Below are 55,446 nucleotides of genomic sequence, written 5' to 3'. Positions count from 1 at the left end.
TTCTCCGGGTCGTTGGCCAGGCAGACCGGGTCGGTGACCGTGGCGGCGGAACCTTCGGTCACCGGGCGGTACAGGTCCGAAAGGCTGGGCGCACGGAAGCCCGAACCAGCGGAGGCACGGAACATCAGTTCCGGCGTAACGGTGTACTTCAGGCCGATCTTCGGGCTGGTCGCGCTGCCGGTGACTTCGTAGTGCTCGTAGCGCACGGCGGCCTGCAGCTCCAGCTGCTTGGTGACGGGAGCGCTGATTTCGCCGAACACCGCGCCCACGTGGCGCGAGCGGCCAAAGTCGGCGTCCTGGCCTTGCGAGGTCTCGCCGAGGATCAGATCGTCCGCCAGTGCCTGCGACTGGTGGTAGTTCTGGCGCTCGCGGCGGAACTCGCCACCCAACGCCAATGCCATGTCGCCGCCGGAGAGCTTCATCACCGGGCGCGAGGCCTTGAAGTCCACGCCGTCCATCTGGCCTGACGCGTGGCGCACTTCGCCCCGGATTTGCGCCGCGTTGTAGAGCGCCTGCCCGGCCGAGCCGGAGGCACCAAACGGGTTCAGCGTGCCGTCGGCAAAACCGTCGCGGATCATGTCCTCGTTCAGGTAACCGTTGTGGTCGCGGTCGGACACGAGGCTGGTGCTGTGGTTCAGCGCGACCTCATAGTCCCACGTTGACACATTGCCATTCATGCCCAGCACGTAGCGCTGACCGGTGGACACCAGTTCGCTGGTGCGAAGGCCGGCCTCGACCAGCCGGGTGCGGGCGGTGATGCTGCGGTCTTCGTCGCCCGGGTTCAGCCCAGCCAGGCTGGTGCCGGCCAGCGCTGGGATCAGCGAGACGTCGACTTCGGCGTCAATGCGGTTGGGCGTGCCCGAATACAAGGTGCTCGAACGGGCCCAGGAGGCTTCGCCGAACAGCTGGTGGCCGCCGCCCAGGTCCCATACGCCTCGACCAAACAGGCTGGTCTTGGTCGACTTCGGGTACAGCTCGATGTCGCGCATGTAGTCATAGGTGCAACCGTCGGCGCCGCCAATGCCTTCCGGGAGGTAAAGCGTGGCGGGTGGGTTGCAGCCGGTGGCGGCCGCCGGGTTGATGGTCCTGGAGTCGATGACCGTCTTGCCGTTGCTGGAGTAGCCGTCGGCGATCAGGCTGTCGCGTTGGGAGCCACTGAGGATCAGGTTGGCCGGATAGGTCGCGCTGGAAAGCAAATCCGGCAAGCGCTCGGGAATCTTCAGGTCCTTGATGAAGTGGCGCTGGCGGGCGTTGAGGCTGTCGGTTTTCTGGACGTCGAACACGCCGAACAGGTTGAAGCCGTCGCGGCCATAGTCGCCCACGCCGCCCGACAGCGTGGCCGAGCGTTTGCCACCGCCGCCTTCGCCGGTCTTGCCGGCGTAGGCGCTGATCTCCCCGCCCTGGTAGTCGCGCTTGGTGATGAAGTTGATCACGCCACCAATCGCGTCGCTGCCGTACAGGGACGATGCCCCGTCCAGCAGCACTTCCACGCGGTCGATGGCCGCAGCCGGAATGGTGTTCAGGTCGACGCCGGCGCCGTCACCCGGCGAAGCGAAGTTGGCCATGCGGCGGCCGTTCAGCAGCACCAGCGTGGACGAGACGCCCAGGCCGCGCAGGTTGGCAGCGTTCAGGCCGGATTGGTCGCGGAAGCCGCCGTAGGCCATGCTGCCGCCGTCGGTCAGGTTGTTCGCGCTGGCGCTGATGTGCGCGACGATCTCCGCGGCCGTTGTCAGCCCCGCCTTGTCGATGTCCTTGCGCGTGATGACCTGCACTGGCAGCGCCGTTTCACCGTCAATGCGCTTGATTGCCGAGCCGGTGATCTCGACCCGTTGGGGTGTGTCGGCGGGAGCCGTCTGGGCATGCAGCAAGGCCGGGGCCGCGCCGGAAAGCAGCAGGGCCACCGCCTGGGCGCAGGCCCGAAGGCGCGTGGACCGGTGGGCAGCCGCGTGCGGCGTGACGGGTCGATGCATGAAGAGGATCCTCCGAAGCGATGCTTTGTGGTGTGTGGGTCGGTCTGCGAGTCTAGGAAGCGTTCGCGCCGCGTGTCACGGCGCTTTCACCGAGCGTCGCAATTCAGCAACTTGGCTTCACAAGGGATTGCACGGCGGTGCAAGCGACGGTGCTGTATCGGCCCTCGCAATCTCGACGCAATCCCACGGGCGACGTTTGTTCTCACGAAATGCGGTGCCAAGATGCGCCATGGCAAAGCGCCGCCTTCGGACGGGCGCGGCAGCCGCTTTCGTGGTTCAGATGGATTTGGGATGGGTTTGGCATGAGCGAGCGCCGCAAGACGGACAGGATGAAGCAGGGCGACAGCGGCAAGCGGGTGGGCCGCAGGCTGCTGCTGGGCGGACTGGCGCTGGGCCTGGGTTTTGGCCTGGTGCCGACGCTGCAGGCCCAGGTGCAGGCACCGAGCCGCGAGTCGGTCGGCACGGTGACCCGGGCCGGCGGCATCACCGCCGGGGCGATCCCGTTCCAGCAGGTCAAGGGCTACGCGGTGGTCATTGGCGGTGCGCTGAAGGACGACAACGACGAGGTCTGGGGCCGGCTGGTGGAACTGGCCGGTGGGCGCGGCTCGCGCTGGGTGGTGTTCGGCACCGCTTCGGAAAATCCGGACAAGACGGCGCGCCGCATCGGCGACCTGCTGGAGCGCCGCGGCGCCGTGGCCGAGCAACTGCCGGTGGCGCCTGCGCTGAAATGGGTGGACCTGGACAAGGCGGTGCGTGACCCATCGCTGTTGGAGCTGGTCAAGAACGCCAAGGGCATCTTCTTCTCCGGCGGCGCGCAGGAGCGCATCGTCGACACCTTCAACCCCGGCGGCAAGCCCACGCCGATGCTGCAGGCGATCTGGGACGTGTACCGCCGCGGCGGCGTGGTGGCCGGCACCTCGGCCGGTGCTGCGGTGATGAGCACGGTGATGTTCCGCGATGCCTTGAGCGTGCTCAGCGTGATGAAGGGCCAGCTGCGCGACGGCAAGGAGGTCGACCATGGCCTGGGCTTTGTCGGCCCGAACCTGTTCGTGGACCAGCATTTCCTCAAGCGTGGCCGCTTCGGCCGCATGATCCCGCTGATGCTGGCCAAGGGCTACAAGCTGGGCCTGGGCGTGGACGAGAACAGCGCGGCCATCGTGCAGGGCGACCAGATCGAGGTGATTGGCGGCAAGGGTGCCTTGCTGGTGGACCTGGCCGATGCGCAGACCAACCCGCAGCTGGGTGCACTGAACCTCACCGGCGCCAAGCTCAGCTACCTGGACCGTGGCGACCACTACGACCTGGGCACGCGGCAGATCGCGCCGTCCGAGCGCAAGCAGCGCGGCCAGAAGCTGGACCCGAACGCACCCGGCTACAAGCCCGACTTCACCAACGAGCCCTTCTACATCGACATGCTGGGCGACACCACGGTGGCCAATGCGATGGGCTTCCTGATCGACAGCAGCCAGAAGGAAGTGCGCGGCCTGGCCTTCGATCCCAAGGCCCAGCCCGGCGACCCATTGCCCGACCTCGGCTTCTCGTTCCGCCTCTACAAGGGCAAGGACACGCTGGGCTGGTACTCCGACGAGCAGGGCGGCGACGACTACAGCGTGGTCAACGTCTACCTGGACCTGCAACCGGTGCGCATGGCACGGCCCTTGTTTGCACCCTGGACGGGCCGCTGATCCGCGCACCCTGCGCCGCGCGATACTGCGGCCTTCATTTCGGTCCACGTGCGCTTTTTCTCCCCAGGAGCTTTCTGCACCATGATGCAACGCCGCCCTCTCTTGATCGCCTGCCTGCTGGCTTCCATCGGTCTGTTCGCCAGCACGGCCGCGCTGGCCCAGGCGCCCGACTGGAAGAAGGTCCGCATCGGCGTTGAAGGCGCCTACCCGCCGTTCTCCGAAGTGGGCACCGACGGCAAGCTGAAAGGCTTCGACATCGACATGGCGCTGGCGCTGTGCGCCGAGATGAAGGCCGAGTGCACGCTGGTGCAGCAGGAATGGGACGGCATGATCCCGGCGCTGCAGGCGAAGAAGTTCGACGCGATCATCGCCTCGATGGCCATCACCGAAGAGCGCAAGAAGGCCGTGGCCTTCACCAACAAGTACTACAACACGCCGGCCCGCTTCGTCGGCAAGGGCAGCGCCAGCACGGATGTGTCGCCCGCCGGCCTGAAGGGCAAGAAGATCGGCGTGCAGCGCACGACCATCCACGACCGCTACGTCACCGCCTTCTACAAGGACAGCGAGATCGTGCGTTATGCCAAGCAGGACGAGGTCTACCTGGACATGGCGGCCGGCCGCATCGACGCGACGCTGGGCGACTCGGTCGCCGAGGACGGTGGCTTCCTGAAGCGGCCGATCGGCAAGGGCTTTGCCTTCATCGGCCCGGCCATCGAGGACACCAAGTTCTTCGGCGACGGCTCCGGCATCGCGATCCGCAAGGCTGACACCGCGCTGGTCGACAAGTTCAACGCCGCCATCGTCTCGCTGCGCGCCAGCGGCGGCTACAAGAAGATCCAGGACAAGTACTTCGACTTCGACGTCTTCGGCAAGTAAGGCAGAAGAAGAGACGAGAGGGGCGCGCGCGTGGACTTCCTGCATGGCTACGGCCACAGCCTGCTCGAGGGCTCGCTGCTGACACTCGCGGTGGCGCTGGGCTCGCTGGCCATTGCGCTGGTGCTGGGCCTGGCCGGCGCGCTGGCCAAGCTCTCGAAAGTGCGCGCGCTGCAGTGGCTGGCCACGGCCTACACCACGCTGGTGCGGGCCGTGCCCGACCTGGTCGTGATGCTGCTGGTCTTCTACGGCGGGCAGGTCGCTGCCAACAGCTTTGCCGAGCGCATGGGCTGGGACAGCCTGGACATCAACCCGTATGTGGCCGGCGTGCTGACCATCGGCTTCATCTTCGGTGCCTACCTGACCGAAGTGCTGCGCGGCGCCTTCCTGGCCGTGCCGCCGGGCCAGCGCGAGGCGGCCGTCGCCTACGGCATGACGCCCTGGCAGGTGCTGCGCCGCATCGTCGGCCCGCAGATGCTGCGGCATGCGCTGCCGGGCCTGTCGAACAACTGGCTGGTGATGATCAAGAGCACGGCCATCGTCTCGCTGATCGGCCTGTCGGACCTGATGGCGCGGGCCAAGGGCGCGGCGGGCAGCACGCGCGAGCCCTTCCTGTTCTACATGGCGGCCGGCGGCATCTACCTGCTGTTCACCAGCGTGTCCGAGCTGGGCTTTGCGTGGCTGCAGAAGCGGCTGTCCATCGGCACGCGGCGCGTGTCGCTGTGAGCCCTGTTGTTGGGCTAGAGAAGTTGAACTGACGATGGACTTCGACGCGATCCGCGAAAGCCTGCCGCTGTATTTCCACGGCGTGGTCGTCACGCTTGAACTGCTGGCCGCCGCGCTGGCGCTGGGCATGCTGGGCGCGCTGCCGCTGGCCATGCTGCGCAGCCTGCCGTCACCGTGGGCCAACAAGCCGGTGTGGCTGTTCACCTACGTGATGCGCGGCACGCCGATGCTGTTGCAGCTGTTCATCCTCTATTACGGGCTGGCGCAGTTCGAGTGGGTGCGTGCCAGCATCCTGTGGCCCTGGCTCAGCTCGGCCTGGTTCTGTGCCATTGCCGCGTTTGCGCTGAACACCTGCGCCTACACGACCGAGATCCTCTACGGCGCGATCAAGGCGCTGCCGCACGGCGAGATCGAGGCGGCCAAGGCGCTGGGCATGTCGCGCTGGGTCACGCTCAGGCGCATCGTGCTGCCCTCGGCCTTCCGCCGCTCGCTGCCGGCCTATGGCAACGAGGTGGTGCTGATGATGCACGGCACCTCGCTGGCCAGCGTGGTCACGCTGGCCGACCTGACGAATGCCGCCAACGAGGTGCATTCGATCTACTACCTGCCGTTCGAGGCCTTCATCACCGCAGCCGTGTTCTACGTGCTGATCACCATGGTGCTGGTGGCCCTGTTCCGGCAGGCCGAAAAGCGCTGGCTGCAGCCGCTCTTGCCGCGCTGAATCTGGCACGCTGAAACTTCAGTTGTCGTATCCATGAAAACCGTCACCCATTCCCTGCTCAGCCCCGTGCCCGGCACCCGCCGCGAACTGGTCAGCCTGCACCACGGCGAGCCCGGCCGCGGTCCCAAGGTCTACATCCAGGCCTCGCTGCATGCCGATGAAGTGCCCGGCATGCTGGTCGCCCATCACCTGCGCGGCGCGCTGGCCGCGCTGGAAGCGGCCGGCCGGCTGCTGGGCGAAGTGGTGCTGGTGCCGGCGGCCAACCCGATCGGCATTGGCCAGTGGGTGCTGCGCAACTACCAGGGCCGCTTCGAGCTGGGCAGCGGCGAAAACTTCAACCGCAACTATGCAGACCTGACCGAGGCCGTGCTGGCCGCGGTGGGCGAGCAACTCGGGGCGGACGCGCAGCAGAACGTGGCGCTGGTGCGCGGCGCGCTGCGCGACGCCGCGGCGGCATTGCCGGCGGCCACCGAGCTGGAAAGCCTGCGCAAGACACTGCTGGCGCTGGCGATCGACGCCGATGTGGTGCTGGACCTGCACTGCGACGGCGAGGCCGTGCTGCACCTCTACACCACGCCGGCCACCTGGCCCACCGCCGAGCTGCTGGCGCGCTGCATCCGCGCCGAGGTGTCGCTGCTGGCCGAGCGCTCGGGTGGCGAGCCGTTCGACGAAGCCTGTTCCATGGTCTGGCCAGCGCTGGCCGCGAAGCTCGGCGCGGACAAGCCGCTGCCACCTTCGTGCATGGCAGCCACCATCGAGCTGCGCGGCGAGGCGGACGTCTCGCACGCCCGCGCCGAGGCAGACGCAGAAGGCATCGTGCAATTCCTGATCGCCTGCGGCGCGGTGGCGCCTGAAGACCGGGTGCTGCCGATGCCTGCGCTGCGCCGCGCGCCCACGCCGCTGTCGGGCTCCATCCCGCTGGTGGCGCCGCACGGCGGCATGATCGTCTTCCTGCAGCCGCCGGGCACCGAGGTGCAGGCGGGCGAGCCGCTGGTGGATTTGATCGACCCGATCAGCGGCGCCGTCACCACGCTGAACAGCCCCGTCACCGGCCTGTTCTTCGCGCGCGACCTTCGCCGCTTTGCCGTTGCCGGCATGACGCTGGGCAAGGTGGCCGGCGAGCAGGCGCTGCGCCACGGCAAGCTGCTGTCCGCCTGAAGGTCATCCATCCCATGCAAGTTTCCGGCGGTCTGCAGGTCCAGAACCTGCACAAGAAGTTTGGCGACCGCGAGGTGCTGCGCGGCGTGTCGCTGCAGGCGCAGCGCGGCGACGTGGTCGCCATCATCGGCTCCAGCGGCTCGGGCAAGAGCACGCTGCTGCGCTGCCTGAACCTGCTGGAGCAGCCGCACGAAGGCACGCTCAGCCTGAACGGCGAAGTGCTGCAGCTGAAGCGCCAGCACGACGGCAGCCTGGGCGCGGTGGATGCGAAGCAGCTGCAGCACTGGCGCACCCGGCTGGCCTTTGTGTTCCAGAGCTTCAACCTCTGGCAGCACCGCACCGCGCTGGAAAACGTCATCGAGGCGCCCATCCACGTGCTGGGCAAGAGCAAGGCCGAAGCCACCGAACGCGGCGAGGCGCTGCTGGCCCGCGTGGGGCTCACGCACCGCCAGCACGTCTACCCGGCGCAGCTCTCCGGCGGCGAACAGCAGCGCGTGGCGATTGCCCGCGCGTTGGCGATGGACCCGGAGGTCATGCTGTTCGACGAGCCCACTTCCGCACTGGACCCGGAGCTGGTCGGCGAGGTGCTGCGCGTGATGCGCGGCCTGGCCGAAGAGGGCCGCACCATGCTCGTGGTCACGCACGAGATGGAGTTCGCCCGCGAGGTGGCGAACCATGCGATCTTCGTGCACCAGGGCCTGATCGAGGAAGAAGGCAAGCCAAGAGAAGTGCTGGTGCGCCCGCAGAGCGAGCGGCTGAAGCAGTTCCTCTCGGGGGGCTTGAAGTAAGTCCTGGGCCTATTCGAGAATTCGCTTCAGCGCTTGCATCGCCGCTAGGCAATGTCGCTGGCAGTTGATGCTGCCTGTCCATCTTCTCTCGATTGACTTCACCGCGGCTACGGCACGCCCAGCTGGCGTTCCAAGGTATTCATGACCTCCGTGGTGAATTTCTTGTACGCCGTGACATTGCCACTTGTTTTAGCGACTCGCTCTTCCTGCCAAGCCAGGAATGAAGGGAGATACCAAAGAAGTGAAACCAGTCTTCTGGGAATCATTTCGGCATGCGCAAAGTCCAAGGATTGAATGGTTTTGTAGAAGCCATTTCCTTGGTCCTCAGAGAAGTTCCCGTGCCGTATCAAGTCCAGAAAGCCGCCGGCGTTCCATGCCATCTCGAGGGTGGAGATTTCGGCTTCAAATCTGCTCAATTAAGATTCTCCATCGCTGGTGCGTTCATGGGTTGGGTATCTGAAGTTTCTCTACCTGCTACCTCGCATTTCCAAACGAACCAAAGCCGTCATAGTTAGCGTTGAATCGTCCAGCCAATGCTTCTAAAGCATGTTCAATCGCGGTAATTTCGTCGTAGGCCGGAATCATCTCTTTGGCGCAGTAACAAGTCCATTGCAGACTTTGAGCGTCCCTCTCGATCGATTTCGAGAAGCCTGCAAGCTCGGGTGCTTGTGAAATTGCCTTCCCGACCTCTTCCGAGGGAAGGGCAATGAAGAAGTCAATCTTCATTGGCCGGCTAAGGTCTGAGCCTTCATCCTTCCAGCGTCTTATTGCGTCGCCAGTGCTGTCGTTTGGCATGTTTTCGATTGACATGGTTTTCTCCTGCGTGATGTTATTTCTTTTCGTCTTGCTGGCGATACTTTTTTCCAGGTGACTCGTTCTTGTTGTAATTCTTCTCGCTTTTTACGCCTCCATTGGCATCAATTCTTTTTGACTCATCTTTAAAGGACTCTCGTTGACTCTCGGACGGCTTCCAATCAGTTGCTATGTGTGGATCCCCGGTTTCCGCTTCTACGCGAGCACCCGAAACTTGGGACCTTTGTTGTCCGCCTTTCCCGCTATATGTGCGACCACTGAGGTGCAGGTTCGTATAGGAGCCCACTTCCTTATTTACGGGCGCCGTCGCGGGTGATAGGCCAGCTTCTGCACGTATGGCGGACAAAGCTGCACGGGCCTCGGCGTTCGTCATCATGGGAGGCGGCGAGAAGGTTGCCCCGCCGCCCATGGTGGCCTCGGTCATGACGGGGACGCCATACCGTCCCCCCCCTCCGGCCGCGGGATCATCAGAAGGAGCCCGCCCATCAGGGTCCGTATACCGATACGGATTATTCTTCGCGTAGTTGTATCGGTTGAAGTTTGAACCGTCCTGAGTGCTTGTCAGTTCCGGATCGGGCGTGACGAACCGTGCCAGCAGGAGTTCATGATGGCGAGGTTGCCGAATTTCTGTGTCGACTGGGGTGTTGAATCCATCGAAGGTCTCGGATTCGTGAGATTCGTTGCGCTCAAGTTGTTGCGCGGCGATGGTGATGTCGCCATGGGTGTCTCTTGACGAGCAATTGATCGGCAGTAGCCGAGCTTGTACGGTGCTCGATATGAAAAGTGCAGAAAGTATTGCGACGTGGGCAAGTATCTCGCGCATTGTTTTCATTTCCCTTGTCCTCCTTGTGGCAGTTGATGTTGAATGGACTTGAGATAGTCCCCGGTGTTTTGATCGGTTGGCGGCGCCCAGCCTAACGCTTCAGCCTTGGCGAACCACTCAAGGTTGGCATGGCTGCGAATACGATAGTCTTCTTGTAAGCTTGGCGGAATGTCGCCGATGGTTTTGTAGCGGCCGATGTAGCGGTCTTGAAGCTGGAGGTAGTAGGCGTTGGCTTTCTGAACCATGGCGGTGGTGTCTCGCGGATTCACCGCCAGAAGCATGTCCGCGGTTTCCAGGAGGTCGTCGCCGCGCCGGTCGTGGTTCAGTTGTTCCATCAATATGGCCGCCATGGCACCAACGGCCTCTCGTGGGTTGAGGGGGCGCAGATAGATCTGATTCGCGATGGCGCTGGCACTGATGTCCAGGTCTCGCTCGTAGCTACTGTCCCACTTGTAGCCACCGGCTGTGGCTTCTACATTGAGCCATGTTTGGCCGTCGGCGAATTTCACCAGCATGTGCTGTGGCGCGGTGGCCAGTGTGACGGTCAAGCCAACACGCTGTCCGATGATGGCAACAAGAACAGGCATCGAAGCGCAGTTGCCCTTTCGGGTGCGCAGGTAGGTAGAAAGGAGCTTGGCACGCCAATCCTTTCCGAGCGGGTCCTTCAAGTCGTAAGTGAAGGGTCGATGGTCGTTCCATGGGCCAGGCACATAGAGGGTGGACAGCAGGACATCCATTCGAGCGCGAGAGGAGAGTCCGGGCGAGGTGCGTGCACGAACCGCCTGGGTGAGCGAGTCGAGCTCGCGCAGGACTGCGGGGCCATCGATTGACGGATCCATCAAGTGATCCACAAGGAGCTTTGCCTCAGCGAAGTCAATCTGCTCATCCGGCTGCGAAAGCTGCTGCTGCAACCTCGCGTACCTGAAGCTTGGGGCGGCGTGTGCCGTGCCAAGCTGCAAGAACACCATGCCGACCACGAGCCAACACCAGCGGCGAACCGCACTGCTCCTCATACAGCGCCTCCTATTCATTTTTCCTGACGATACATTCGTTCGAACCGCGGACTCGTCGGCGTGGCGCGAAAGCGCGGCCGGCTACCATCCAGAAAGGTGGCATGTACCTTACGTTGCGCGGGCAAGTTGCGCATCCCTCAGGTGGGGGGATGAGAGGGAGAGCCCGGTGCTTGAGTGGATTGTCAAGACTGCAGGCCTGACACGCCCGCGTCATCGGTGATTCATAAGCTGGCCGGCCTTTCCGGCTGGACCTGCTTGTCACCATGACCCCTCCAAACTTCCTCCCCCGCACGCTGTGCCTGGCGCTAGGCTGCACGCTGGCCTTCAGCGCCACGGCAGCCACCACGACGGCCTACTGGTACCAGACCAAGACGCCGTACCAGCCGCAGCAGCAGGCCTCGACCTACGAGGCCGCGCCGGCGGGCTTCAAGCCGGTGTTCACCGAGATGCTGGCCCGCCACGGCTCGCGCGGCCTGTCCAGCCTGAAGTACGACCTGGCCGTCTACAACATGTGGCTGCAGGCCCAGGCCGATGGCGCGTTGACGCCGCTGGGCGCATCGCTCGGCCCGGACGTGTACACGATCATGAAGGCCAACTTCCTGCTGGGCTACGGCGTCGAAGGCATCTCCAAGCCGGGCTACGGCAACGAGACGCAGCTGGGCATCAGCGAGCACAAGGCGCTGGCGCAGCGCCTGGTCTCGCGCCTGCAGCCGTACTGGAAGCAGGTCGCGAACAACTCGGTGGCGGCGCCGCGCCAGGTCGTCGTCGTCACCTCCGGCGTGGACCGCGCGGTGGACAGCGGCCACTACTTCACCGAAGGCCTGCTGGCGGCCAAGCCCGGTCTGGCCAAGCTGGTCACCACGCCGGCCGCGCCCGGCCCCTACCCGGACGTGGGCACGCCGGTGGCCGAGCCGGCCGGCACCGACCGCTTTGCGCTGTACTTCCACAAGCTGGTCGCCGCGACCGATCTGGTGACCAACACCGCTGACCCGCACTTCGTCACCTATGCGGACAGCCAGGCCTACCAGGCCTACAAGGCTTCGGACGCCGATCTGCTCTCCCGTCAGGCCGCGCTGCAGGCCAACCCGGCAGTGGGCGCGGCCGGCCGCGTCATCCTGGAGCGGCTGTTCGCCAAGGCCTTCGTGGACAAGATCGAGAACGGCAGCTACAGCTTTGCCAACATCGGCACCTACAGCTTCACCAGCGACGACGGCAAGTTCACGTCCACGCTCACCGGCGACGGCAAGACCAAGATCAACAGCCTGGCTTCGGCGGCCGCGCTGCTCTACGAGCTGTATTCGATTGCCCCGGCGATGAAGGCCGAAGCCGGCGTGAACTTCAAGCCCTACATGCCGCAAGCGCAGGCCGAAGTGGTGGCCGAGCTGAACGACGCTTCGGACTTCTACGACAAGGGCCCCGGCTTCAGCGAGAAAGGCAGTGCCACCTGGAAGATGGCACAAGGCCTGGTGGACGACTTCTTCAAGGAGGCGGATGCCATCGCCGCCGGCGACCTGTCGCACGCCGCCAAGCTGCGCTTTGCGCACGCCGAAACGGTGATCCCGTTTGCCTCGGCGATGGGCCTGAAGAACGTGCTGCAGCAGGTGCCGCTGGCGCAGACCTACAGCTATGCCAGCAACCCGTGGCGCGGCGTGGACGTCTCGCCGATGGCCGCCAACATGCAGTGGGACCTCTACCGCAACAAGGCCGGCCAGGTCATCGTGAAGATGCTCTACAACGAAGCCGAGACCGACTTCAAGGCCGCCTGCGACGGCGCCAAGCTGGCCGGCACGCAGCACTTCTACGACTACGCCCAGCTGCGCAGCTGCTACGGGTATTGAGTGTGCCCCCAGGGCTGGGCTGCGCCCAGCCCGCCCCCCGAGGGGGTCAAGGAAACTTGGGGCGGCCCTGCGTTTCCTTGTTCTGCGTCTGCATCAGGCTCAGAACGGCACCCAGTCCGTCGGGTACTTCCAGAAGTCCTTCAGCAGGTAGTTCATCGGCAGGTTCAGCGCGACCTGCTTGGGCGGGATGGGCTGCAGGAACCACTTGGCGTAGATCGCGTCGGCCTCGTGCGAGGTGATCAGGCGCTTCATCTCCTCGTCGACGAGGGTCTTCAGCTCCGGGTCGTTCTTGGGCAGCATGATGGCCAGCGGCTCGATGGTCAGGAACTTGCCCACCACCTTGAGCTTGTCCGGTTCCGGCCGGCTGGCCTTCAGGCCGAACAGCAGCACGTCGTCCATCGCGAAGCCGTCGGCTTCGCCGCTTTCCACCATCTGCACCGCCTTGGCATGGTCCGGCGCCTCCAGGATCTGGATGCCCAGCAGCCGCTCGTTGTTGTTCTGCGTGATGGACTTCAGCGCGGTGGTGCCAGCGGTCGAAACCAGCTTGCGGCTGCCGAAGTTGTTCAGGTCGTCGATCTTGCTGTTGGCCAGCACCATGTAGCGGGTGCCGGTGATGTAGTGCGGCACGGTGAAGGCCACCTTCTGCCGGCGCTCGGCATTGTTGGTGGTGCCGCCGCATTCCATGTCGGCCTTGCCATCGGTGATGGCCGCCACGCGGGTGGCAGGGGTGACCAGCAGGTACTCGGTCTGCAGCTTGGCCAGGCCCAGCCGTTTGCGGATGACTTCGGACAGGCGGCTGCACAGGTCCAGCGCATAGCCGACCGGCTGCTTGTCGGGCAGTACGTACGAAAACGGCACCGAAGACTCGCGGTGGGCGATGACGATCTTGCCCGTCAGCTTGATGCGGTCCAGCGAGGGGCCGGCCCAGGTGGCGGTGCTGCCGCACAGCAGGGCGGCGGCAAAGAGGCAGGCGCTGCACGAAGGCAGGCGGCGGGACGCAAACATGGCGGACCTTTCGTACAACGAGGCAAAAAGCAGGATCACGGCGGTTCGCCAGGGAAAAGCGCTGATCGGCGGCGGTTGGCCGGTCGGCGCGGTGCGCCATGGTACAGAACCGGGCAATGGCGACCAGCAAATGTTGGGCCAGGCAATCCGGCTTAACCCGGGGCGGCATGGGCATTGCTTCACGCTTGGCGACCGGCGGCCCCACGGCCGAACATGCTGGGAGGGCTTGGCTACACTGCGCCGAACCCAGCCCCGCGGAGCTGGGTGCCGGCAGCGGCTGACCCCTTCGCAACAGAGGCGACGATGCAAGAAGAAAACGAACTGCGTGAATGGCTTGAGCAGGTGCGCAGCGGTGCGTTGCCGCGGCGCCTCTTCCTGGCCCAGGCCGCTGGGCTCGGCCTGTCGCTGCCGATGGCCGCTGTGCTGCTTGGCAGCGCCGGTCTGGCTGGCGCTGCCGAGCCGGCCTACAAGCCCTCCAAACGCGGTGGCGGCGGCCCGCTGAAACTGCTGCTGTGGCAGGGCCCCACGCTGCTGAACCCGCATTTCGCCACCGGCACCAAGGACGAAGAAGGCTCGCACATCTTCTACGAGGCGCTGGCCCGCTACGACGTGGACGGCAACCTGGTGCCGGTGCTGGCGGCAGAGGTGCCCAGCAAGGAAAACGGCGGCATCTCGGCCGATGGCCGGAGCGTCACCTGGAAGCTGAAGAAGGGCGTGACCTGGCACGACGGCCAGCCCTTCACCGCTGACGATGTGGTCTTCAACTGGCAGTACGCCACCGACCCGGCCGCCGCCACCAACACCGTCGGCTACTACCTGGGCCTGAAGCTGGAGAAGGTCGACGCACTGACGGTGCGGGTGGTGTTCGACAAACCCTCGCCGTTCTGGCCCGAAACCGCCACCGTGCAGCTGGTGCCCAAGCACCTGTTTGCACCCTACATGGGCGCCAAGTCGCGCGAGGCGCCGGCCAACCTGAAGCCGGTCGGCACCGGGCCGTACAAGTTCGTCGAATTCCGGCCGGGCGACATGGTGCGCGGCGAGCTGAACCCGAACTACCACCAGCCCAACAAGCCGTTCTTCGACACGGTGGAGCTCAAGGGCGGCGGCGACGCCGTCTCCGCGGCGCGCGCGGTGCTGCAGACCGGCGAATACGACTTCGCCTGGAACCTGCTGGTCGAAGACGAGATCCTCAAACGGCTGGAAGCGGGCGGCAAGGGCCGGGTGGTGTTTGCTGCCGGTGGCTCGACCGAGTCGCTCTATCTGAACTACGCCGACCCGGTGGCCGAGATCGACGGCGAGCGGTCCAGCGCCAAGTCGCGCCACCCGCTGTTCAGTGACCCGGCGGTGCGCCAGGCCATGGGCCTGCTGATCGACCGGCAAGGCATCCAGAACTTCATCTTCGGCCGGGCCGGCATTGCCACGCCGAACTTCGTCAACAACCCGCCGCGTTTCCGCAGCGCCAACCTGAAGCCCGAGTTCAACATCGACAAGGCCAACGCCGTGCTCGACGCCGCCGGCTACAAGCGGGGTGCGGACGGCATTCGCGAGAAGGGTGGCAAGAAGCTGAAGTTCGTGTTCCAGACTTCCATCAACGCGCCGCGGCAGAAGGTGCAGGCCATCATCAAGCAGGCCTGCCAGAAGGCCGGCATCGAGCTGGAGCTGAAGTCGGTCGTGGCCAGCGTGTTCTTCTCGTCGGACGTGGCCAACCCGGACACCTACGGCAAGTTCTACGCCGACATGCAGATGTACCTGGTCAGCCAGGGCCGGCCCTACCCGGACCGGCACATGCAGCGCTTCGTGTCCTGGGAGATCGCCAGCAAGGCCAACAAGTGGCTGGGCCAGAACCTGAGCCGCTGGCGCAGCGACGAATTCGACAAGGCCTACCGGGCCTCGGAAACCGAGCTAGACCCGGTCAAGTGTGCCGCCTTGTTCATCCGCATGAACGACCTGGCCTGTGGCGACGGCTATGTCGTGCCGCTGCTGTTCCGCCAGGCCGTCAGCGGGCTGGGCAACAAGATGGTGGCGCCGCTGAACGGCTGGGACGTGGACATGGCCAGCCTGGCCGATTGGTACCGCGAAACGTGATTCCCTGAAGTTCGTGGGGCCGTACCTTCTCCGTCGTTTGCTGCTCGCGGTGCCCAGCCTGCTGGGCATCAGCGTGGTGCTGTTCGCCGTGCTGGCGCTGGCGCCGGGCGATCCGTTTTCGGAGATGGCCACCAATCCCAACGTGCCGCCCGAGGTGCGCGAGGCCTTGCGCCAAAGCCTCGGGCTGAACGATCCGGTGTGGCAGCGCTACGGCCATTGGCTGTGGGCCATGCTGCACGGCGACTGGGGCTTCTCGTTCATCAGCCGCGTGGACGTGGACACGCTGATCTGGCAGCGCGTGCCGGTGACGCTGGCGGTGATCGGCGCCTCGCAGCTGCTGGCGCTGGCGGTGGCGCTGCCGGTTGGCATCATGGCCGCCACGCGGCCTTATTCCTGGTTCGACAAGCTGGCCAACACGCTGGCTTTCATGGGCTTCTCGCTGCCGACCTTCTTCACCGGCCTGCTGCTGATCCTGCTGTTCTCGATCAAGCTGGACTGGCTGCCGTTTGTCTACCGCGCCGACATCCCCGCCACCGGCTGGGCCTGGTGGTGGGAGCAACTGCGCCAGACGCTGATGCCGGTGCTGGTGCTGGGCCTGTTCCAGGCGGCGGGCTGGACGCGCTATGTGCGCTCGGCGGCGCTGGACGTGATCCGGCTGGACTACGTGACCACCGCGCGCAGCAAGGGCCTGTCCGAGCGCATGGTGGTGCTGCGCCATGTGGCGCGCAATGCGCTGATCCCGGTGGTCACGCTGGTCGCGCTGTCGATGCCGCAGGTGTTCGGCGGGGCCATCGTCACCGAGCAGATTTTTCGCATTCCCGGCATCGGCTCGCTGCTGATCGACGCCATCCTGCGCAACGACACGCCGGTCATCATGGCAGTCACCTTCGTGCTGGCCTGCCTGGTGATCTTGTTCAACCTTGTCGCGGATCTGCTCTATGGCTGGCTCGACCCTCGCATCAGCTACCGCTGAGCCGGCCGTCATCCTGGCGCCGCGCCCGGTGGTCTCGCCCGCCCGCGAGGCCTGGCGGCGCTTTCGCCGGCACGGCCTGGCGGTCTTCAGCCTGGTGCTGCTGGCGCTGATGGTGCTGGCAGTGGGCCTGGGGCCGCTGCTGTGGCCGCTGGCCATCAACGAGATCGACTTCGCCGCCCGCCTGGCCACGCCGTCTGCCGCGCACCCGCTGGGCACCGACGACCTGGGCCAGGACCTGCTGGCGCGGCTGCTGTACGGCGGGCGCATCAGCCTGGCGGTGGGCCTGGCGGCCATGGGCATGGCGATCGGCGTGGGCACGCTCGTCGGCGCTGCCGCCGGCATGTCCCGCGGCTGGGTGGACACCGCGCTGATGTGGCTGACCGATCTGTTCCTGTCGCTGCCGCAGCTGCCGCTGCTGCTGCTGGTCATCTACCTGTTCCGCGAGACGCTGAAAAACGCCTTCGGGCCCGAGCTCGGCGTTTTCGTCCTGATCGTGGGCGTGATCGGCGCGTTTGGCTGGATGCCGGTGGCGCGGCTGGTGCGGGCCCAGTTCTTCAGCCTGCGCGAGAAGGAGTTCGTCGAGGCCGCGCGGGCGCTGGGCGCGGGCCGCATGCGGCTGGTCTGGCGCCACATCCTGCCCAACGCGCTGGGCCCGGTGATCGTGGCCGGCACGGTGGACGTGGCCGGCGCCATCATTGCCGAGAGCACGCTGTCCTTCCTCGGCCTGGGCTTCCCGCCCGACATCCCGACCTGGGGCCGCATCCTGTTCGACGCCAAGGACTACCTGGACATCGCACCGCACTGGGCGCTGTTCCCCGGCCTGGCCATCTTCCTCACGGTGCTGGCCATCAACTTCATTGGCGACGGCCTGCGCGACGCGCTGGACCCACGCAGGGTGTTCTGATGCGAGCGCCGGGCCGCCCCAAGCTCGCATCGCTCCCCCTCGGGGGGGCGACGCCGCAGGCGTCTTGGGGGTCGACATGACTGCACTGCTCGACATCCGCGGGCTCAAGACCCATTTCCTCACCGACGATGGCTGGTTGCACGCGGTCGATGGCGTGGACATCGCGGTCGAGGCCGGGCAGACGGTTTGCGTGGTCGGCGAGTCCGGCTGCGGCAAGAGCGTCACCGCCAAGACGGTGATGAAGCTGATCGACATGCCGCCGGGCCGCATCGTCGCCGGGCAGGTGCTGTGGCAGGGGCGTGACCTGGTGCCGCTGGACGCTGCGGCCATGCAGCGCGTGCGGGCCAAGGAAATCGCCATGGTCTTCCAGGAGCCCATGACCTCGCTGAACCCGGTCTACACCGTGGGCCGGCAGATCGCCGAGAGCGTGCGCCTGCACGAAGGGCTGAACCATGCCGACGCGATGGCGCGTGCCGTCGAGATGCTGCGCCTGGTGCGCATCCCCACGCCCGAGCGGCGCGTGAACGATTTCCCGCACCAGTTCAGCGGCGGCATGCGCCAGCGCGTGATGATTGCGATGGCGCTGGCCTGCAGCCCGAAGCTGCTGATTGCCGACGAGCCCACCACTGCGCTGGACGTGACCATCCAGGCGCAGATCCTGGACCTGCTGCAGGAGCTCAAGGAACGCCTGGGCATGGCGGTGCTGCTGATCACGCACGCGATGGGCGTGGTCGCCGAAGTCGGCCAGCGCGTGGTCGTGATGTACGCCGGCCAAGTGGTCGAGGAAGCCGGCGTGGAAGACCTGTTCGCCCGCCCGCGCCACCCCTACACCCAGGGCCTGATCCGCTCGATCCCGCGCATTGACCGCGACGCCGTGCACAAGACCCGGCTCGAAGCGATTGCCGGCAGCGTGCCGCGCCTGATCAACCCGCCGGCCGGCTGCCGCTTCGCGCCGCGCTGCCGCCATGTCACGCCGGACTGCACCACCGCCACGCCGCCGCTGCGTGAGGCAGCGCCGGGCCACAAGGTGGCGTGCATCCTGGAGCTGGTGCCATGAGCCATCCTGCTCCCACCTCTACCCGGGCCGAGCGCCGGGCCGCTCCCAAGCCGGCCCGTATCCCCTCGGGGGATCGGCCGACGTATTCGTCGGACGAGGGGCGGTCATGAGCATGCCATTGTTGAAGGTCGAAGGCCTGGTCAAGCAGTTCCCCATCCATGGCGGGCTGCTGGGCCGCGAGGTCGCGCGGGTGCATGCGGTGGACGGCGTCAGCTTCGAACTGGCACCGGGCGAGACGCTGGGCATCGTCGGCGAGTCCGGCTGCGGCAAGAGCACGCTGGGCCGCAGCATCCTGCGCCTGCTGGAGCCGACTGCCGGCGAGGTCAGCTTCGAAGGCCGCAGCGTGACCCGCGCCAGCCAGGCCGAACTGCGCGCGCTTACGCGCGACATGCAGATCATCTTCCAGGACCCGTTCGCCAGCCTGAACCCACGCATGTCGGTGCGCGACATCGTCGGCGAGGCGCTGGTCATCCACAAGCTGGCCGGCAATGCGCAGCAGCGCGAGGCGCGGGTGGTGGAACTGCTGGAAACCGTGGGCCTGTCGGCCGACCAGATGCGCCGCTTCCCGCACGAGTTCTCGGGCGGCCAGCGGCAGCGCATCGGCATTGCGCGGGCGCTGGCCGTCAGCCCCAAGCTGGTGGTCTGCGACGAGGCGGTTTCGGCGCTGGACGTGTCCATCCAGGCCCAGGTCATCAACCTGCTCGAAGACCTGCGCGAGCAGTTCGGCCTGGCCTACCTGTTCATCGCGCACGACCTCAGCGTGGTCGAGCACATCAGCCACCGCGTGGCCGTGATGTACCTGGGCCGCATCGTCGAGATCGCGCCCGCCAAGGCCCTCTATACCGAGCCCCGCCACCCCTACACCGAAGCCCTGCTGTCGGCCGTTCCCATCCCTGATCCCACCGTCAAACGCCGCCGCATCCCGCTGCAAGGCGACGTGCCCAGCCCCATCCACCCACCCACCGGCTGCCACTTCCACACCCGCTGCCCGCTGGCGCAGACCGCGCAATGCCGCGAGCAGCGGCCCGAGCCGAAGCAGGTGGCCGACGGGCACTGGGTGGCGTGCCATTTGCGCAGCTGAAGCCGGCGGCACAATGGCCTTTCCAACCTGGATGGCAGAGGCCTTCTCGATGACGCAAGCACCACCGCCCGACGACCTGGCCGAGGCTTTCCTGCTCTCGCTGCGCAGGCGTCGTCTGGTCCTGGCGATGGCTGCCGCCGGGATGAGCCTGGCAGCCTGTGGCGGTGGTGGCGGCGACGCTGGCAGCTCGGCACCCCCGCCCCCGCCGCCTTCTCCAACCCCGCCCCCTGTCTCCGGTCCTGCCTGGTGGAACTTCGGGCGCGACAGCCAGCACTCGGGCGAGGGCGCCATTGCGACGCAGGACCTGAACCGCATTGCCTGGTCCACGCCGGTGGACCTGATGCCGCAGTACCAGGGCGAGACCTTGCTGGTGCACTACGGCTCGCCCGTCATCACGTCCAACAACACGGTGCTGGTGCCGGTGAAGACCCAGGCCACCAGCGGCTTCCGGGTCGAGGCCCGGTCTGGCGCCACCGGCACGCTGCTCTGGTCGGCCGACACCGACTACGCCGTGCCCGCGCATCACTGGATGCCGGGCTTCCACCTGGCGCTGTCGCGCAGCAACCGCCTGTTCGTGCCTGGCGCGGGTGGCAAGGTCCATGTGCGCGATGCGGCGGACTCGGCGCAGGGCGCCCTGCAGCCGCTGGTGTTCTACGGCAGCGCTGCCTACGCCGCGGCTTCGGCCCAGCTCGATGCTGCCGTCTTCATCAACACGCCGATCACCGTCGATGCGGCAGGCAACGCCTTCTTCGGATTCGTGGCGAATGCCGGCAACCCGGCAGGCCTGGTCAGCGGCTTTGCGCGCATTGGCGCCGATGGCCAGGGGCGGTGGATCGCCGCGGCCGATGTCTCGGGCGACGCCAGCGTCGTCAAGCCCGCCATGAATTGCGCGCCCGCGCTGTCACCCGACCTGGCGACCGTGTATGTGCTGGCCAACGCGGTCTCTGCCGGATGGTCCCAGCATGGCGTGCTGGTGGCGCTGGACAGCACCACCCTGGCGCCGCGTGCCCGCGTGGCATTGCTGGACCCGCAAACCGGCGACAAGGCCCAGGTGAGCGACGACTCAACGGCCTCACCGACCATCGGCACGGACGGCGATGTCTACATCGGCGTGCTGGAGTCCAGCCAGGGCCAGCACAACTACCGCGGCTGGCTGCTGCATTTCGACAGCACGCTGGCCACCACCAAGGTTCCGGGCAGCTTCGGCTGGGACGACACGGCCTCCCTCGTGCCGGCGAGCATCGTCGGCGGCTACACCGGCAGCTCCAGCTACCTGCTGGCCGTCAAGTACAACAACTACCTCAATGCCGGCACGGGCGACGGCCTGAACCGCATGGCCGTGCTGGACCCGAACGCCACGCAGACCGACCCGATCTCCGGCGTGCCGGTGATGCGCGAGGTCATCACCGTGCTGGGCGTGACGCCCGAGAACCCGGGCTCTGCAGCGGTCAAGGAATGGTGCGTCAACACCGTGGCCGTGGACCCGCTGACGCGCTCGCTGCTGGTCAACAGCGAAGACGGCGTGCTCTACCGCTGGGACCTGGCCACCAACACCCTGAGCCAGCGCATCAGGCTCACCGGCGGCCTCGGCGAGGCCTACACGCCCACGGCCATCGGCGCCGACGGCGCGGTCTACGCGATCAACCGCTCTACGCTGTTTTCGATTGCGGGCTGAGGGGCGACATCGCGCCAACAGTTTGGGCTGAGCCTGTCGAAGCCTTTCGCCGAGTCGGACGCTGTGCCTGCGTCAGCCCGGAATCTCCGGTTCCACCAGCCGCGCCAGTTGTTCCAGCGACTCCTGCCAGCCCAGGTAGCACATCTCCAGTGGAATGACGTCTGGGATGCCGTCCTGCACGATGTCGAGCTCGGTGCCGCAGATCACCGGCTTCAGCACCACGGTGACTTCCATCGTGCCCGGCAGGTTCGGGTCGTCGAAACGGTCGGTGTAGCGCAGGCGTTCGTTTGGCACCAGTTCCAGGTACTCACCACCGAAGCTGTGCCCGTTGCCGGACCCGAAGTTGTGGAACGACATCTTGAAGCCACCACCCACGCGCGCGTCCATGTGGTGGACCTCGCAGGTGAAGCCGTAAGGCGGCAGCCACTTGGCCATGGCGGCAGGTTCCAGGAAGGCGCGGTAGAGCTTCTCTGGCTTGCAGCGAAGGACACGGTGAAGCTTGACGGCACGAGAGGACATGGCGAAGGTTCCTTTGCGGTGAAAAGGGGATCGGAGAAGGCAGGGGCCCCCCACGACGGCGGCCTGCTTGTTCACGACGATCATGCCTCGACCGATTCGACATCGGCGGCTCGGGATCAACCCTGAAGCCACCGCCGCCGGTCCCTTGCTCAGGCCGCCTTCGCCAACCCGCCCTGGCGCCAGCGCGCCATCAGCTCATCCCACTTCTTGCGCGCCGCCGCCAGGTGCTTCGCCTTGACATGCCCGTAGCCGCGGATGTCCTCCGGGATGCGGGCGATCTCGATGGCGCTGGGCAGCGTCTGCGCATTCAGGCTGCGCAGCAGTTCTTCGATGCACTCACGGTATTCGCCGATCAGCGCGCGTTCGGTGCGGCGCTCTTCGGTGTGGCCGAAGGGGTCGAAGGCGGTGCCGCGCAGGGACTTCAGGTGGCGCAGGGCGCCGAAGGCCTTGCGGACCCATGGCCCGAAGCGTTGCTTGATGAGTTCGCCGTGGTCGTTCTTCTTGGAGAACAGCGGCGGTGCGAGGTGGTGCACCAGCTTCACGTCGCCTTCGAACATCGTGGCGATCTTGTTGGTGAAGGCTGCGTCGGTGTGCAGGCGGGCGACTTCGTATTCGTCCTTGTAGGCCATCAGCTTGAACAGGTAGCGGGCCACGGCTTCGGTCAGGCGCGTGCTGTTCAACGGCGCTTCGGCCTGGCGCACGTGGTCCACGAACGCGCTGTACTGCGCGGCGTAGGCCTCGTTCTGGTAGGCGCTGAGGAACTCCACGCGGCGCTTGACCAGCTCTTCCACTGAAGGCTTCTTGACGAACTGGATGACCTGCGCGGCGGTGTACAGCGACTGCACTTCGGCCAGGTCGTGCGCGCAGCGGCGGCCCCATTCGAAGGCGGCCTTGTTGTTGGGGATCTGCACGCCGTTGAGTTCCATCGCGCGCATCAGCGAAGCGTGCGTGAGCGGAATTCGGCCCTTTTGCCAGGCGTAGCCCAGCATCAGCGGGTTGGTGTAGATCGAGTCGCCCAGCAGCTTGACCGAGACTTCCTCGGCGTCGAACGAGGCGAAGTTCGCCGGGTCCACCGCGCCGGCCACGGCCGCTTCGCACTCGCCGGCCGGGAAGGTCCATTCGGTGTCGGTGACGAAGCTGGCGGTCGGCGTGCGGTGGTTGTTCATTGCCACGAAGCTGCGCTGCGGGTGCAGCACGCTCAGCGTCGTCTTGCTGGCGGTGACGATGGCGTCGCAGCCGATCACCAGGTCCGCCTTGGCCGTGTCGACCTTGGTGGTGTGGATGGCTTCGGCCGTCTGCGCGATCTGCACATGGCTCCAGGTCGCGCCACCCTTTTGCGCCAGGCCGGCCGCGTCCTGCGTGATCACGCCCTTGCCTTCGATGTGGGCCGCCATGCCCAGCAACTGGCCGATGGTGATCACGCCCGTGCCGCCCACGCCGGCGACGACGATGCCCCAGGCGGTTTCAGCCAGCGGCAGCGTCGGCTCGGGCAGCGGCGGCAGGCTGGTGAGGCTGGCGCGCTTGTCGGCCTTGGGCTTCTTCAGCTTGCCGCCTTCCACGGTGACGAAGCTCGGGCAGAAGCCCTTCACGCAGGAGAAGTCCTTGTTGCAGCTGTTCTGGTTGATCTGGCGCTTGCGGCCGAACTCGGTTTCCAGCGGCTCGACCGAGACGCAGTTGCTCTGCACCGAGCAGTCCCCGCAGCCTTCGCAGACCAGCTCGTTGATGACCACGCGCTGCTCCACGTCGGCCATGGTGCCGCGCTTGCGGCGGCGGCGCTTCTCGGTGGCGCAGGTCTGGTCGTAGATGATGGCCGTTGTGCCCTTGATCTCGCGGAACTCGCGCTGGATGCGGTCCAGCTCATCGCGGTGGTGCACCGTCACGCCTTCGGCCAGCGCCACGCCGTCGTACTTCTCCGGCTCGTCCGTCACGATCACCAGCCTGGCCACGCCTTCGGACTTCAGGCTGTTCATGATCTGGATGACGGTGTGGCCCTCGGCGCGCTCGCCCACGCGCTGGCCGCCGGTCATCGCCACCGCATCGTTGTAAAGCACCTTGTAGGTGATGTTCACGCCCGCGGCAATGCTCTGGCGGATCGCCAGCAGGCCTGAGTGGAAGTAGGTGCCGTCGCCCAGGTTGGCGAAGATGTGCTGCTCATTGGTGAACGGCGCCTGGCCGACCCAGGGCACGCCCTCGCCGCCCATCTGGGTAAAGGTCTCTGTATTGCGGCCCGGCATCCAGCTGACCATGTAGTGGCAGCCAATGCCGGCCACCGCGCGCGAGCCTTCGGGCACGCGGGTGCTGGTGTTGTGCGGGCAGCCGGAGCAGAACCAGGGCGTGCGGTCGCCGGTCTTGATCTCCAGCGCGGCCAGCTCGCGCTCCTTGGCGGCAATCGTCTCGATGCGGCGGTCCATGCGCGCTGCGATGTCGTCCGGCACGCCCAATTTTTTAAGGCGCTTGGCAATCGCCTTGGCGATGATGGCCGGCGTCAGGTCCGCCTTGGCGCGCAGCAGCCAATGCTCGCTGGGGTTCGGCCGGCTCCACTCGCCGCCAGAGAGGTCGCCCTCGGCTTCCTCGAACTTGCCGATCACGTTCGGCCGCACGTCGCCGCGCCAGTTGTAGAGCTCTTCCTTCAGCTGGTATTCGATGACCTGGCGCTTTTCCTCGACGACCAGGATCTCCTGCAGCCCCTGCGCGAAGTCTCGCGTGATGGTGGCCTCCAGCGGCCACACCACGTTGACCTTGTGCACGCGAATGCCCAGCGCGCGGCAGGTGTCGTCGTCCAGCCCCAGGTCGGACAGCGCCTGGCGCATGTCGTTGTAGGCCTTGCCGGAGGCGACGATGCCGAAGCGGTCGTGCGGCGTGGCCACTACGTTGTAGTTCAGCTTGTTGGCCCGCACGTAGGCCAGCGCCGCGTACCACTTGTAATCCATCAGCCGCGCTTCCTGCTCCAGCGGGGCGTCCGGCCAGCGGATGTGCAGGCCACCGGGCGGCATCTGGAAGTCTTCGGGCAGGAGGATCTTCACGCGGTCCGGCGACACGTCCACCGTGCCGGCGGACTCGACCACTTCCTGGATGGTCTTCATGCCGGTCCACACACCGGAGAAGCGGCTCATCGCAAACGCATGCAGCCCCATGTCCAGGATCTCCTGCACGCTGCTGGGGAAGAAGGTCGGGAAGCCGCAGGCCTTGAAGACGTGATCGCTCTGGTGCGGCGCGGTCGAGCTCTTGCTGACGTGGTCGTCCGCTGCGATGGCGATCACGCCGCCGTGCTTGGAGGTGCCGGCCATGTTGGCGTGCTTGAACACGTCCAGGCTGCGGTCCACGCCCGGGCCCTTGCCGTACCAGAGGCCGAACACGCCGTCGTACTTGGCCTTCTCGGGGAACAGGTCCAGCTGCTGCGTGCCCCACACCGCGGTGGCGCCCAGTTCCTCGTTCACGCCCGGCTGGAAGACGATGTGCTGCTTCTCCAGGTGCTTCTTGGCGGCCCACAGTGCCTGGTCATAGCCACCCAGCGGCGAGCCGCGGTAGCCGCTGATGAAGCCGGCGGTGTTCAGGCCGGCCAGCGCGTCGCGGGTGCGCTGCAGCATCGGCAGCCGCACGAGGGCCTGCACGCCGCTCATGAAGGCGCGGCCGGTGGGCAGCGCGTACTTGTCCTCCAGCGAGACCGATTCCAGGGCCTTGCGAATCGAGTCGGGTAGCGGGGCGTTCATGCTGCGTGTCTCCTGGGCCGGCGGGTCCGGTGGCTTGAGCGGTGGCTGGGCGCGCGGGTGGCTTGTGGCCAGGCGCGCCGCAGCCTCGGGCGGTGCCGTCAGTGTAGGAAGAAGCGTGCGAGAAGTGCTTTCTTTCGATTGCCATGTCGTGCGCCATCACGCAACAATCTTTCGCCATGAGTGTCAAAGAAGAATCCAGATTTCCCAAAACCCGGATTCAAGGGAAAACCCTTGAGAAGGCCGCCGTGCCGGACGAGGCCGCGGCAGACGAGCGCGCCGCGCCCGTCACGCTGCCGCAAGGCCTGGCCGCGCTGGACCGCTACGACGTGCTGCTGCTGGGCGAACTGCAGCGCGACGCGCGCCAGTCCAACGCCGAACTGGCCGCCGCCATCGGCCTGTCCGCCGCGCCCACCTGGCGCCGCGTGAGACGGCTGGAGCAGATCGGCGTGATCACCGGTTACCGCGCCGAGATCGACCGCCGCCGCATCGGCCTGGGCGTGCTGGCCTTTGTGCGGGTGGACACCGAGCGCGACAACGCCGAGTCCATGCGCTCGCTCGAAGCCGCCATCCGCGAGTTGCCCGAAGTCATCGCCTGCCACTACATCAGCGGCGCCGGCACCTTCGAGCTGCAGGTGCTGGTGACCGACCTGGACGCCTACTCCCGCTGGACCATGGAGACGCTGTTCAAGCTGCCCAACGTGAAGGACCTGCACACCAGCTTCTCGCTGGGCGAAATCAAGTCCAGCGCCGCGCTGCCACTGGGCCACCTGATGCCCGGCGACGGTCGGCGCGGGAGCAACTGATGCATCGCACCTTCGTTGCGGCCGGGCTGCTCCTGCTGGTGGCCGGCGCCCAGGCTGCCGACACGCTGCCCGCCGTCAACCTGGTGCTGCAGTTCCGCCTGCAAGCCATCGCCACGTCACCGCAAGGCGGCAGCCGCGATGTGGTCGTCTCCACCAGCCGCCCTGCTGCCACCGGCAACGGCGGCTGGGTCGTCAGCAGCAACCCCGCCGCACAGCAGCCCGCCGGCCCGGCGCTGCCGCTCATGCAGGTCCGCAACGGCGGCCAGTCCGAAGTCGCGCTGACCCAATGGCGGCTGGCCCCGCAGACCCGCTGGTACGTCACCGCCGGCGCGCCGGGCAGTGCTGCCAGCGGTGAGGGTCAGGCCAACGCCAATCCATCCATGGGCCTTTCTGGCGGCGAAGAACCCCTCGCCGAAGCCACCCGCCTCTGGGTTGCCCCCACCTGGCCCGGCGGCAGCGCCCCCGTCCGCGTGCAATACCGCGTCGAATGGCCGTCCGCCGCGGGCCAGGGCGCCCGCCCAGCGGATGCGGCCTGGATGTCCGGCGAAGTGCTGGCGGCGATGGGGCAGTGGGTGATGTTGGGGCGGCTGGCAGGGCCGGGGGGCACGGCACCGAATGGGCCGGACAATCCGGGCACAAGGACTTGGCGCAGCGGGGACGCGGCGGCGTTCACGGCGCAGCAGTTGGAAGTCCGGGTGTTGACGCGGTGATCCGATGCCGCACCCATTTCTCATGAGGAACGAGGTGCTGAGACGCGTTCTGAAAGCCCTGGCATGGCTGCTGGCTGTCCTGCTGTTGGCGCCTGTCATTGCGTTTGCGGCCTACGACCTCATCGAGTTCCAGCCGCATCGGGCCGAGATCCAGCGCTTGATCGATGAGGCCGCACCGGCAGAGAAGTCTCCACCTGCCGTGCTGAGGCAGGTGGTGCACGCGGCGCACCCGGACGCGACAAGCAGCTTGAGTTGGTCGGCTGTGCGGCTGTTGAGGGTCAGGCTTGATTTCGCATCGGACACACGGACGCTGCATCGCCAGATGAAGGAGACGCTGTGGTGGGCACTGGTCACGCTGCACTGCTCCGAGCAAGAGCAGTCCACGCTGTACTTGTCACTTTCCTACATGGGCAACGACACCTACGGCTTCAGCAAGGCCGCGCCTGCGTTGGTTGGCGTGCCGCTGGCCGATGTGTCGCTGGAGCAGGCGGCCCGCTTGGTTGCCGTCACGCGCGCGCCGAGTTCCTATCTCCGCAACCCGGAACGCTGGGCGCGAGCCAGCGAGGTGCTGCTGGCTCGTGCCAAGGCGCTGCCGCCTCAGTAACGCAGTAGGCGAGTGCCTCGGTGCTTCACCGCACCAACTTCCCATCCGTCCCCAACATCGCAAAGTCCACATAGGCCGAGCCGGTGCGGCCCTTCTGGCTGAAGTTCAGCGTGAAGTTGCCCACGTCCATGCCTTCGGGGACGCTGAGGGCTTCGCTGACAGCGTCTGGCGCGAGGCGGGCTGCGCGCTTCAGGGCGGCGACCACGGCCTTGGCGGCGATGAAACCTTCGAGTGAGCGGGTCGAGAGGTTCGGGTCCTTGGACTCGGCGCTGAGCGCCAGGTATTCGCGCACCACGGCGCGCTTGTTGTCGGCCGGCAGCGGCAGCACGGTGGTGAAGGCGTAGCCGCGTGCAGCGATGGCGCCGATCTTCTTCAGCATCAGGTCGGGGTCGATGATGGACATGCCGTACAACTGCGCCGTGCCGCCGGCCGCGCGGTAGCGGGTGACGAAGTCGATCGCCGCGGCGGTGGTCGCGCCGAGGAAAATCGCCTGCGGCTTGGCGGCCAGCATGCGGGTGACGGCGGCCGAGGTGTCCGTCGTGTTGCGGGCGTAGGAGGCTGTGTCCACCAGCGTCACGGTGCGGCGCTGGGCGGCTGCGTTGGCGCCGGCGAGCACGTCCTGGCCCAGGCCGTCGTCCTGGTAGACCAGGCCGACGCGGTTCAGGCCGAGGTTCGTCAGGTTCTCGAACAGGCGGTCCACTTCATCGTGATAGCGCGCCTTGACCACGAACATGCCCTCCGCCCTGGCCACACTGGCCGCCCCGGACACGGCACCCACCATCGGCATGCGGGCCTTGGCCAGCACGCCGTCCTTGGCCAGCGCCTCCAGGTTGGCCGTGCCCACGGTGCCGATCATCGCGACCGGCGATTCGGCGACCATCAACTCCTTGACCAGCCGCACCGTGTCTTCTGGCTTCTGCGCATCGTCGCGGGTCACCAGCTTGACCTTCTGCCCCCGAACGCCACCAGCGGCATTGACCGAGTCGAGGTACAGCTTCGCGCCGGCATGGATCGCCTGCCCTGTCACCGCCTGCGGCCCGCTGAACGGCGCCACTTGGCCGATCACGATGTCGGCCCGCGCCGCAAAACCCAGCATGGCCAGCAGGGCCACCGCCGCCAGGCGAAACCCGCGGAGCAGGACGGGGAAAGAAGGAACGGCAGGCATGCGGCGCTTTCGTGAGGCGGATGATCGAAACGAGCCCCGCCGTTTTGCGGCAGTGCCCGGTCAGGACATGCCGGCTCTCAGCCGGCACGCACGAACAAGCCGGCCTGCTGTCGAAAGAAAGCAGCCAGCCGGGTCCAACCGGCAATCATCGGTAAAAACCCGGGGTGTGCGATGTGGGAAACCGCAACACGACAACCGGGGCCGTCGGTTGACAGCTATCATTTTCGGTAGCTACATTAATTCATGGAAATCGAATTCGATCCAGCCAAGGACGCTGCCAACGTGGCGAAGCATGGTGTGTCCTTGGCGGTGGCAGCGCAGTTGGACTGGGATGCCGGGCTGGTCTGGATCGATGAGCGCTACGAGTACGGCGAGCTGCGCATGGTTGCGCTCGCTCCCGAGACCCAGACGCTCTACTACGTGGCCTTTGTGGACAGAGGCGAAGCGCGCCGGATCATCAGCCTGCGCCGCGCCACCCGCCGAGAGGTGAAGCACTATGTCGAAAATTTCTAAGCGCCCGATGGTGGTAATGCCCACCGTGGAAGAGGACAAGGCCATTGTGACTGCGGCCAAGTCCGACCCCGATGCCCAGCCGCTTACGCCCGAGCAGCTGAAGGCCATGGTGCCGGCAAAGGTTGCTTTGCGCGGCCGGCCCAAGTCCGAGAGCAAGAAGCTGCTGGTGTCGGTGCGCTACAGCCCCGAGGTGGTGGCCTATTTCAAGTCGACCGGTGAAGGCTGGCAGTCCAGGATGGATGGGGTGCTGCGCGACTACGTTGAGCGCCAGCCGCGTTGATCACCCTTTCGGCCACAACACCCACATCTTCAGCCCCTGCTTCATGCGCCCGGCATTGGCCTCGGCTTCGTCGCCCCAGCCCCAGAAGAAGTCGGCGCGGACGGCGCCGGTGATGGCGCTGCCGGTGTCCTGGGCCATGACCAGGCGTTGCAGGGGTTTGGTGGACAAAGGCTCTGTGGTGTCCAGCCACACGGGGGTGCCGTAGGGCACGCTTTGGGGGTCCACGGCGATGGAGCGGCCGGGGGTGAGGGGCACGGCTTGGGCGCCTTTGGGGCCGAGGCTGGGGTCCAGCAGCGGCTCTTCGCGGAAGAAGACGTAGCGCGGGTTCTGCCAGAGCATTTCCTGCACGCGGCGCGGGTTGCGGCGGGCCCAGTCCTTGATGCCGGGCCAGGAGGCTTGGGCGGGTGTGAGCTCGCCCTGGTCGATCAGCCAGCGGCCGATGGACTTGTAGGGCTGTTCGTTGTGGCCGGCGAAGGCCAGGCGGATCAGGCGCTGGCCGCCGTCGGACTCGGTGATCTGCAGCCGGCCGGAGCCCTGGATCTGCAGGATCAGCGCGTCCAGCGGGTCTTCGACCCAGGCGATCTCGCGGCCTTGCAGTGCGCTGCGGGCGGCCGGCAGCGTGTCGAGCTGCTGGCGGGTCCAGTAGGGCTTCTTGGCGACCAGGTCGGCCGGCGGGCCGTAGAGAGGCACCTTGCGGTTCCAGGTGGGCTTGCGGCTGGCGGGGATCTCGGGCTCGAAGTAGCCGGTGAGCAGGCCGGCAGGGTCGCCGTCCAGCGACTCGACGCGGTAGACCTGCAGCTTGCTTTCGGCCCACAGGCGCAGCAGCAGGCCGTCTGGCAGGCCGCTGGTCTGGCGGACTTCGGTGCACAGCGTGGCCCAGGCGGTGGGCGGGTTCTGGCAGCCTTGGCGCATCGCGGGCCACCAGTCGCTGAGCTGCTCGTCCTGCCAGCCGGGCAGTTCGTTGAACGAGGCCGGCACCCAGCGCGAGCGATTGCGCTCGACCGTGCCGGCGGGCGGCGGCATGTGGAGGACCGGCGGGGTGGGCGCGGTGGTGGGCTGGCCGGGCGAAGCCGAGCCGGGCGGGCCTGGCTGTGTGACGGCGCAACTGGCCAGCAGCATGGTGGCGGCCAGGCCCAGCGCACACAATGGGCCTTCAGCGAAGATTCTTCTCAACAAACGCGGAGACAGCATGGGGTGGTTGGTGCTGGAGGCCTTGGGCGCCGGAGCGGTGCTGGTCTTTGTGATCTGGTGGACGATGTTCTCGGGCCGGCGTGGCGGTGAGCGGGACCGCTCGGAGGACGACCAGGCCTGAGTCTGTCCTCAGCCCGGTGGCTTCGAAGGCTTGAAAAAGCTGCCTGGCGCCTCGCGCCAGCGCTGGCGCAAGGCCGCGTAGATGCGGCCGCGGTCGCGCAGCTTCAGGCCTTGCGAGACCATGGCCAGCCGGAAGGCCAGCGCGAAGCTCACGCCCAGGTTCAGCAGGCCGGTGATGGGGATGCCGGCGATGCACCACCAGAAACCCGGCTCGTTGAGCAGCGGCCAGCCCAGCGTGCCCAGCGCGGCGAAGATCTGTCCGGTGGACAGCGTGACGTGGCGCACCTCGATCGGCAGGCCGAAGATGCCGGCCAGCGCCGGCACCAGGCCCAGCATCATGCCCAGCGAGACATTGGCGGTGACGCCGGCAATGTTGTCGCGCCACCAGCGTGACCAGCGCAGCGCGCGGGCGGCACCCAGGCGCTGGATGAAGCGCGGGTTCCAGGCAATGGCGCTGTCCAGCCGGTGGAAGACGAACCAGTTCTCGGCCCAGCCGGCGATCAGGCTGGAGGCGAACAGCAGCACGCCGGTGAATGCGGCGTACAGCGCGGTCGGCCCGAGCAGCGAGGTGCTGTGCAGCGCGTAGTGGGCCTGGGCCTGGCCGATCAACGGCGCGCCGAAGGTCAGCCACGAGAGGATCTGCAGCCCCAGCACCACTGGCGCCACGGCGCTCAGGTTGCCGACGATGCCGGCGAATTGCGAGCGCAGCAGGTGGGCCACTTCGTCGACGAAGCGCTGCAGCGCCGCGTCGCTGGACGAGATGCCCTCGAGCCGGCGCGCCAGGCTGGGGGCGGTCATGGCCGGCTGCTTGGTGGCGACGGTCCAGTGCAGCAGGTAGATCACGACGAAGCTGATCGCGTAGTTGGCGCCGGCGCTGAAGCCGGCCCAGAAGGCCGGCAGGGCCAGCGCGGTGAGCACGAACTTGACCATGGTGGTCAGGCCGATCACCGCGCCGCCGCCAGCGGCCATGCGCAGCATGTCGCGGTATTCGGCGCTGTCGCGGGTGATGTAGTGCTCGCCGGTGTCGGCGCTGCGCTCGGTCACCTTGCGCGCCAGCAGCGCGTAGTGGCGCGTGAACAGCTTGCCGATGCCGCGCCGCTCGATGCCGGCGCGCACCAGCTCGGCCAGCAGCCGGCGCAGGTCGGGCGCCGGGTCGCTGCCCATCAGGCAGGCCAGCAGCGCTTCCATGCGCTCGGCCCGGCCGCGCAGCTGGTTGATCTGGAACACCAGGTCGACCGAGATGCCGTAGTCGTCCAGGTGGCCGCGCACGCTGTCTGCCGCGGTCAGGCAGGCGGCCAGCACCGCGCGCAGGTAGTGCGCCTGCTGGGCCAGCGCCTGCATCGCTTGCGCGTTGTCGGCGTCGTGCTGGAGCTCGCGCAGCGAGGCGCGCAGGCCTTCCGCGGCCTGCACCACCTGGTGGAACGGGCGGTCGGTGCGCAGGGCCGGGTCCATGCGCTGGCGCATCTCGGCCGACAGGCCGCTGGCGCGGAACTGGCTCGCCAGCAGCTGGATGGACTCGACCATCACCGCGCGCCAGGGGCGGGCGTCAGCGTCCGGCACGAACAGCGCCAGCGTGCGGTGCAGCGTCTGGTTGTCGATGGCCTCGATCCAGGCCGTCTCGGCCTCGTCGTCCTCGAACAGCAGCAGGAACAGCTCGCCCAGGTCCTGGGTCTGCGGCGTGCCGGGCAGCGTGGCCAGGCGCAGCCGCTCGGCCAATTCGCTGAAGAAGCCCTGGCGCGGCGAGAAGCCGAAGTCGGCCAGCAGGCCAGTGGCGTCCAGCCCGGCCATCGAGCGCTGCAGCAATACGCTGATGCGCTCGCGGTGCTCGGGGTTGCGGTCCAGCACGTTCAGCAGGTGGCGCAGCCGGCGCAGCGGCCACGGCGTGGGGCTGTTGCCCGGGGCCGCCTGGGGCTGGGGTTCGGCGGCGGGCGGGCTGGCCAACTCGACGGTGGCCGGCACCGGTGCCGGAACGGGGGGCACCACCTCCGCGGCTGGTTCGGCCGGCACGCTGCGCAGCCACTCCAGCAGCCGCACCATCCACAAATGGCGCTCGACCGCCGGGGCGTTGGGGTCGGCTGCATTGAGCAGCGCCGTCAGGTCCCAGCGCTGGCCTGCCATCAGTGCAGGGCCTGCGGCAGCAGCAGCTCGAACTCGGGCACGGGCGTCTCGAACCAGTGTGCGTCCTCGCTGATGCAGAAGAAGGTGCCCTTCATCTGGCCGCGCGGGGTGGCCAGCCGGGTCCAGCTGGTGTACTCGAACTGTTCGCCGGGCTTGAGCACCGGCTGGTGGCCGACGACGGCCAGGCCGCGCACCTGCTCCTCATGGCCGGCGCTGTCGGTGATGATCCAGTGTCTTGCGACGAGCTGGGCGGTCACCGGTCCGGTGTTGCGCACGGTGATGGTGTAGGCGAAGGCATAGACCTGCTCGGAGGAAGAAGACTCTTCGGGCAGGTATTGCGTCACCACCGTGCAGGCGAATTGGGCAGGGGTCATGGGCGAATCCTAGCAAGCCCTCCTAAAATTCGCGGTTTTCCCCGCCAGGCCACGGCTATTTGCCGCCCCCAACCCGCTCGCTCCACCATGTCCAGCAAGACCTTTCGCATCGCGCCCAGCATCCTGTCCGCCGACTTTGCCCGCCTGGGCGAGGAGGTGCGCGCCGTGCTCGCCGCCGGTGCCGACTGGATCCATTTCGACGTGATGGACAACCACTACGTGCCGAACCTGACCTTCGGCCCGATGGTCTGCGAGGCGCTGAAGAAACATGCCGTGAAGCCGGACGGCACGCCCGCGCCGATCGACGTGCACCTGATGGTGCAGCCGGTGGACGCGCTGGCCCAGGCCTTTGCCAAGGCCGGTGCCGACATCATCACCTTCCACCCCGACGCCTCGACCCATGTGGACCGCACGCTGCAGCTGATCAAGGCCGAAGGCTGCCAGGCCGGCCTGGTGTTCAACCCGGCGGCCGGCGTGGAGGTGCTGGAGTGGGTCATCGACAAGGTCGACGTGGTGCTGCTGATGAGCGTGAACCCCGGCTTCGGCGGCCAGAGCTTCATCGAGAACACGCTGAAGAAAGCCGAGCAGGTGCGCAAGATCATCGACGCCTCCGGCCGCGACATCCGCCTGGAGATCGACGGCGGCGTGAAGGTCGACAACATCCGCCGCATCGCCGACGCCGGTGCCGACACCTTCGTCGCCGGCAGCGCGATCTTCGGCAAGCCGGACTACAAGGCGGTGATCGACCAGATGCGTGCCGAGCTGGCGCGTTGAAGTCTTACCGCGCGCAGGCCGCCGCTGGCGCTGTCGGAAGGCGTGAACCGCTGGCCGTCTGACGTTGCGATGCGGTGTGCAGCAGCAGCGCCCCGATCACCATCGCCACGCCCAGCAACTCGCGGCCGTTGGGCACATGCCCCAGCAGCGCGCCCAGCAGCAGGGCCGAGACGGGGACCAGGTTCAGGAAGGCCGTGCCGGTGACGGCGCCCAGCGTCTTCACGCCACGGTTGAAGGCCAGCACGGCCAGCGCCGAGGGCACCAGGCCGATGTAGGCCAGCGGCAGCGCGTGGTCGGCCACAAGGCCCAGCGTGGGCCAACGGCTCCAGCCCAGCAAGCTGCTCAGCACCGCGGCGGCCAGCAGCAGCGGCCAGGCGGCCACGGCTGTCCAGGTGCTGAAGCTCAACACGTCCAGCCGGGCCCAGCGTGCGCTGCCGCGGGTGTAGGTGATCCAGCCCAGCGTGCCGACCCAGGCGGCCAGGTCGCCACGCCAGGTGCTGGCATTCGCGGCTTCGTGGGGCAGGCCGACCCCGGCGACGATGCACACCCCCAGCAGCGCCAGCGCGGTGCCGAACAAGGTGCTGCGCGTGGGCGCCACGCCGTCCCGCCACCAGCGCACCAGCTGGGTGGTGATGGGCATGGTGGCCATGATGACGGCGCCGTGCGAAGGCTGTGAATGCGCCAGGCCCCACAGCACCAGCACGCTGAAAAAGCCGAAGCCGGCCAGACCCATCAGCGCGAAGGGCAGGGCGTCCGCCCGCAGGCTGGCCAGCGGCAGCGGGCCGCGCAGCCGAAGCAGGGCTAGCAGCACCAGCGTGGCGCCGGTGTAGCGCAGCAGCGTGAACCAGGCCGGGTCCAGCTCGCGCAGCAGCGGCTTGCCGACCAGGAACAGGCTGCCCCAAGCGACAGTGGCGAAGATCAGGCTCAGCATGGCCGAGCTGCGGGAGGTCTGGGTGGAGTCCATGAAGGCGTTCCCTCTGCAATCAAAATATGGAGCGCAGTCTGGGCGGGCTTGGCCTGCGCATCCATTTGCATGTTTGGATCGGGTGTTCGGCCAAAGCGAACGGACAGCGCGGCGGCCCGTCCGTACCATCGCTGTCCATGGAGCTCTACCAACTCAAGACCTTTGTCGCGGTGGCCCGCGAGGGCAACCTGACGCGCGCCGCCGAGCGGGTCTTCACCAGCCCGCCGGCCGTCAGCGCGCAGCTCAAGGCGCTGGAGGACGAGCTCGGCGTCAAGCTGTTCGACCGCACGCCGCGTGGCATGACGCTGACCGAGCCTGGCCAGCGCCTGCTGGACGAGGCCGAACGCACGCTGGCCGCCGCCGGCCGCATGCGCAGCGCGGCGGCCCAGCTGCGCGGCGAAGTGCAGGGGATCGTTCGCATGGGGACGGTGAGCGACCCGGTGGCGCTGCGCCTGGGTGACGCGCTGGTGCGGCTGGCCGAGCGGCATCCGCAGGTTTCGCTGCAGCTCAGCCAGGGCTTGTCGGCCGACCTGCTGCTGCAGGTGCAGCGCGGCGAGCTGGAGGCGGCCTACGCGATGACCGACCTGGAGCGCATGGCCGGGCTGGAGATCCAGCGCCTGGGGCAGGTCGAGCTGGTGGTCGGCCTGCCGATGGCGCTGGCCGACGCTGCGCCCAGCCTGCAGGCGCTGGTGGCGCTGCCCTGGGTCGGCACGCCGCCGACCTGCACCTTGCGCCAGCACCAGGAGCGACTGTTCGCCGCGGGCGGTGGCGTCTACCGGCCAGGGGCGATGGCCGACACCGAGGGCTCGGTGCGCAGCATGGTCGCCAGCGGCCTGGGCGCGGGCATCGTGCGGCGCGACCAGGCCGAAGAAGCCCAGCGCCGCGGCGAGCTGGTCATCTGGCCCGGCTGGCAGGCCCGCACCTGGATCTGCTGGGCTTCGCGGCCGGCAGGGCAGGTGGCACCGGCGGTGCAGGCCGTGGGCGCGGTGGTGCAGGAGGTGTGGGGCGCTTGAGCGCGGACAATGCAGGCCCCGACTCTGCTTGCCGAATGTGAACGCCCTGCCCTTGCTCCCCCGCGATTTCGACGCCGCCATCGTGGACCTGGACGGCACGATGGTCGATACCCTGGGGGACTTCGACCTGGCGCTGAACCGCATGCTGGCGGAGCTCGGCCTGCCGGCGGTCGGCCGCCAGTTCATCGAACACACGGTGGGCCAGGGCTCGGAGCATCTGATCCGCTGCACGCTGGCCGAGGTGGGCGCTGCGGCTGAGCTGTATGACGCAGCCTGGGCGGCTTATCAGCGCCACTACGATGCAGTCAACGGCGAGGCGGCAGAGGTGTATGCCGGCGTGGTCGAAGGCCTCGCGGCGATGCGCGCGGCGGGCTGGCGCCTGGCCTGCCTGACCAACAAGCCGGGTGCCTTTGCCAAGCAACTGCTGGCCCGCAAAGGCCTGGCGCCGTTTTTCGAGCTGAGCTTTGGCGGCGACGCGTTCGAGCGCAAGAAGCCGCACCCCTTGCCGCCGCAAAAGACCTGCGAGGCGCTGGGCACCTTGCCTGCGCGCACGCTGATGATTGGCGACTCGCGCAACGACGCGCAGGCCGCGCGTGCGGCGGGTTGCCCGGTGGTGCTGGTGCGCTACGGCTACAACCATGGCGAGCCGGCCGAAAGCGCGGCGCCGGATGCGGTGGTGGACAGCCTGGTCGAACTGCTGCGCTGAGCGAGTGCTCTTCAGCTGTCCAGGTCGAAGCCGAAATTCAGGATCGCGGTGGTCGGGCGGCGGATGGGCTGGAAGCGCATCGCGCGCACCGCTTCCATCGCCGGCTGGTCCAGCCGCGGGTTGCTGCTTTGCACCACATTGGTATCGGTGACCTCGCCGGCGTTGTTCACGTCGATGCGGATCTGAACCGTGCCCTTGCGCAGCCGGCGCATCAGCGAGTCCGGGAACTGCGGTTCACGACCGTTCATGATGACCAGCTGCACGGGGCTCAGGTCTTCGACCGGCGCCGGTGGGGCGGGCGGCTTGGCCACCGGCGGCGCGACGCTGGGCGTGACCAGCGCGACGGCCTGTTCTGCCGGCGCGCTCACCGCTGGCGCAGGCGCCGTGCTTGCCGCGGAGGCGCTGCCAGTGGCGCCGGGGTTGCTGGTGGCCAGTGGCGCGCCGGTGGCGAGCGAGACCGGGCCGTCTCCCAGGGGCGGCGGCGTGCCTGTGCCGGCCTTGGCCTGCGCGGCCACCGGTGCGGCCGCTGCCGCCGTGGCGGGCGGGTGGTTGAGGCCGGCGTCCTTGGCGGTGTCCTTGGCCGGTTCCTTGGTGGCCAAGGCCGGTGCCGCAGTGGCCTGCGGGCGCGGGGGCGCTGGCGGCGGGGCCTTGGCGGTTTCCTTCGCCTGCTCCTTGGCAGGCTCGGCGTGCATCTTGATCCAGTACATCGGCCGCGCGGCTTCGCGCTTGACGCGGTCGCTCATCTCGAAGCCTGGCGGTGGCGCCAGGTCGTCGTCGGCGGGGGCAGATGCCGCCGCAGCGGTTTTGGCAGTGGAGGCCGGTTTGGCCGTCTGGGCAACAGCAGGCAGGCCTGCCAGCAATGCCACCGACAGGCAGGTCACAACGACAGCAGAGTCCATCTTTGTTATTCAGCCAACGGGCCGGCTGCGGAGATCGTCCGCGGCGCAGCGGGTTCAAGAAACGGCCAGGGGTGGGGCCGACAACTCGGGAGGCCGGCAAGCCAGCAGGGTCAGGATAGCCAGATGCCCAGCAGCGCGGCGAAACATTCAGGTTCAGGAAGGGTGCGGGTCTCCGTTCTGACGTTGATCATGACTGGCGCGCCGATGCGAGGCGGTCAGCCTGGGGTGCTCATGAATGCTTTGCGGGCCGCTTTGTGAGCGACTGTGACAAGCAGTGTCGCAAAGCGTTTCGCGGCCTGTCCATGCGGACGGACCCGTGCCTGGCGCCGTTGCGCGCTGCGTTCCAGCCCCGGTTCGCGCCGGGGGCGCTGCTACACTTTGGCCCATGTTCACCTCGCGCAAATGGATGGCGTCGTCTCACGACCGGGGAGCCTGGCCCTGGCGCCGCTCGACCTGAGTCTCGTTTGCCGTTTGCCCGGTCTGCATTTCGCAGCCGGCTCCCTGGGCGGTGCGTGTGCACCGCCTCGCCACCTCGGCCCAATTCTTAGCACGTATCGTTCCAATCATTTGCATTGGGTCAGGTGTGCGCATGCGGTGTTCGCATGCACGAGCTGGGCAGCCAGGAGAACTGATCCGTGATCACCGAACTTGAATTCAAGAGCCTTGCCGCCGAGGGCCACAACCGCATCGCGCTGATTGCCGAAGCCTTTGCCGACCTCGAAACCCCGCTGTCGCTGTACCTGAAACTGGCCGGCGGCCAGGCCAACAGCTTCCTGCTCGAATCCGTCGTCGGCGGCGAGCGTTTCGGGCGCTATTCCTTCATCGGCCTGCCGGCGCGCACGCTGCTGCGTGCCACCGGCCTGCGCACCGAAGTGGTGACGGACGGCGAAGTCATGGAGGTGCACGAAGGCAATCCGCTGGACTTCATCGCCAGCTACCAGCAGCGCTTCAAGCCGGCGCTGCGGCCCGGCCTGCCACGCTTCTGCGGCGGCCTGGCCGGCTACTTCGGCTACGACACGGTGCGCTTCATCGAGAAGAAGCTGGCCGACACCAACAAGCCTGGCGGCCTGGACACGCCCGACATCCTGCTGCTGCAGACCGAAGAGCTGGCGGTCATCGACAACCTCTCGGGCCGGCTCTACCTGATCGTCTGGGCCGACCCGTCCAAGCCCGAGGCTTACTTCAAGGCGAAGAAGCGCCTGGGCGAACTGGCGGACAAGCTGAAATACAGCGTGACCGCGCCACCGGTCAAGCGGGGCCCGAGTTATGCGGTGGAGCGCGAATTCGACAAGGCCGACTACCTGGCCGCGGTGCTGAAGGCCAAGGAGTACATCGCCTCCGGCGACATGATGCAGGTGCAGATCGGCCAGCGCCTGAAGAAGCGCTACACCGAGAGCCCGCTGAGCCTGTATCGTGCGCTGCGTTCGCTGAACCCGTCCCCGTACATGTATTTCTATGACATGGGCGACTTCCAGATCGTCGGCGCGTCACCGGAAATCCTGGTGCGCCACGAGCACAGCGAGCAGGGCGAGAAGATCGTGATCCGCCCGATTGCCGGCACCCGCCCGCGCGGCGCCACGCCCGAGCTGGACCAGGCGCTGGAGACCGAGCTGGTCAACGACCCGAAGGAGCGCGCCGAGCACGTGATGCTGATCGACCTGGCGCGCAACGACATCGGCCGCATCGCCAAGACCGGCTCGGTCAAGGTGACCGAGGCCTTTGTGGTCGAGCGCTATTCGCATGTGATGCACCTGGTCAGCCACGTCGAGGGCCTGCTGAAGGACGGCATGAGCAACCTGGACGTGCTGCGCGCCAGCTTCCCCGCAGGCACGCTGACCGGGGCGCCGAAGATCCGCGCGATGGAGATCATCGACGAGCTGGAGCCGGTCAAGCGCGGCATCTACGGCGGCGCCTGCGGCTACCTGAGCTTTGCCGGCGACATGGACGTGGCCATCGCGATCCGCACCGGCATCGTCCAGCGCAACACGCTGTACGTGCAGGCTGCCGCCGGCGTGGTGGCCGATTCGGTGCCCGAGATGGAATGGCAGGAAACCGAGGCCAAGGCGCGCGCGCTGATCCGCGCCGCCGAACTGGTCGAAGAAGGGTTCTGACGGCCCCCGGCCCGCCGCTGCGCGGCAGGCCGTCCCCCGCGCCACGGCAGTGCGGCGACGTGGCAAATCCGCAAGTTTGTTCACGCAGGCGCGGCATCACGGGTTCGTTCGCATGGCAGCGGATGGCGCATCGGGTATCGTCACGCCTTGTATTCGCACGACCGTGCTTTTTTAACCGTGCGCGCCTGCCAGTCCCCGTCCGAAGCCCCGTCAAAGCCTGTTGTCCGCCGGTGTGCCCTGCCCCGGCCTGGAGGGAGCATGAACACCATTCCTTTGCGCCAGCTCAGCGCCTACCGGGCCATGCTCGATGGCTTCTCGCGCTTCGGCATGGACCTGGACACGGTGTTGATGGGCACCGGCCGGCTGCGCTCGCTGGATGACGTGGTGCCGCGGGTCGACCTGGCGGACCTGTTCGACACGGCCTGGCGTGCCGCCGTGGCCCACACTGGCGACGACGCCATCGGCCTGAAGATGACGCCGCGCCAGCCCATGCTCGGGCTGGGCAGCATGGCCCACCTGGTGATGGCGGCAGACGACATCCGCTGCGCACTGCAGCAGTTCTCGCGGTTCACCGGCGTCATCTCGCCCACCACCTCGGTCGGGCTGGAGCTTGGCCCCGAACGTTGCCGCGTCACGCTGCGGGTTTCGCCTGGCCACCAGCCTGCGGCCCAGCAGCGCTACGACTTCATGGCCGCCACGCTGCTGCAGGGCTTCTTCTGGGTCTGCGGCCTGCAGATCCGGCCGTTGGTGGTGCACCACCCGTTCCCGGCGCCGGCCGATCCCGGCCCGTGGCTGGAAGCGTTTGGCGCACCGGTGATGTTCGGTGCCGGCGAGTTCTCGATGGAGTTCCCGCAAAGCATCCTCAGCCTGCCGGTGCCGACGGCCGATCCGTCCATCGCCGACCTCAGCGAGCGCCTGGCCACGCGGCTGCTGGAGCAGCAGGGCGGCAGCCTTGTGGCGCAGGTGCGGCAGGTGGTGAGCCGCCAGCTGGCGCGCGGCGACCCGCGGCGCGAACAGGTGGCCGCCGTGCTGTGCATGAGCGAGCGCACCTTGCAGCGCCGGCTCAACGAGGCCGGCACCACTTTCCATGAGCTGGTCGACGACACGCGGCGCGAGCTGGCCCAGCGTTTCCTCGACAGCGGCGGCGCCACGCCGACCGAGATGAGCTTTGCGCTCGGCTTCTCCGACCCGAGCAACTTCTACCGCGCCTGCAAGCGCTGGTTCGGCCGCAGCCCCGGCGATTACCGGCCTTCCTGAGCCCGGCCTGACCCTGTTGATGCGCGGCGACCCTCGGGTCGCCGCGCTGCATTTGGGCCGCCGCCAACACCCGGGGCGCGGCCATTCGGAGCAACCCTCTAGGGGCCTTCCCGCATGGTCGCTGAAGCCATGAGCTTGGCCCAGGCAGTCAGTGCAGCAAAACCTGCGAATGCCGAAGATCCGCTCCGCGATGCAGACCTGCGCCGCTCGACCACTGACTCCCGCATCCTGGGCGTCGCGCCACCGGCACAACCGGTGCGGCAGTCGGGCAGGGCCGGCAGGCATCGGCGACAAGTGAATTTCACAACCAAGCATTCATTCCTGGAGACATCCCATGACATTCGCACTGCGCACCCTGGCCCTGGCCGCCCTGTCCGCCCTGGCTTTCTCGGCTTCGGCCATGACCTCGATCGATGACGAAGCCCTGTCGGCCGTCAGCGGCCAGGACGGCGTGACCATCGCCGGTGACCTGAACATCAACATCGGCTCGTTCAAGTACACCGACACCGATGCCAACGGCGGCTCCGTGTCGTTCAACAACATCGGCGTGACCGGCATGTTCGTGATGACGATCGACATCCTGAATGCCGCGACGACCGAAAGCGCTGTCGCCACGTCGATGGCCAAGTACGTCGGCGCCGCAGCCCCGACCGAAGCGGCCAAGCTGGTCACCAGCGGCATCTATGACGGCGCCACCGATGTCGTGCAGTTCGCCTTCCCTGACGGCGGCCTGGATCACAAGCTGGCCCCATCGGTGACCGTTGCCTCCATCACGATGGGCAACAGCACGAAGTCGTTCGGCTCGATCGCGCTGAACAACATCGACATGCAAGGCAGCAAGTTCTGGATCTACGCGCACTGAGCTGCGGCCTGAGAACCCCACGCCAGGCCTGTCTTCTGCCGGTCGCCTGACGTGTTGTGCCAGCCCCGCGCCGCTGCCAGGCGACGCGGGGCTTTTCTGCCCTCAGTGTTTGCAAAGCTGTTCCCCGAACCTTCCGCCATGCGCCGCCTGCTGACCTGTTTGACGACCGCCTTGCTGGCGGCATGCGCACTGCCGGCCGCGCACGCCCAGGGCAAGCTGCTGGACGACGAAGCACTGTCCGAGACCTGGGGCCAGGCGCTGATCACGCTGGACAACACCAGCTACCTCGGGCTGGACTTCACCCGCCTGACGCTGGACGCCGACATCCGCCTGTCGGCCAACTTCAACAACCTGCGGCTGGGCGAATACAGCTGGGCCGCGCGCAACGGCACTGGTGCCGACATCGACATCGGCACGCTGCACTTCGGCCGCAGCGACGCCACGGCGGCACAGACCACGGTGAGCATCACCCACCCGTATTTCGAGTTCGTCACCAATGGCGCGACCAAGGAAGTCGTCGGCATGCGGCTGGGCTTTGGCGGCATCAGCGGCGATGTTGGGCTGACGATGAACACCGTCAGCGGCAGCCTGCTGATCGACGCGGGCAGCGCCGGCAGCATCGACTCGCGCAACGACACGCTGGGCGGCAAGCGCTGGGACGGCACGACCTGCGTCAGCACCGCGACCTGCACCGTCGCGCTGTCGCAGATCGGTGGCGTCACCGCCGGCAATGCCGACGGCGCCAGCCGCGACTTCTTCCTCTCGGTGCTGAAGCAGTCGGTCAACTTCCCGACCGTCAACACCGCCATCGGCGCGCCGGACACCGCGCTGGCCGGCCTCTGGCTGAACTGGCGCGACCGGCTGACGGCCATCAACACCACCGGCACCGTGCCGGCCAACACCGGCAAGGGCCCTTGACCGTGGCGGCGCGCAGGGCAGGGTGGTACCGAACGCTGGTGGCAGCGTTCGGCGCAGCGCTGGGCCTTGTGCTTGCGCCGCCCGCCCTTGCGCTGCAGCCACTGGACGACGGCGCGCTCTCGCGTGTGGCCGGCGGCGATGGCTTCAATTTCAACCTGCAGGACTTCTCGCTCTCCGGCAAGCTCAGCTTCACCTACACCTCGCCGGCCGGCGCTTCGCTGAAGTTCGGCGACCTGGCGATCTCGCGCTCCGACGACCCGGACCACAGCTTCGACGACCCGTACAGCCTGTGGATCGCGCAGCGCGGCAACGGCCTGGCCGACATGGTGGTGCTGAGCCAGCCGCTGAACGCCGCCGGCCTGCAGCGCTGGCAGTTCGCGGCCGACCTGAGCGTGAACGCGAGCGGCCTCACGCACGAGTTGGGAGCGCTGGTGCTGCAGGACCTGGCCTTCTACGGCGGCGGCCTGCAGCTCAGCACGCCGACGCAGGCGGATGTGTCCACCGGCATCGGCTTCGGCCTGTCGCTGCGCGCCGAGCTTGGCGGGCTGGTGCTGCGCCCGCTGGGCCGCGCCAACGCAAGCGAAGAGCTGCGCCTTTCGGGCCTGCGCCTGGGCGCGGTCGATGCCAACGGCCAGTTCACCCACCAGCCCTGGGCGCTGGCCGATGTGACGACGCAGCCCGGTCTGCTGCGCGCCATCACCGACGAAAAAGGACCGGCACTGCAACTGCTGGTCGACTGGAACACGACGCCAGACGGCGCGCCGCGCGCCGGCCTGGCGATCGACAACATGCGCTTCACCAGCCCGGCGACCGGCGTCACCGACCTCGGCAGCAGCCGCATCGGCAGCATGCAGATCAACTTCGTCGACATCCGGCTGCGGCCCGGGTCCTGAGCCATGGGCATGCTGTTGTCACTCGTCCTCGTGACCCTGCTGTGGCTGGCTGCGCCCGTGCATGCGGCGCCGCAGTCGTTGGACGACGCAGCCTTGTCCGAGGTCAGCGCCGCGGGCATCGGCCTGGGCGTGCACCTGGAACTGAACTCGGGGCTGCTCAGCGGCCAGGCCATACAGCCCAACCTGGTGGTTGGCTTTGGCGATGCGCTGCAACCGGTCTACCTGGTGATGCACGGCGTGGGCGGCATCATGGACCTCTACAACATCACGCTGAACCTGCGCCGCCACACCGACGGCCGCGACCACCTGGACCTCGGCCTGCCGGGCTTTGTCGGCTTCGAGCAGTTCGGCGTGCGCGCGCTCTCGGTACAGACCGACCCGACCGCGGCACCCGGCGCCGGCAATTTCGGCAGCCTGATGCTCAACGGCACCGGTGCCATGACCGGCCATGTGCTGATGTGGGCGCGCTGAGCCGCCCGCCCTGCCTGTCTTCCCGTTTTTCCCTGGACCCTTCCCATGTGGACCATTCTTCTCGGCGTCATCGCGTCGGCCATCACCGGTGCTGGCGTCAGCTCCGAGGTCGAACCGCAGGACCGGCCGGCCAACCAGTTCGAGCTGCCGATGCAGGCGGTCGGTGGCGGGCCGGCGCCGGAGTCCGTCGTGATGCGGCCACAGAGCGAGTTCAAGTTCGAGAACATCGTCCACCAGGCGTATGACTACAGCTGCGGCTCGGCCGCGCTGACCACCGTGCTGCGCTACCACCTCGGGTATCCAGTGACCGAGCAGCAGTCCATGGAAGGCATGCTGAAGTTCGGCGAGAGCGACAAGATCATTGCCCGCCGCGGCTTCTCGCTGCTGGACATGAAGCGCTATGTGGCCACGCTGGGCAGCAACAGCGCCGGCTTCAAGGCCGAGCTGAGCGACCTGGCGGCGCTCAAGGAGCCGGCCATCGTCCCGATCAACTACGCCGGCTTCAAGCACTTCGTGGTCTTCCGCGGCCTGCGCGGCGGCAAAGTCTTCCTCGCTGATCCCGCCGCAGGGCACATCGTCTTTTCGCAGGAGGACTTTGCCCAGCTGTGGGACCGCAACACCTTGTTCATCATCTATCCGCCGGCCAGCGTCAGCTCCCTGCCGCGTGCGCTTGCGCTCAGCGACCAGGAAATGGGCGTGATCGACATCGACCGGCTCCGTGATCCTGCCGTGCTCGACACGATGAACCACCGCGAAGCGCTGGAGCGCGCGGTGCAGGCTGGATTTGGCAACTTCTTTTTCCGACGTCAATGACCATGCGTTTGCGTGCCCCCCTGTCTCCCCTGGCCGCTGCTGCGGCCCTCACGCTGGCCATCGCGCTGCCCTTGGCCAGCGGCCTCGCTTGCGCGCAGAGCCAGCCTCCCGCACCGCCCGGGACCGAAGCCGGCAAGCCTGCGCCGGTGCCGCCACCCGCAGTGCCGGACGCCGACGCCGCGCGTGATGCGCTGAAGGCCCGCGAAGGTGACGTGAACCAGGCCACGCTGCTGAAGGAGACGCTGTCGGCCGCCGACAAGCAGTACTCGCTGCTGAAGGCCGGCCAGGTGTCGGCCACCTACGACCTGAACTACTCGTACATCGGCACCGAGACCATCAACGCCAAGTTCACCGACAGCACGCTGACCCTGTTCGAAATCCAGAACACCCGTGCCCACACCATCACCAACACCGGCTCGGTGGACTACGGCCTGCTGGACAACCTGACCGGCAGCTTCACGCTGCCGCTGGTCAGCCGCTATTCGCAGAGCACCGATTTCGGCGGCATCTCGCACGGCCTGGGCGACATTTCGCTGGGCCTGCGCTGGCAGCCGTTTGCGCTGCACCGCGACGGCCCGACCTACACCGGCAGTGCCTCGCTGCGCCTGCCCACCGGCCGCAGCCCGTACACCACGATCGTCGGCCAGAACGTGGCCACCGGCTCGGGCAACACCGCCATCACGCTGGGCGGCAATGTCTCGCAGGTGCTGGACCCGGTGGCGCTGTTCGGCTCGCTGAACTTCACCTTCAACCTGCCGGCGCGCAACCTCAGCCAGGAGCGCGACGGGCTGATCCTGACCGAGGTGCGGCCCGGCACCTCGGTGGGCTTCGGCTTCGGCTTTGCTTATGCACTGTCGTACAAGGTCTCGACCACCATGTCGCTGCAGGAGACCATCTCGGCACGCAGCAAGCTGAAGTTCGTCACCGACGATGAGGCGCGCACCACCAGTTCCTCGCTGACGGCCACGCAGACCTCGGGCATGCTGAACTTCGGCCTGGGCCTGCGCGTGTCGCCCAAGACCACGGTCAACGTGACCGTCGGCGTCGGCCTGAGCACCGATTCGCCCGACTTCACGCTGGGCCTGAACATGCCGCTGAGCTTCTGATGAGGGCCGCGCGTCTGTGGCGGCGGTGCGCTGCAGCGGCCGGCGCGGGGTTGTGCCTGGCCCATCCGTCGGCGCGCGCTTCGCTGACCGAGAACCTGGCGGTCAGCCCGGCGGCCATGTCCATGGGCAATGCGGTGACCGCCGATCCGCACGGGCTGGAAGCGGTGCACTTCAACCCGGCCGGGTTGAGCAAGCTGCAAGGGCATACGCGCGCCGACACGGTGTTCGGCGCGAGCATCCGCATGACCACCTCGTTCCACCAGCCGGACGGTTTCGACGTGGGCGGCTTCAACGAGGATCCGCTGGACGGCACCGTCAGCGCTCACAACCGGCAGGCCATCTTCCTGCCGATTGCCGGCGTGCCGAACTGGCGCATGCCGATTGCGGTGGCGGCCGGCCTGGGCCTGGCGTTTAACCAGCCCGGCTCGCCGTGGACCTTCGCCACCAGCGTCTACATCCCGCAGGCGGTCGGCATCGACCGCACCAAGAACCCGGACGACCCAGCCCGCTTCGACGGCCGCAAGGTGGTGATCCAGCGCCTGGTCTATGCCTCGCCTTCGGTGGCCTACAAGGTGTCGGACACCTTCAGCGTCGGCCTGGCGATCCCGATCGCGCACCAGGGCTTCGCGCTGGACACCGACATGCGCTTCCCGAACAAGCTGATCGGCATTTTCGGCAAGCTGCAGGAAGCCTGGTGCGGCGACAACGGCAACCCCTTGGACGCCTTTGCCTTCGGCCTGTGCGGCGGTGGCAAGGAGGGCCGGCTGGACCCGTTCAAAAAGGCCGGCAACATGCGCTTCGAGGCCACCGCGCCGGCAGACCCGACCTTCAACATCGGCCTGCTGTGGGAACCGCAGGACTGGCTGGGCTTCGGCGCGGTCTACCAGAGCGGCTCGCGCACCGTGCTGACCGGGCGCTACAACTTCGAGGCGGAGCCGATGTTCCGCAAGTTCGTCGAAGGCATGTATTCGTCGCTGCTGGGGCCCATCGCCGCGGCCACGCTGGGCCTGCCCACGTCCATCCCCGAGAACCAGTCCGGCAACGTGACGCTGGTGCTGCCGTTTCCGGCTCATGCGCAGCTGGGCTTCAAGGTCAAGCCCATCGACCGGCTGCAGTTCAACGTGGACGCCAACTGGACCGACTGGTCGCAGTGGGACAAGCTGACCTTCCAGTTCGACAAGCAGGTCAAGCTGCTGCAGATGGCGCGGCTGTTCGGCCAGGCCGACTCTTCCAAGCTGGTGATTCCGCGTGGCTACAAGAGCAACATCCACTACGGCTTCGGCAGCGAGATCACGGTGACCGACAAGCTCAAGCTGCGCTTTGGCTACGAGCCGCGCAAGAGCTCGATCCCGACCGACAAGCTGGACCTGATCGCGCCGCTGCCCGACATGAAGGTGCGCAGCCTGGGCGTGAGCTACACCACCAGCGACGGCACGCGCTTCGACATTGGCGCCAGCGTCGCCAAGGGCCGCTACAAGGTGCCGGCCAACACCAGCTGCAACCTCAACTGCACCGATTTCTTCAACGTCATCTACAACCCCTACGCCGGGCTGGACGTGCAGGGCGAAACCGTCCTGCGCTACGGCGGCGTGACGATGACGCATCCGTTCTGAGCTTTCTTTTCCCCGCTCCTGTCATGACTGCTTCCGCTCACCTCTTCACGACCCTGCGCCTTGGTGCCTGCGCGCTGCTGCTCGCCACCGCCTTCTCCAGCCATGCTGCGCCGACCGCGCCTGCCGTGGCCGACGCACCGGTCTCGCCCGCCAAGCAGGCGCTGGTCGACCAACTGCTGACGCTGTGGCACCCCGAGACCGTGGCGCTGGTGATGGTGCAGCGGCCGGCGGCCGACGCGGTGCAGCAAAGCCGCATTGCGATGCAGGGCCGCGTCAGCGCCGAAAAGCAGGAGGCGACGATGAAGGCCATCTCGGCCGATGCCCAGCGCTACATCGACGAGGCCACGCCCATCGCCCAGGCCGCTGCAGCCAAGGCCGTGCCGCAGACGGCCGGCAAGATGCTGGCCCAGCAGTTCAGCGAAGACGAGCTGAAGCAGCTGATTGCGCTGCTGCAATCGCCTGTGAAACACAAGTTCGAGCAGCTGGTGCCGCAGCTGGAGCGCGCGGTGGGCGACAGGGTCGCCACCGATGCCGGCCCGCAGGTGCAGCCCAAGCTGGACACGATGAAGCAGGCCATTGCCACCAAGCTGCGCAGCGCGGCGATGGTGCCCTGAAGGTCGTGATGCGCACCGCTCTCGCGCGCGCCGCCGGCCTGCTGACCCTGAGCCTGGCCATGGCAAGCTGCGGCGGTGGCACCGGCGGCAACATGCCCACGCAGCCAGACCCCGGCACCACCGACCGCGGCGGCCTGTCGGTCTCTCTGGTCGGCAGCCTGCCTGGGCGGCTCAGCCATGTGTGGGTCACGGTGACCGGCGTGGCGCTGCACGCCGATGCCAACCAGGCTTACGCCGAGCACGACAGCACCTGGGTCCGCCTGCAGCCGACCATGCCGGTGACGGTGGACCTGGTGGCGCTGGGCACCGCGGGGGGCTCGGTCTCGCTGCTCAGTGGCCTCGGCATTGCGACCGGCCACTACGCGCAGCTGCGCCTGCTGCTGGCGCCGTCCGATGGTACGTTGCTGCCGGTCGCCGGCAGCGCGGGCCTGAGCCACAACAACGAGGTCGAGCGCGTGCTGCCGGACGGCAGCACGCAGCGGCTGCCGCTGGAAACGACCGGCACTGGGCCTTCGCTGGCGGTCACCTCCGGCGCGACCGACATTGCCACCGACACCGCAACCAACCTGGCGGTGCAGCTGGGCGCCGAGGAGGCCGTGACCTGGCTGAACGCCAGCGCGACGGACGGCAGCACCCGCTTCCTGCTGGCCGGCCAGCCGCGCGCCTACGACCTGGCCAGCACGGGAGCGATTGCCGGCCTGGTCGACATGGCAAACGTCTGCGGCAGCACCGGCGCGCCACCGGCTGGCAGCTGCATCAGCAAGCTGGAAGCGCATGTGCTGGCGCCCAGCGCCGACGGCAGCCATCTCGAATGGGTGCGCTCGGTCGCAGTGGGCGCCAGCGGCGCCATCGGCCTGTACCCGCTGCCGCCACTCGCCGAGGTCGAGGTGCTGGTGCAGGGCCAGAACATGCGGCCGCTGCTGCTGCGCAAGGTGGCGGTGGACGTGGCGCCGTTGACGGCAGCCTTGCTGACGCTGATCGGCGACCAGACCCATCCGTTGCCGCTGAGCCTGGCGACCACTGCGCACACGGTCCAACTGGCCTCGGCCACGCCAGCGGACGTGCCCGCCATGCGCGCGGTGCAGACCTTGCCCGGTGACCTGCCGCGCCAGCGCGCAGCAGGCTGGCTGGACCCGAGCACAGGCACCTGGCCGGTGGCTGAGTACTGGGTCGACAGCGACTGGGACAGCATCACCTGGGACAGCGGCCTGAGCCAGGTCGTGAGCCCTGCCACGCCGCAGGAAGGCGCGGGCGGCGGACGCTTGTTGCTGCCGGCCTCGGGCAGCACCGCGGCCCAGCTCGGGCCGATGGAAAGCGCCGCCGCAAGCGTCTGGCGGCTGCCGGCAGCGCCCTGAGCGTCAGCTCTTCTGGGGTTGCTTGGCCGGTGGCGGCAGCGTCGGCAGGATGCCCAGCAGTGGCAGGCCGATCATCGACAGCAGCACCGGAATGGCCGTCGTCAGCGGCACGGTGACCTGCGCCATCAGCGCGGCGCTGTTCAGGCCGGTCTGCATGCCGGTGCTGGTGGCGAACTGGCGCAAGGCCTGCGCCTGGCGCTCGGCCAGCGCGGTGTCCAGCAGCGAGCGCTGGGCATCGGTCAGCGCAGTGCTGCCGCCGTCGGCCGCCATCATCGGCAGCGCGGTGCCTTGCAGCAGCGCCAGGCTCTGGGCGGGGTCGAGGCCTGCGCCGCGCACGTCGGACAGCGCCGTGTCGTCCAGGCGCTGCAGGTGCGAGAGCTCGTCGGCCCGGACCTGGCTGATGGCGCCGGCCAGCAGCAAGGCGGCCAGCGCGAGCTGGGACAGGCGGGCGCGCGAGAAAGCGGGCAGGGCGGCAGCGGGCATTGGCGGGTCTCCGAGAGAGTGGTTGTCCGCAAGGCTTCGGCCGGGTTGGGCCAGGCTGTAGCGGCATGGCGCTGGCGCCGGGGCGACGGTGTGACGGAAGTCGCGCTGCGCCGGCGCTGGCGCGGTGCAGGCCACGGGTCATAATGGCGGCCATGTCCTGCACGCGTTTGTTCCCCGCAACGCAGCGCTTTGGTTGGCGCTGGCGCAAGCCTGCATAACACCACCCCCTTGCGCCCACCGGCGCCGTCACATTCGCGCCCACCCGGCGCTCCCTCTGTCCTCCCGCCGCCAAGCTGCGAAGCCGCCGAGTCGCCTGTTGCGCCGGCCGTCATGGGAGGATCACGCTAGCGAACCGGCCCCGCCGCGGGCCCTGGACATTGAGGACCGAGCGACATGCTGCTGATGATCGACAACTACGACTCGTTCACTTTCAACCTGGTGCAGTACTTTGCCGAGCTGGGCCAGGAGGTGAAGGTCTACCGCAATGACGAGATCACGCTGGAAGGCATTGCCGGGCTGAGCCCCGAGATGCTGGTGCTCTCGCCTGGGCCCTGCTCGCCGGCCGAGGCCGGCATCTGCGTGCCGGCCATCCGCCACTTCATCGGCAAGCTGCCCATCCTGGGCGTGTGCCTGGGGCACCAGAGCATTGGCGCCGCGCTGGGCGGCAAGATCGTGCGGGCGCAAAAGCAGATGCACGGCAAGACCAGCCGCCTGCACACCGACGGCCGCGGCGTCTACGAAGGCCTGCCGGAAGAATTCACCGTCATCCGCTACCACTCGCTGGCCATTGAGCGCGAGAGCCTGCCGGCCGAGCTGGAGATCACTTCAACCTCTGACGACGGCGAGATCATGGGCGTGCGGCACCGCGAACTGGCCGGCAGCGCTGCGCCGCTGGAAGGCGTGCAGTTCCACCCGGAATCGGTGCTGTCCGAACATGGCCACGCGATGCTGCGCAACTTCATCCAGATGAGCCGGGTCGGAGTTCCTGCATGATCGATTTGCGCAGTGATACGGTGACGCAGCCAACGGCCGCGATGCGCGAGGCGATGGCCCGCGCTGAAGTTGGCGACGACGTGTTCGGCGATGACCCGACGGTCAATGCCTTGCAGGCGCGCCTGGCCGACATGCTGGGCTTCGAGGCCGGCCTGTTCATGGCCAGCGGCACGCAGAGCAACCTGTGCGGGCTGATGGCGCATTGCCAGCGCGGCGACGAATACATCGTCGGCCAGATGGCCCACACCTACCGCTGGGAAGGCGGCGGTGCTGCGGTGCTGGGCAGCATCCAGCCGCAGCCGCTGAACCACCAGCCCGATGGCACGCTGGCGCTGGCCGACATTGCCGCGGCCATCAAGCCCGATGACGCGCATTTCGCGCGCAGCCGCCTGCTGGCGCTGGAGAACACCATCGGCGGCAAGGTGATGCCCATGGCCTACCTGCGCGACGCCACGGCACTGGCCCGCGAGCGCGGCCTGGCCTGTCACCTGGACGGCGCGCGGCTGTTCAATGCCGCGGTGGCGACGGCTGGCACGGGTGGCGACGCCCGCACGGCGGCGCGCGAGATTGCCGGCCTGTTCGACAGCGTCTCGGTCTGCTTCAGCAAGGGCCTGGGCGCGCCCATCGGCTCGATGCTGTGCGGCTCGCAAGCGTTCATCTCGCGGGCGCACCGCTGGCGCAAGATGACCGGCGGTGGCTTGCGCCAGGTCGGCGTGCTGGCGGCAGCGGCCAACCACGCGCTGGACCACCACATCGACCGCCTGGCCGAGGACCACGCGAATGCGCGGCTGCTGGCCGAAGGGCTGGCCGGGCTGCCGGGTGTCAGCGTCACCGCGCCGCAGACCAACATCGTGTTCGTCGAGCTGGCGCCTGAACTCGCGCAGCGTGGCGGGCGTGGCGTGGTTGAGCGCCTGGCCGAGCGTGGCCTGCGCTGCACCGGGCTGTACCGGCAGCTGCGTTTCGTGACGCACCTGGACGTGAGCCGTCAACAGATCGAGCAGGCCGTCGCCATCCTGCGTGAAACCTTGCACTGAACCGGATTCCGCCATGAGCATCAGCAACACCGACGCGCTGACCCGCGTCATCGAGCACCGCGAAATCTTCCACGACGAGATGCTGACGCTGATGCGCCGCATCATGAGTGGCGAGATGTCGCCGGTGATGATCGCGGCCTTTGCCGTCGGCCTGCGTGTGAAGAAGGAGTCCATCGGCGAGATCGCCGCCGCGGCGCAGGTGATGCGCGAATTCGCCACGCTGGTGCCGGTGGCCGACCGCACCGGTCTGGTCGACATCGTGGGCACCGGCGGCGACAGCTCGCACACCTTCAACATCTCCACCGCGTCGACTTTCGTCGCCGCCGCCGCTGGTGCGCGCGTGGCCAAGCATGGCGGGCGCAGCGTGTCGTCCACCTCCGGCAGCGCCGACGTGGTCGAGGCGCTGGGCGCCTTCATCGGCCTGTCGCCGCAGCAGGTTGCCGAATGCCTGGAGGAGTGCGGCATTGCCTTCATGTTCGCGCCCAACCACCATGCATCGATGAAGCATGCTGCGCCGGTGCGCAAGGAGCTGGGCGTGCGCACCATCTTCAACATCCTGGGCCCGCTGACCAACCCGGCCGGTGCGCCGAACCAGCTGATGGGCGTGTTCCACCCGGACCTGGTCGGCATCCAGGTGCGGGTGCTGCAGCGGCTGCAGGCCGAGCACGTGATGGTGGTCTACGGCATGAACGGCATGGACGAGATCTCGCTGTCGGGTGAGACCATGGTGGGCGAGCTGAAGGACGGCGAGGTGCGCGAATACACCGTGCATCCGGCCGACTTCGGCCTGCCGGTCTACGACAGCCGCGTGCTGCGCGTGGCCAACCAGGCCGAATCGGTGGCCTGCATCCAGCGTGCGCTGGGCAATGAGGACGGGCCTGTGCGCGACATCGTGCTGCTGAACGCCGGTGCGGCGCTGTATTGCGCCAACGTGGCGCGCACGGTGGCCGAAGGCGTGCAGCGCGCGCGGGAAGCCGTGGCGTCCGGTGCGGCCAAGGCCAAGCTGGAACAGTTCGTCGCCGTGACCAACCGCTTCCGGCCTGCGGCCTGAGGCGTGAAAGAGGCGCCTTTCATGAAACAGAACGTTCCGGACATCCTGCGGCGCATCGTCGAGGTCAAGTATGAAGAAGTGACGGCAGGCCGCGCCAAGCGCTCGCTGGCCAGCCTGCGTGACGAGGCCGAGCAGCGGCGCGGCGAGCGCCGCGGCTTCGAGGCCGCACTGCGCGCCAAGCTGGCCGGCGGCCAGGCGGCGGTGATCGCCGAGGTCAAGAAGGCCAGCCCGAGCAAGGGCGTGCTGCGCGAACACTTCGTGCCGGCCGAGATCGCCGCCAGCTACGCCGCCCACGGCGCGGCCTGCCTCAGCGTGTTGACCGACGCGCAGTTCTTCCAGGGCGCGACGGCCTACCTGCAGCAGGCGCGCGCCGCCTGCGCGCTGCCGGTGCTGCGCAAGGACTTCATGGTCGACGAATACCAGGTGATGGAGGCCGGCGCGATGGGTGCGGACTGCATCCTGCTGATCGTTGCCTGCCTGAGCGACGGGCAGATGGCTGACCTGGAAGCCGCGGCCATGGCGCTTGGGCTGGACGTGCTGGTGGAGGTGCACGACGCGCAGGAACTGGCGCGCGCGCTGCGCCTGCGCACGCCGCTGCTGGGCATCAACAACCGCGACCTGCGCAGCTTCGAGGTGTCGCTGGACGTGACGCTGGACTTGCAGCGCGACGTTCCGGCGGACCGGTTGCTGGTCACCGAATCCGGCATCCTGGGTCCGGCGGACGTGGCGCGCATGCGCGAGGCCGGCGTGTCCAGTTTCCTGGTCGGCGAGGCTTTCATGCGCGCGCCGCAGCCTGGCGAGGCGCTGGCCGCGCTGTTCGGCACGTCGGCCTGAGCATGGCGGGTGATCTGTTTGGCCAGGCCGCCTTGCCTGGCAACCGGCTGACGCGGCCGCTGGACGAGTTGCTGGCGGACACCGCGCCCGATTGGCAGCCCATGGTGCAGGCCTGGCGGGCCAGCGCGGCCGGCCAGGCGCTGGTGGCGCATGTGGACGGCCGCCGCGAGGCCGGGGCGACCATCTATCCCGGCGAGCCGCTGCGTGCGCTGGCCTTGACGCCTCTGGCGGCGGTCAAGGTGGTGATCCTGGGCCAGGACCCGTACCACGGGCCGGGTCAGGCCGAGGGCTTGTCGTTTTCGGTCCCGCCGGGCGTCAAGCCGCCACGCAGCCTGGGCAACATCTTTGTCGAGTTGCAACGTGACCTGGGGCTGAAGCCGCCCGGCCATGGGCACTTGCTGAAGTGGGCGCAGCGCGGCGTGCTGCTGCTGAACACCTCGCTGACGGTGGAAGCCGGCCAGCCGGCCAGCCATGCCAGACGCGGCTGGGAGGCGCTGACTGACGCGCTGATCCTGGCGGTTGCCCAGCGTGCAACGCCGACCGTCTTCATGCTGTGGGGCGGCCATGCCCAAGCCAAGGCTGGGCTGATCGAGCAGGCGGCGCCTGGGCGGCATCTGCTGCTGCAGTCGAATCACCCTTCGCCGCTGTCGGCGCTCCGGCCACCTGTGCCCTTCATCGGTTGCGGGCATTTCTCGGCCGCCATGGCGGCGGTGCCTGGCCTGGACTGGTCTTTGGATTGAGTCAGGCCACGGCGCCTGCCTTGGCGCCGCGATGTTGCGTTGCACCACCGCGCTGGAGGCTTGTTTTTGCAAATAAAAGCATGCTATAGTCTGTGGCTCTGCACGGAGGGGTGGCCGAGTGGTTAAAGGCAGCAGACTGTAAATCTGCCCGCTAACGCGTACGCTGGTTCGAATCCAGCCTCCTCCACCAGGCAGGGCACAATTCGAGGAACGAATCCCCGCGGGAGTAGTTCAATGGTAGAACCTTAGCCTTCCAAGCTAATGACACGGGTTCGATTCCCGTTTCCCGCTCCATGAGCGAGGCCGTGGGGTTGTGGCGTCAGGTCGGCCTGCTGGGCTGGCTGGATGCCCGGGTTGTGTGTGAGTGGTGTGTGAATTCGTCGGCACTGGTCTGGGTGTGTCGGGATGCATCAAGTTCCCAGGATGCGCTTCCAGACCTGTGTCGATGCCCATGTGGCTCAGTGGTAGAGCACTCCCTTGGTAAGGGAGAGGTCGCGCGTTCGATCCGCGCCATGGGCACCACCGCTTTCGATGTCGTTTTTTTGATCTCGACCGCCGCAGGAGCGCAAGATGGCAAAAGGCAAGTTTGAACGGACCAAGCCGCACGTGAACGTGGGCACGATTGGTCACGTGGACCATGGCAAGAC

53 protein-coding genes, 3 tRNA genes and 1 pseudogene (1 of these 57 only partly in view) are annotated in these 55,446 nt (G+C 67.6%); 42 read left to right on the top strand and 15 right to left on the bottom strand.

Annotated features, from left to right (window positions below; genetic code table 11):
• Window positions 1–1,970, bottom strand: partial view of a TonB-dependent receptor gene (locus AC3WR5_RS19315; protein ID WP_492486387.1) — the 5' portion only. 838 nt of this gene lie to the left of the window's left edge; the window shows 1,970 of its 2,808 coding nt (coding positions 1–1,970); the start codon lies at window positions 1,968–1,970; its stop codon lies beyond the left edge, outside the window.
• A gap of 302 nt (window positions 1,971–2,272) precedes the next feature.
• Between AC3WR5_RS19315 and AC3WR5_RS19310 the strand changes: the two genes are divergently transcribed.
• The 6 genes from AC3WR5_RS19310 (at window position 2,273) to AC3WR5_RS19285 (ending at window position 7,921) form a co-directional block, all read left to right on the top strand.
• Entirely contained in the window at window positions 2,273–3,655 is a 1,383-nt protein-coding gene (locus AC3WR5_RS19310) for a cyanophycinase (protein WP_492486385.1), read from the top strand.
• Window positions 3,656–3,739: 84 nt separating this feature from the next.
• A complete protein-coding gene (locus AC3WR5_RS19305) occupies window positions 3,740–4,531 on the top strand; it encodes an ABC transporter substrate-binding protein (RefSeq protein WP_492486383.1) in 792 nt (263 codons plus the stop codon).
• A 30-nt stretch (window positions 4,532–4,561) separates the two neighbouring features.
• Window positions 4,562–5,254: an ABC transporter permease gene (locus AC3WR5_RS19300; protein WP_492486381.1), complete on the top strand. Its 693-nt coding sequence runs from the start codon at window positions 4,562–4,564 to the stop codon at window positions 5,252–5,254.
• A gap of 34 nt (window positions 5,255–5,288) precedes the next feature.
• Window positions 5,289–5,975, top strand: coding sequence for an ABC transporter permease (locus tag AC3WR5_RS19295; protein ID WP_492486380.1), 687 nt, complete (start codon window positions 5,289–5,291; stop codon window positions 5,973–5,975).
• A gap of 33 nt (window positions 5,976–6,008) precedes the next feature.
• Window positions 6,009–7,133 (top strand): succinylglutamate desuccinylase/aspartoacylase family protein, encoded by a 1,125-nt coding sequence (locus tag AC3WR5_RS19290; RefSeq protein ID WP_492486378.1) that lies wholly within the window; start codon window positions 6,009–6,011, stop codon window positions 7,131–7,133.
• Between the two features lie 14 nt (window positions 7,134–7,147).
• Window positions 7,148–7,921, top strand: coding sequence for an ABC transporter ATP-binding protein (locus tag AC3WR5_RS19285; RefSeq protein ID WP_492486376.1), 774 nt, complete (start codon window positions 7,148–7,150; stop codon window positions 7,919–7,921).
• Window positions 7,922–8,028: 107 nt separating this feature from the next.
• Here AC3WR5_RS19285 and AC3WR5_RS19280 read toward each other — a convergent pair whose 3' ends face one another.
• Genes AC3WR5_RS19280 through AC3WR5_RS19265 form a run of 4 tightly spaced genes read right to left on the bottom strand, consistent with a single transcriptional unit; the run spans window position 8,029 to window position 10,525 of the window.
• Window positions 8,029–8,337 (bottom strand): hypothetical protein, encoded by a 309-nt coding sequence (locus AC3WR5_RS19280; RefSeq protein WP_492486374.1) that lies wholly within the window; start codon window positions 8,335–8,337, stop codon window positions 8,029–8,031.
• A 58-nt stretch (window positions 8,338–8,395) separates the two neighbouring features.
• The gene (locus tag AC3WR5_RS19275) at window positions 8,396–8,731 is read right to left on the bottom strand and encodes a ribonuclease E inhibitor RraB (protein WP_492486373.1); all 336 of its coding nucleotides are present in this window, start codon (window positions 8,729–8,731) and stop codon (window positions 8,396–8,398) included.
• Window positions 8,732–8,750: 19 nt separating this feature from the next.
• Window positions 8,751–9,566 carry an RHS repeat-associated core domain-containing protein gene (locus tag AC3WR5_RS19270; protein WP_492486372.1) on the bottom strand — a complete coding sequence of 272 codons (816 nt, stop codon included), beginning with the start codon at window positions 9,564–9,566 and terminating at the stop codon, window positions 8,751–8,753.
• On the bottom strand, window positions 9,563–10,525 hold the full coding sequence (locus tag AC3WR5_RS19265) for a transglutaminase family protein (protein ID WP_492486798.1): 963 nt from the start codon (window positions 10,523–10,525) through the stop codon (window positions 9,563–9,565). Before AC3WR5_RS19265 ends, AC3WR5_RS19270 begins: the two co-directional genes overlap by 4 nt.
• Window positions 10,526–10,833: 308 nt before the next feature.
• Between AC3WR5_RS19265 and AC3WR5_RS19260 the strand changes: the two genes are divergently transcribed.
• Entirely contained in the window at window positions 10,834–12,408 is a 1,575-nt protein-coding gene (locus AC3WR5_RS19260; protein ID WP_492486370.1) for a histidine phosphatase family protein, read from the top strand.
• 99 nt (window positions 12,409–12,507) lie between these two features.
• Here the strand turns inward: AC3WR5_RS19260 and AC3WR5_RS19255 are convergent, their stop codons facing one another.
• Window positions 12,508–13,413 carry an amino acid ABC transporter substrate-binding protein gene (locus tag AC3WR5_RS19255; protein WP_492486369.1) on the bottom strand — a complete coding sequence of 302 codons (906 nt, stop codon included), beginning with the start codon at window positions 13,411–13,413 and terminating at the stop codon, window positions 12,508–12,510.
• 303 nt (window positions 13,414–13,716) lie between these two features.
• Between AC3WR5_RS19255 and AC3WR5_RS19250 the strand changes: the two genes are divergently transcribed.
• The 6 genes from AC3WR5_RS19250 to AC3WR5_RS19225 all read left to right on the top strand — a co-directional run bounded on the left by AC3WR5_RS19250 (window position 13,717) and on the right by AC3WR5_RS19225 (window position 21,188).
• Window positions 13,717–15,498: a peptide ABC transporter substrate-binding protein gene (locus tag AC3WR5_RS19250; protein ID WP_492486368.1), complete on the top strand. Its 1,782-nt coding sequence runs from the start codon at window positions 13,717–13,719 to the stop codon at window positions 15,496–15,498.
• A gap of 13 nt (window positions 15,499–15,511) precedes the next feature.
• The gene (locus tag AC3WR5_RS19245; RefSeq protein WP_492486366.1) at window positions 15,512–16,471 is read left to right on the top strand and encodes an ABC transporter permease; all 960 of its coding nucleotides are present in this window, start codon (window positions 15,512–15,514) and stop codon (window positions 16,469–16,471) included.
• Window positions 16,437–17,375, top strand: coding sequence for an ABC transporter permease (locus AC3WR5_RS19240; RefSeq protein WP_492486365.1), 939 nt, complete (start codon window positions 16,437–16,439; stop codon window positions 17,373–17,375). Before AC3WR5_RS19245 ends, AC3WR5_RS19240 begins: the two co-directional genes overlap by 35 nt.
• 76 nt (window positions 17,376–17,451) lie before the next feature.
• Window positions 17,452–18,432, top strand: coding sequence for an ABC transporter ATP-binding protein (locus tag AC3WR5_RS19235; protein ID WP_492486364.1), 981 nt, complete (start codon window positions 17,452–17,454; stop codon window positions 18,430–18,432).
• Window positions 18,433–18,538: 106 nt separating this feature from the next.
• Window positions 18,539–19,513: an ABC transporter ATP-binding protein gene (locus tag AC3WR5_RS19230; protein WP_492486362.1), complete on the top strand. Its 975-nt coding sequence runs from the start codon at window positions 18,539–18,541 to the stop codon at window positions 19,511–19,513.
• Window positions 19,514–19,526: 13 nt separating this feature from the next.
• Entirely contained in the window at window positions 19,527–21,188 is a 1,662-nt protein-coding gene (locus AC3WR5_RS19225; protein ID WP_492486361.1) for a hypothetical protein, read from the top strand.
• A 72-nt stretch (window positions 21,189–21,260) separates the two neighbouring features.
• Here the strand turns inward: AC3WR5_RS19225 and AC3WR5_RS19220 are convergent, their stop codons facing one another.
• Both AC3WR5_RS19220 and AC3WR5_RS19215 read right to left on the bottom strand, forming a co-directional pair.
• The gene (locus AC3WR5_RS19220) at window positions 21,261–21,707 is read right to left on the bottom strand and encodes an SRPBCC family protein (protein ID WP_492486360.1); all 447 of its coding nucleotides are present in this window, start codon (window positions 21,705–21,707) and stop codon (window positions 21,261–21,263) included.
• Between the two features lie 149 nt (window positions 21,708–21,856).
• Complete coding sequence (locus AC3WR5_RS19215; RefSeq protein ID WP_492486358.1) at window positions 21,857–25,417, bottom strand: indolepyruvate ferredoxin oxidoreductase family protein; 3,561 nt, start codon at window positions 25,415–25,417, stop codon at window positions 21,857–21,859.
• Window positions 25,418–25,719: 302 nt separating this feature from the next.
• Here AC3WR5_RS19215 and AC3WR5_RS19210 point away from each other — a divergent pair, with 302 nt between their 5' ends.
• Genes AC3WR5_RS19210 through AC3WR5_RS19200 form a run of 3 tightly spaced genes read left to right on the top strand, consistent with a single transcriptional unit; the run spans window position 25,720 to window position 27,534 of the window.
• Window positions 25,720–26,220 (top strand): Lrp/AsnC family transcriptional regulator, encoded by a 501-nt coding sequence (locus tag AC3WR5_RS19210; RefSeq protein WP_492486796.1) that lies wholly within the window; start codon window positions 25,720–25,722, stop codon window positions 26,218–26,220.
• Window positions 26,220–26,930 (top strand): hypothetical protein, encoded by a 711-nt coding sequence (locus AC3WR5_RS19205; RefSeq protein WP_492486356.1) that lies wholly within the window; start codon window positions 26,220–26,222, stop codon window positions 26,928–26,930. Before AC3WR5_RS19210 ends, AC3WR5_RS19205 begins: the two co-directional genes overlap by 1 nt.
• A 34-nt stretch (window positions 26,931–26,964) precedes the next feature.
• Window positions 26,965–27,534 (top strand): transglycosylase domain-containing protein, encoded by a 570-nt coding sequence (locus tag AC3WR5_RS19200; RefSeq protein WP_492486354.1) that lies wholly within the window; start codon window positions 26,965–26,967, stop codon window positions 27,532–27,534.
• A gap of 25 nt (window positions 27,535–27,559) precedes the next feature.
• On the opposite strand, the gene AC3WR5_RS19195 is transcribed toward AC3WR5_RS19200, so the two are convergent.
• On the bottom strand, window positions 27,560–28,699 hold the full coding sequence (locus AC3WR5_RS19195; protein ID WP_492486352.1) for an ABC transporter substrate-binding protein: 1,140 nt from the start codon (window positions 28,697–28,699) through the stop codon (window positions 27,560–27,562).
• Between the two features lie 243 nt (window positions 28,700–28,942).
• Between AC3WR5_RS19195 and AC3WR5_RS19190 the strand changes: the two genes are divergently transcribed.
• Together AC3WR5_RS19190 and AC3WR5_RS19185 are read left to right on the top strand one after the other, a co-directional pair.
• A complete protein-coding gene (locus AC3WR5_RS19190; RefSeq protein WP_492486350.1) occupies window positions 28,943–29,212 on the top strand; it encodes a BrnT family toxin in 270 nt (89 codons plus the stop codon).
• A 7-nt stretch (window positions 29,213–29,219) separates the two neighbouring features.
• Window positions 29,220–29,492 (top strand): BrnA antitoxin family protein, encoded by a 273-nt coding sequence (locus AC3WR5_RS19185; RefSeq protein ID WP_492486348.1) that lies wholly within the window; start codon window positions 29,220–29,222, stop codon window positions 29,490–29,492.
• Here the strand turns inward: AC3WR5_RS19185 and mltA are convergent, their stop codons facing one another.
• A complete protein-coding gene (gene mltA, locus AC3WR5_RS19180) occupies window positions 29,493–30,683 on the bottom strand; it encodes a murein transglycosylase A (protein WP_492486347.1) in 1,191 nt (396 codons plus the stop codon). It lies immediately after the preceding gene.
• Between mltA and AC3WR5_RS19175 the strand changes: the two genes are divergently transcribed.
• A complete protein-coding gene (locus AC3WR5_RS19175) occupies window positions 30,682–30,804 on the top strand; it encodes a hypothetical protein (RefSeq protein ID WP_259372452.1) in 123 nt (40 codons plus the stop codon). The genes mltA and AC3WR5_RS19175 overlap by 2 nt on opposite strands.
• 8 nt (window positions 30,805–30,812) lie before the next feature.
• On the opposite strand, the gene AC3WR5_RS19170 is transcribed toward AC3WR5_RS19175, so the two are convergent.
• Both AC3WR5_RS19170 and apaG read right to left on the bottom strand, forming a co-directional pair.
• Complete coding sequence (locus tag AC3WR5_RS19170; RefSeq protein ID WP_492486346.1) at window positions 30,813–32,921, bottom strand: site-specific recombinase; 2,109 nt, start codon at window positions 32,919–32,921, stop codon at window positions 30,813–30,815.
• On the bottom strand, window positions 32,921–33,295 hold the full coding sequence (gene apaG, locus AC3WR5_RS19165; RefSeq protein WP_141291860.1) for a Co2+/Mg2+ efflux protein ApaG: 375 nt from the start codon (window positions 33,293–33,295) through the stop codon (window positions 32,921–32,923). Before apaG ends, AC3WR5_RS19170 begins: the two co-directional genes overlap by 1 nt.
• Before the next feature lie 87 nt (window positions 33,296–33,382).
• Here apaG and rpe point away from each other — a divergent pair, with 87 nt between their 5' ends.
• Complete coding sequence (rpe, locus tag AC3WR5_RS19160; protein ID WP_141291861.1) at window positions 33,383–34,069, top strand: ribulose-phosphate 3-epimerase; 687 nt, start codon at window positions 33,383–33,385, stop codon at window positions 34,067–34,069.
• A 4-nt stretch (window positions 34,070–34,073) separates the two neighbouring features.
• On the opposite strand, the gene AC3WR5_RS19155 is transcribed toward rpe, so the two are convergent.
• Window positions 34,074–35,033: a DMT family transporter gene (locus tag AC3WR5_RS19155; protein WP_492486344.1), complete on the bottom strand. Its 960-nt coding sequence runs from the start codon at window positions 35,031–35,033 to the stop codon at window positions 34,074–34,076.
• Window positions 35,034–35,170: 137 nt separating this feature from the next.
• On the opposite strand from AC3WR5_RS19155, the gene AC3WR5_RS19150 reads away from it, so the two are divergent.
• Both AC3WR5_RS19150 and gph read left to right on the top strand, forming a co-directional pair.
• Complete coding sequence (locus AC3WR5_RS19150; protein WP_231010045.1) at window positions 35,171–36,046, top strand: LysR family transcriptional regulator; 876 nt, start codon at window positions 35,171–35,173, stop codon at window positions 36,044–36,046.
• Between the two features lie 37 nt (window positions 36,047–36,083).
• On the top strand, window positions 36,084–36,752 hold the full coding sequence (gene gph, locus AC3WR5_RS19145) for a phosphoglycolate phosphatase (protein WP_492486342.1): 669 nt from the start codon (window positions 36,084–36,086) through the stop codon (window positions 36,750–36,752).
• Between the two features lie 11 nt (window positions 36,753–36,763).
• On the opposite strand, the gene AC3WR5_RS19140 is transcribed toward gph, so the two are convergent.
• A complete protein-coding gene (locus AC3WR5_RS19140; protein ID WP_492486341.1) occupies window positions 36,764–37,651 on the bottom strand; it encodes an energy transducer TonB in 888 nt (295 codons plus the stop codon).
• Between the two features lie 635 nt (window positions 37,652–38,286).
• Here AC3WR5_RS19140 and trpE point away from each other — a divergent pair.
• The 11 genes from trpE (at window position 38,287) to AC3WR5_RS19085 (ending at window position 49,664) form a co-directional block, all read left to right on the top strand.
• Window positions 38,287–39,762: an anthranilate synthase component I gene (gene trpE / locus AC3WR5_RS19135; protein ID WP_141287432.1), complete on the top strand. Its 1,476-nt coding sequence runs from the start codon at window positions 38,287–38,289 to the stop codon at window positions 39,760–39,762.
• 258 nt (window positions 39,763–40,020) lie between these two features.
• Window positions 40,021–41,019 carry an AraC family transcriptional regulator gene (locus tag AC3WR5_RS19130; protein ID WP_492486338.1) on the top strand — a complete coding sequence of 333 codons (999 nt, stop codon included), beginning with the start codon at window positions 40,021–40,023 and terminating at the stop codon, window positions 41,017–41,019.
• A gap of 334 nt (window positions 41,020–41,353) precedes the next feature.
• On the top strand, window positions 41,354–41,881 hold the full coding sequence (locus AC3WR5_RS19125; RefSeq protein ID WP_141287434.1) for a DUF6160 family protein: 528 nt from the start codon (window positions 41,354–41,356) through the stop codon (window positions 41,879–41,881).
• Between the two features lie 138 nt (window positions 41,882–42,019).
• Entirely contained in the window at window positions 42,020–42,799 is a 780-nt protein-coding gene (locus AC3WR5_RS19120) for a hypothetical protein (protein ID WP_492486336.1), read from the top strand.
• 38 nt (window positions 42,800–42,837) lie between these two features.
• Entirely contained in the window at window positions 42,838–43,692 is an 855-nt protein-coding gene (locus tag AC3WR5_RS19115) for a hypothetical protein (protein WP_492486334.1), read from the top strand.
• A 9-nt stretch (window positions 43,693–43,701) separates the two neighbouring features.
• Window positions 43,702–44,163, top strand: coding sequence for a hypothetical protein (locus tag AC3WR5_RS19110; RefSeq protein ID WP_492486332.1), 462 nt, complete (start codon window positions 43,702–43,704; stop codon window positions 44,161–44,163).
• Between the two features lie 45 nt (window positions 44,164–44,208).
• The gene (locus tag AC3WR5_RS19105) at window positions 44,209–44,976 is read left to right on the top strand and encodes a C39 family peptidase (RefSeq protein WP_492486331.1); all 768 of its coding nucleotides are present in this window, start codon (window positions 44,209–44,211) and stop codon (window positions 44,974–44,976) included.
• A complete protein-coding gene (locus AC3WR5_RS19100) occupies window positions 44,973–46,082 on the top strand; it encodes a transporter (RefSeq protein ID WP_492486329.1) in 1,110 nt (369 codons plus the stop codon). The genes AC3WR5_RS19105 and AC3WR5_RS19100 overlap by 4 nt, the downstream gene beginning before the upstream one ends.
• Window positions 46,082–47,695 (top strand): OmpP1/FadL family transporter, encoded by a 1,614-nt coding sequence (locus tag AC3WR5_RS19095; RefSeq protein ID WP_492486327.1) that lies wholly within the window; start codon window positions 46,082–46,084, stop codon window positions 47,693–47,695. Before AC3WR5_RS19100 ends, AC3WR5_RS19095 begins: the two co-directional genes overlap by 1 nt.
• Window positions 47,696–47,718: 23 nt before the next feature.
• The gene (locus AC3WR5_RS19090; RefSeq protein WP_492486325.1) at window positions 47,719–48,309 is read left to right on the top strand and encodes a DUF2059 domain-containing protein; all 591 of its coding nucleotides are present in this window, start codon (window positions 47,719–47,721) and stop codon (window positions 48,307–48,309) included.
• Between the two features lie 8 nt (window positions 48,310–48,317).
• Complete coding sequence (locus AC3WR5_RS19085) at window positions 48,318–49,664, top strand: DUF4382 domain-containing protein (RefSeq protein ID WP_492486324.1); 1,347 nt, start codon at window positions 48,318–48,320, stop codon at window positions 49,662–49,664.
• A 3-nt stretch (window positions 49,665–49,667) separates the two neighbouring features.
• Here the strand turns inward: AC3WR5_RS19085 and AC3WR5_RS19080 are convergent, their stop codons facing one another.
• A complete protein-coding gene (locus AC3WR5_RS19080; protein ID WP_492486322.1) occupies window positions 49,668–50,147 on the bottom strand; it encodes a hypothetical protein in 480 nt (159 codons plus the stop codon).
• A gap of 393 nt (window positions 50,148–50,540) precedes the next feature.
• Here AC3WR5_RS19080 and AC3WR5_RS19075 point away from each other — a divergent pair, with 393 nt between their 5' ends.
• The 9 genes and pseudogenes from AC3WR5_RS19075 to AC3WR5_RS19035 all read left to right on the top strand — a co-directional run.
• Window positions 50,541–51,140, top strand: coding sequence for an aminodeoxychorismate/anthranilate synthase component II (locus AC3WR5_RS19075; RefSeq protein WP_492486321.1), 600 nt, complete (start codon window positions 50,541–50,543; stop codon window positions 51,138–51,140).
• On the top strand, window positions 51,137–52,174 hold the full coding sequence (gene ltaE, locus AC3WR5_RS19070) for a low-specificity L-threonine aldolase (protein WP_492486319.1): 1,038 nt from the start codon (window positions 51,137–51,139) through the stop codon (window positions 52,172–52,174). The genes AC3WR5_RS19075 and ltaE overlap by 4 nt, the downstream gene beginning before the upstream one ends.
• Window positions 52,175–52,187: 13 nt before the next feature.
• Entirely contained in the window at window positions 52,188–53,225 is a 1,038-nt protein-coding gene (gene trpD / locus AC3WR5_RS19065; protein ID WP_492486318.1) for an anthranilate phosphoribosyltransferase, read from the top strand.
• Between the two features lie 21 nt (window positions 53,226–53,246).
• On the top strand, window positions 53,247–54,059 hold the full coding sequence (trpC, locus tag AC3WR5_RS19060) for an indole-3-glycerol phosphate synthase TrpC (RefSeq protein WP_492486317.1): 813 nt from the start codon (window positions 53,247–53,249) through the stop codon (window positions 54,057–54,059).
• Between the two features lie 2 nt (window positions 54,060–54,061).
• Entirely contained in the window at window positions 54,062–54,799 is a 738-nt protein-coding gene (locus tag AC3WR5_RS19055; protein ID WP_492486315.1) for a uracil-DNA glycosylase, read from the top strand.
• Window positions 54,800–54,903: 104 nt separating this feature from the next.
• Window positions 54,904–54,989: transfer RNA gene (locus AC3WR5_RS19050), tRNA-Tyr, on the top strand.
• Window positions 54,990–55,019: 30 nt separating this feature from the next.
• Window positions 55,020–55,093 (top strand) — tRNA-Gly (locus tag AC3WR5_RS19045).
• Between the two features lie 153 nt (window positions 55,094–55,246).
• Window positions 55,247–55,321, top strand: a tRNA-Thr gene (locus tag AC3WR5_RS19040).
• Window positions 55,322–55,369: 48 nt separating this feature from the next.
• Window positions 55,370–55,446, top strand: a pseudogene (locus AC3WR5_RS19035) (GTP-binding protein); the annotation flags it as partial.

Source organism: Ideonella sp. FW305-24, from assembly GCF_058788035.1.
Note: the sequence above shows the minus strand (reverse complement) of the source record. Positions and strands in the feature narration are given on the sequence as shown.

Bases quoted from the DNA above. Each gene is read 5' to 3' on its own strand.
- AC3WR5_RS19310 (WP_492486385.1), top strand. From the start codon at position 2,273: ATGAGCGAGCGCCGCAAGACGGACAGGATGAAGCAGGGCGACAGCGGC.
- AC3WR5_RS19175 (WP_259372452.1), top strand. From the start codon at position 30,682: ATGGGGTGGTTGGTGCTGGAGGCCTTGGGCGCCGGAGCGGTGCTGGTC.
- AC3WR5_RS19080 (WP_492486322.1), bottom strand. From the start codon at position 50,147: ATGCCCGCTGCCGCCCTGCCCGCTTTCTCGCGCGCCCGCCTGTCCCAG.
- AC3WR5_RS19100 (WP_492486329.1), top strand. From the start codon at position 44,973: ATGACCATGCGTTTGCGTGCCCCCCTGTCTCCCCTGGCCGCTGCTGCG.
- AC3WR5_RS19305 (WP_492486383.1), top strand. From the start codon at position 3,740: ATGCAACGCCGCCCTCTCTTGATCGCCTGCCTGCTGGCTTCCATCGGT.
- AC3WR5_RS19130 (WP_492486338.1), top strand. From the start codon at position 40,021: ATGAACACCATTCCTTTGCGCCAGCTCAGCGCCTACCGGGCCATGCTC.
- AC3WR5_RS19205 (WP_492486356.1), top strand. From the start codon at position 26,220: ATGCATCGCACCTTCGTTGCGGCCGGGCTGCTCCTGCTGGTGGCCGGC.
- AC3WR5_RS19235 (WP_492486364.1), top strand. From the start codon at position 17,452: ATGACTGCACTGCTCGACATCCGCGGGCTCAAGACCCATTTCCTCACC.
- AC3WR5_RS19170 (WP_492486346.1), bottom strand. From the start codon at position 32,921: ATGGCAGGCCAGCGCTGGGACCTGACGGCGCTGCTCAATGCAGCCGAC.
- AC3WR5_RS19140 (WP_492486341.1), bottom strand. From the start codon at position 37,651: ATGGACTCTGCTGTCGTTGTGACCTGCCTGTCGGTGGCATTGCTGGCA.
- AC3WR5_RS19190 (WP_492486350.1), top strand. From the start codon at position 28,943: ATGGAAATCGAATTCGATCCAGCCAAGGACGCTGCCAACGTGGCGAAG.
- AC3WR5_RS19110 (WP_492486332.1), top strand. From the start codon at position 43,702: ATGCTGTTGTCACTCGTCCTCGTGACCCTGCTGTGGCTGGCTGCGCCC.
- AC3WR5_RS19185 (WP_492486348.1), top strand. From the start codon at position 29,220: ATGGTGGTAATGCCCACCGTGGAAGAGGACAAGGCCATTGTGACTGCG.
- AC3WR5_RS19285 (WP_492486376.1), top strand. From the start codon at position 7,148: ATGCAAGTTTCCGGCGGTCTGCAGGTCCAGAACCTGCACAAGAAGTTT.
- AC3WR5_RS19260 (WP_492486370.1), top strand. From the start codon at position 10,834: ATGACCCCTCCAAACTTCCTCCCCCGCACGCTGTGCCTGGCGCTAGGC.
- AC3WR5_RS19095 (WP_492486327.1), top strand. From the start codon at position 46,082: ATGAGGGCCGCGCGTCTGTGGCGGCGGTGCGCTGCAGCGGCCGGCGCG.
- AC3WR5_RS19275 (WP_492486373.1), bottom strand. From the start codon at position 8,731: ATGTCAATCGAAAACATGCCAAACGACAGCACTGGCGACGCAATAAGA.
- AC3WR5_RS19295 (WP_492486380.1), top strand. From the start codon at position 5,289: ATGGACTTCGACGCGATCCGCGAAAGCCTGCCGCTGTATTTCCACGGC.
- AC3WR5_RS19250 (WP_492486368.1), top strand. From the start codon at position 13,717: ATGCAAGAAGAAAACGAACTGCGTGAATGGCTTGAGCAGGTGCGCAGC.
- AC3WR5_RS19270 (WP_492486372.1), bottom strand. From the start codon at position 9,566: ATGAAAACAATGCGCGAGATACTTGCCCACGTCGCAATACTTTCTGCA.
- rpe (WP_141291861.1), top strand. From the start codon at position 33,383: ATGTCCAGCAAGACCTTTCGCATCGCGCCCAGCATCCTGTCCGCCGAC.
- AC3WR5_RS19155 (WP_492486344.1), bottom strand. From the start codon at position 35,033: ATGGACTCCACCCAGACCTCCCGCAGCTCGGCCATGCTGAGCCTGATC.
- AC3WR5_RS19225 (WP_492486361.1), top strand. From the start codon at position 19,527: ATGGCCTTTCCAACCTGGATGGCAGAGGCCTTCTCGATGACGCAAGCA.
- AC3WR5_RS19215 (WP_492486358.1), bottom strand. From the start codon at position 25,417: ATGAACGCCCCGCTACCCGACTCGATTCGCAAGGCCCTGGAATCGGTC.
- AC3WR5_RS19240 (WP_492486365.1), top strand. From the start codon at position 16,437: ATGGCTGGCTCGACCCTCGCATCAGCTACCGCTGAGCCGGCCGTCATC.
- AC3WR5_RS19265 (WP_492486798.1), bottom strand. From the start codon at position 10,525: ATGGTGTTCTTGCAGCTTGGCACGGCACACGCCGCCCCAAGCTTCAGG.
- trpD (WP_492486318.1), top strand. From the start codon at position 52,188: ATGAGCATCAGCAACACCGACGCGCTGACCCGCGTCATCGAGCACCGC.
- AC3WR5_RS19255 (WP_492486369.1), bottom strand. From the start codon at position 13,413: ATGTTTGCGTCCCGCCGCCTGCCTTCGTGCAGCGCCTGCCTCTTTGCC.
- mltA (WP_492486347.1), bottom strand. From the start codon at position 30,683: ATGCTGTCTCCGCGTTTGTTGAGAAGAATCTTCGCTGAAGGCCCATTG.
- AC3WR5_RS19120 (WP_492486336.1), top strand. From the start codon at position 42,020: ATGCGCCGCCTGCTGACCTGTTTGACGACCGCCTTGCTGGCGGCATGC.
- AC3WR5_RS19125 (WP_141287434.1), top strand. From the start codon at position 41,354: ATGACATTCGCACTGCGCACCCTGGCCCTGGCCGCCCTGTCCGCCCTG.
- AC3WR5_RS19220 (WP_492486360.1), bottom strand. From the start codon at position 21,707: ATGTCCTCTCGTGCCGTCAAGCTTCACCGTGTCCTTCGCTGCAAGCCA.
- apaG (WP_141291860.1), bottom strand. From the start codon at position 33,295: ATGACCCCTGCCCAATTCGCCTGCACGGTGGTGACGCAATACCTGCCC.
- AC3WR5_RS19230 (WP_492486362.1), top strand. From the start codon at position 18,539: ATGAGCATGCCATTGTTGAAGGTCGAAGGCCTGGTCAAGCAGTTCCCC.
- AC3WR5_RS19085 (WP_492486324.1), top strand. From the start codon at position 48,318: ATGCGCACCGCTCTCGCGCGCGCCGCCGGCCTGCTGACCCTGAGCCTG.
- AC3WR5_RS19075 (WP_492486321.1), top strand. From the start codon at position 50,541: ATGCTGCTGATGATCGACAACTACGACTCGTTCACTTTCAACCTGGTG.
- AC3WR5_RS19195 (WP_492486352.1), bottom strand. From the start codon at position 28,699: ATGCCTGCCGTTCCTTCTTTCCCCGTCCTGCTCCGCGGGTTTCGCCTG.
- AC3WR5_RS19150 (WP_231010045.1), top strand. From the start codon at position 35,171: ATGGAGCTCTACCAACTCAAGACCTTTGTCGCGGTGGCCCGCGAGGGC.
- AC3WR5_RS19105 (WP_492486331.1), top strand. From the start codon at position 44,209: ATGTGGACCATTCTTCTCGGCGTCATCGCGTCGGCCATCACCGGTGCT.
- trpC (WP_492486317.1), top strand. From the start codon at position 53,247: ATGAAACAGAACGTTCCGGACATCCTGCGGCGCATCGTCGAGGTCAAG.
- AC3WR5_RS19055 (WP_492486315.1), top strand. From the start codon at position 54,062: ATGGCGGGTGATCTGTTTGGCCAGGCCGCCTTGCCTGGCAACCGGCTG.
- ltaE (WP_492486319.1), top strand. From the start codon at position 51,137: ATGATCGATTTGCGCAGTGATACGGTGACGCAGCCAACGGCCGCGATG.
- AC3WR5_RS19090 (WP_492486325.1), top strand. From the start codon at position 47,719: ATGACTGCTTCCGCTCACCTCTTCACGACCCTGCGCCTTGGTGCCTGC.
- AC3WR5_RS19290 (WP_492486378.1), top strand. From the start codon at position 6,009: ATGAAAACCGTCACCCATTCCCTGCTCAGCCCCGTGCCCGGCACCCGC.